This is a genomic window from Rhodococcus yananensis, assembly GCF_020515525.1.
GTDB lineage: Bacteria > Actinomycetota > Actinomycetes > Mycobacteriales > Mycobacteriaceae > Rhodococcus > Rhodococcus yananensis.
Genome location: NZ_JAIYEP010000016.1, coordinates 1 through 55,470 on the forward strand (window position 1 = coordinate 1; position 55,470 = coordinate 55,470).

Annotated in this window: 56 protein-coding genes and 1 riboswitch (1 of these 57 only partly in view); of the genes, 29 read left to right on the top strand and 27 right to left on the bottom strand. The window is 68.9% G+C overall.

The window, feature by feature from the left end:
* From LDQ05_RS06005 to LDQ05_RS06020, 4 genes are all read left to right on the top strand, one after another.
* Positions 1–254: hypothetical protein (locus LDQ05_RS06005; RefSeq protein WP_226435983.1), on the top strand; the 254-nt coding region annotated here is incomplete at its 5' end.
* A gap of 56 nt (positions 255–310) precedes the next feature.
* Positions 311–904 carry a hypothetical protein gene (locus LDQ05_RS06010; RefSeq protein ID WP_264184511.1) on the top strand — a complete coding sequence of 198 codons (594 nt, stop codon included), beginning with the start codon at positions 311–313 and terminating at the stop codon, positions 902–904.
* 26 nt (positions 905–930) lie between these two features.
* Positions 931–1,719 (top strand): slipin family protein, encoded by a 789-nt coding sequence (locus LDQ05_RS06015; RefSeq protein ID WP_372461042.1) that lies wholly within the window; start codon positions 931–933, stop codon positions 1,717–1,719.
* Positions 1,712–2,017, top strand: coding sequence for a hypothetical protein (locus LDQ05_RS06020; protein ID WP_226435986.1), 306 nt, complete (start codon positions 1,712–1,714; stop codon positions 2,015–2,017). Before LDQ05_RS06015 ends, LDQ05_RS06020 begins: the two co-directional genes overlap by 8 nt.
* Before the next feature lie 15 nt (positions 2,018–2,032).
* On the opposite strand, the gene LDQ05_RS06025 is transcribed toward LDQ05_RS06020, so the two are convergent.
* Positions 2,033–2,317 (bottom strand): DUF6191 domain-containing protein, encoded by a 285-nt coding sequence (locus LDQ05_RS06025; RefSeq protein WP_226435987.1) that lies wholly within the window; start codon positions 2,315–2,317, stop codon positions 2,033–2,035.
* Positions 2,318–2,381: 64 nt separating this feature from the next.
* Complete coding sequence (locus tag LDQ05_RS06030; RefSeq protein ID WP_226435988.1) at positions 2,382–3,038, bottom strand: pentapeptide repeat-containing protein; 657 nt, start codon at positions 3,036–3,038, stop codon at positions 2,382–2,384.
* Positions 3,039–3,118: 80 nt separating this feature from the next.
* On the opposite strand from LDQ05_RS06030, the gene LDQ05_RS06035 reads away from it, so the two are divergent.
* A complete protein-coding gene (locus tag LDQ05_RS06035; protein ID WP_226435989.1) occupies positions 3,119–3,742 on the top strand; it encodes a class I SAM-dependent methyltransferase in 624 nt (207 codons plus the stop codon).
* 153 nt (positions 3,743–3,895) lie between these two features.
* On the opposite strand, the gene LDQ05_RS06040 is transcribed toward LDQ05_RS06035, so the two are convergent.
* From LDQ05_RS06040 to LDQ05_RS06050, 3 genes are all read right to left on the bottom strand, one after another.
* Entirely contained in the window at positions 3,896–4,543 is a 648-nt protein-coding gene (locus tag LDQ05_RS06040) for a Fic family protein (RefSeq protein WP_226435990.1), read from the bottom strand.
* Between the two features lie 93 nt (positions 4,544–4,636).
* Positions 4,637–5,263 carry an RES domain-containing protein gene (locus tag LDQ05_RS06045; protein WP_308013167.1) on the bottom strand — a complete coding sequence of 209 codons (627 nt, stop codon included), beginning with the start codon at positions 5,261–5,263 and terminating at the stop codon, positions 4,637–4,639.
* A complete protein-coding gene (locus LDQ05_RS06050; protein ID WP_226435992.1) occupies positions 5,251–5,778 on the bottom strand; it encodes a hypothetical protein in 528 nt (175 codons plus the stop codon). The genes LDQ05_RS06045 and LDQ05_RS06050 overlap by 13 nt, the downstream gene beginning before the upstream one ends.
* Before the next feature lie 206 nt (positions 5,779–5,984).
* On the opposite strand from LDQ05_RS06050, the gene LDQ05_RS06055 reads away from it, so the two are divergent.
* From LDQ05_RS06055 to LDQ05_RS06070, 4 genes are all read left to right on the top strand, one after another.
* On the top strand, positions 5,985–9,242 hold the full coding sequence (locus tag LDQ05_RS06055) for an error-prone DNA polymerase (RefSeq protein ID WP_226435993.1): 3,258 nt from the start codon (positions 5,985–5,987) through the stop codon (positions 9,240–9,242).
* Between the two features lie 9 nt (positions 9,243–9,251).
* Complete coding sequence (locus LDQ05_RS06060) at positions 9,252–10,109, top strand: DUF4349 domain-containing protein (RefSeq protein WP_226435994.1); 858 nt, start codon at positions 9,252–9,254, stop codon at positions 10,107–10,109.
* Complete coding sequence (locus LDQ05_RS06065) at positions 10,102–10,410, top strand: rhodanese-like domain-containing protein (RefSeq protein ID WP_226435995.1); 309 nt, start codon at positions 10,102–10,104, stop codon at positions 10,408–10,410. The genes LDQ05_RS06060 and LDQ05_RS06065 overlap by 8 nt, the downstream gene beginning before the upstream one ends.
* A 123-nt stretch (positions 10,411–10,533) precedes the next feature.
* Complete coding sequence (locus tag LDQ05_RS06070; RefSeq protein ID WP_226435996.1) at positions 10,534–11,283, top strand: RsiV family protein; 750 nt, start codon at positions 10,534–10,536, stop codon at positions 11,281–11,283.
* 96 nt (positions 11,284–11,379) lie between these two features.
* Here LDQ05_RS06070 and LDQ05_RS06075 read toward each other — a convergent pair whose 3' ends face one another.
* Positions 11,380–11,844 carry a tRNA (cytidine(34)-2'-O)-methyltransferase gene (locus tag LDQ05_RS06075; RefSeq protein ID WP_226435997.1) on the bottom strand — a complete coding sequence of 155 codons (465 nt, stop codon included), beginning with the start codon at positions 11,842–11,844 and terminating at the stop codon, positions 11,380–11,382.
* Positions 11,845–11,932: 88 nt separating this feature from the next.
* Between LDQ05_RS06075 and LDQ05_RS06080 the strand changes: the two genes are divergently transcribed.
* A complete protein-coding gene (locus tag LDQ05_RS06080; protein WP_226435998.1) occupies positions 11,933–12,787 on the top strand; it encodes a bifunctional methylenetetrahydrofolate dehydrogenase/methenyltetrahydrofolate cyclohydrolase in 855 nt (284 codons plus the stop codon).
* A gap of 16 nt (positions 12,788–12,803) precedes the next feature.
* A complete protein-coding gene (locus tag LDQ05_RS06085; RefSeq protein WP_226435999.1) occupies positions 12,804–13,088 on the top strand; it encodes a DUF3017 domain-containing protein in 285 nt (94 codons plus the stop codon).
* Positions 13,089–13,116: 28 nt separating this feature from the next.
* Here the strand turns inward: LDQ05_RS06085 and metX are convergent, their stop codons facing one another.
* Together metX and LDQ05_RS06095 are read right to left on the bottom strand one after the other, a co-directional pair.
* The gene (gene metX, locus LDQ05_RS06090; protein WP_226436000.1) at positions 13,117–14,244 is read right to left on the bottom strand and encodes a homoserine O-acetyltransferase MetX; all 1,128 of its coding nucleotides are present in this window, start codon (positions 14,242–14,244) and stop codon (positions 13,117–13,119) included.
* On the bottom strand, positions 14,241–15,566 hold the full coding sequence (locus LDQ05_RS06095; RefSeq protein WP_226436001.1) for a bifunctional o-acetylhomoserine/o-acetylserine sulfhydrylase: 1,326 nt from the start codon (positions 15,564–15,566) through the stop codon (positions 14,241–14,243). The genes metX and LDQ05_RS06095 overlap by 4 nt, the downstream gene beginning before the upstream one ends.
* A gap of 82 nt (positions 15,567–15,648) precedes the next feature.
* A riboswitch (SAM riboswitch) is annotated at positions 15,649–15,764 on the bottom strand.
* Between the two features lie 265 nt (positions 15,765–16,029).
* On the opposite strand from LDQ05_RS06095, the gene LDQ05_RS06100 reads away from it, so the two are divergent.
* The 4 genes from LDQ05_RS06100 to yhjD all read left to right on the top strand — a co-directional run bounded on the left by LDQ05_RS06100 (position 16,030) and on the right by yhjD (position 20,420).
* A complete protein-coding gene (locus LDQ05_RS06100; RefSeq protein ID WP_226436002.1) occupies positions 16,030–17,247 on the top strand; it encodes an NADP-dependent isocitrate dehydrogenase in 1,218 nt (405 codons plus the stop codon).
* A gap of 178 nt (positions 17,248–17,425) precedes the next feature.
* The gene (locus LDQ05_RS06105; RefSeq protein ID WP_226436003.1) at positions 17,426–18,229 is read left to right on the top strand and encodes an exodeoxyribonuclease III; all 804 of its coding nucleotides are present in this window, start codon (positions 17,426–17,428) and stop codon (positions 18,227–18,229) included.
* 66 nt (positions 18,230–18,295) lie between these two features.
* Positions 18,296–19,345: a tryptophan--tRNA ligase gene (gene trpS / locus LDQ05_RS06110; RefSeq protein ID WP_226436004.1), complete on the top strand. Its 1,050-nt coding sequence runs from the start codon at positions 18,296–18,298 to the stop codon at positions 19,343–19,345.
* 19 nt (positions 19,346–19,364) lie between these two features.
* A complete protein-coding gene (gene yhjD / locus LDQ05_RS06115; RefSeq protein ID WP_226436005.1) occupies positions 19,365–20,420 on the top strand; it encodes an inner membrane protein YhjD in 1,056 nt (351 codons plus the stop codon).
* Between the two features lie 189 nt (positions 20,421–20,609).
* Here the strand turns inward: yhjD and LDQ05_RS06120 are convergent, their stop codons facing one another.
* The 4 genes from LDQ05_RS06120 to sdhC are packed head-to-tail and all read right to left on the bottom strand — an operon-like array spanning position 20,610 to position 24,002.
* Positions 20,610–21,386: a succinate dehydrogenase iron-sulfur subunit gene (locus LDQ05_RS06120; RefSeq protein WP_226436006.1), complete on the bottom strand. Its 777-nt coding sequence runs from the start codon at positions 21,384–21,386 to the stop codon at positions 20,610–20,612.
* Positions 21,386–23,137, bottom strand: a complete 1,752-nt coding sequence (gene sdhA / locus LDQ05_RS06125) for a succinate dehydrogenase flavoprotein subunit (RefSeq protein ID WP_226436007.1) — start codon at positions 23,135–23,137, stop codon at positions 21,386–21,388. The genes LDQ05_RS06120 and sdhA overlap by 1 nt, the downstream gene beginning before the upstream one ends.
* 15 nt (positions 23,138–23,152) lie before the next feature.
* Positions 23,153–23,593, bottom strand: coding sequence for a succinate dehydrogenase hydrophobic membrane anchor subunit (locus LDQ05_RS06130; protein WP_226436008.1), 441 nt, complete (start codon positions 23,591–23,593; stop codon positions 23,153–23,155).
* A 1-nt stretch (position 23,594) separates the two neighbouring features.
* Complete coding sequence (gene sdhC / locus LDQ05_RS06135) at positions 23,595–24,002, bottom strand: succinate dehydrogenase, cytochrome b556 subunit (RefSeq protein WP_226436009.1); 408 nt, start codon at positions 24,000–24,002, stop codon at positions 23,595–23,597.
* Between the two features lie 253 nt (positions 24,003–24,255).
* On the opposite strand from sdhC, the gene LDQ05_RS06140 reads away from it, so the two are divergent.
* The 3 genes from LDQ05_RS06140 to LDQ05_RS06150 are packed head-to-tail and all read left to right on the top strand — an operon-like array spanning position 24,256 to position 27,070.
* Positions 24,256–24,672, top strand: coding sequence for a cytidine deaminase (locus LDQ05_RS06140; protein WP_226436010.1), 417 nt, complete (start codon positions 24,256–24,258; stop codon positions 24,670–24,672).
* Positions 24,665–25,948, top strand: coding sequence for a thymidine phosphorylase (locus LDQ05_RS06145; protein ID WP_226436011.1), 1,284 nt, complete (start codon positions 24,665–24,667; stop codon positions 25,946–25,948). Before LDQ05_RS06140 ends, LDQ05_RS06145 begins: the two co-directional genes overlap by 8 nt.
* An 18-nt stretch (positions 25,949–25,966) precedes the next feature.
* Positions 25,967–27,070: an adenosine deaminase gene (locus tag LDQ05_RS06150; protein ID WP_226436012.1), complete on the top strand. Its 1,104-nt coding sequence runs from the start codon at positions 25,967–25,969 to the stop codon at positions 27,068–27,070.
* Between the two features lie 158 nt (positions 27,071–27,228).
* Here LDQ05_RS06150 and LDQ05_RS06155 read toward each other — a convergent pair whose 3' ends face one another.
* From LDQ05_RS06155 to LDQ05_RS06175, 5 genes are all read right to left on the bottom strand, one after another.
* Positions 27,229–28,452: a SatS C-terminal domain-containing protein gene (locus LDQ05_RS06155; protein WP_226436013.1), complete on the bottom strand. Its 1,224-nt coding sequence runs from the start codon at positions 28,450–28,452 to the stop codon at positions 27,229–27,231.
* A gap of 56 nt (positions 28,453–28,508) precedes the next feature.
* Positions 28,509–28,808: a YbaB/EbfC family nucleoid-associated protein gene (locus LDQ05_RS06160; protein WP_226436014.1), complete on the bottom strand. Its 300-nt coding sequence runs from the start codon at positions 28,806–28,808 to the stop codon at positions 28,509–28,511.
* A gap of 49 nt (positions 28,809–28,857) precedes the next feature.
* On the bottom strand, positions 28,858–29,223 hold the full coding sequence (locus LDQ05_RS06165; RefSeq protein ID WP_226436015.1) for a hypothetical protein: 366 nt from the start codon (positions 29,221–29,223) through the stop codon (positions 28,858–28,860).
* An 84-nt stretch (positions 29,224–29,307) separates the two neighbouring features.
* A complete protein-coding gene (locus tag LDQ05_RS06170) occupies positions 29,308–30,285 on the bottom strand; it encodes a C40 family peptidase (RefSeq protein ID WP_226436016.1) in 978 nt (325 codons plus the stop codon).
* On the bottom strand, positions 30,282–30,638 hold the full coding sequence (locus LDQ05_RS06175; RefSeq protein ID WP_226436017.1) for a hypothetical protein: 357 nt from the start codon (positions 30,636–30,638) through the stop codon (positions 30,282–30,284). Before LDQ05_RS06175 ends, LDQ05_RS06170 begins: the two co-directional genes overlap by 4 nt.
* 111 nt (positions 30,639–30,749) lie before the next feature.
* On the opposite strand from LDQ05_RS06175, the gene upp reads away from it, so the two are divergent.
* Both upp and LDQ05_RS06185 read left to right on the top strand, forming a co-directional pair.
* Positions 30,750–31,373: a uracil phosphoribosyltransferase gene (gene upp, locus LDQ05_RS06180; protein WP_226436018.1), complete on the top strand. Its 624-nt coding sequence runs from the start codon at positions 30,750–30,752 to the stop codon at positions 31,371–31,373.
* Positions 31,374–31,553: 180 nt separating this feature from the next.
* The gene (locus tag LDQ05_RS06185) at positions 31,554–32,264 is read left to right on the top strand and encodes an MspA family porin (RefSeq protein WP_226436019.1); all 711 of its coding nucleotides are present in this window, start codon (positions 31,554–31,556) and stop codon (positions 32,262–32,264) included.
* Here the strand turns inward: LDQ05_RS06185 and LDQ05_RS06190 are convergent.
* The gene (locus tag LDQ05_RS06190; RefSeq protein ID WP_226436020.1) at positions 32,236–33,759 is read right to left on the bottom strand and encodes a phospho-sugar mutase; all 1,524 of its coding nucleotides are present in this window, start codon (positions 33,757–33,759) and stop codon (positions 32,236–32,238) included. The two genes, LDQ05_RS06185 and LDQ05_RS06190, sit on opposite strands and share 29 nt — an antisense overlap.
* Positions 33,756–34,565, bottom strand: coding sequence for a purine-nucleoside phosphorylase (locus LDQ05_RS06195; RefSeq protein ID WP_226436021.1), 810 nt, complete (start codon positions 34,563–34,565; stop codon positions 33,756–33,758). The genes LDQ05_RS06190 and LDQ05_RS06195 overlap by 4 nt, the downstream gene beginning before the upstream one ends.
* A gap of 63 nt (positions 34,566–34,628) precedes the next feature.
* On the opposite strand from LDQ05_RS06195, the gene LDQ05_RS06200 reads away from it, so the two are divergent.
* From LDQ05_RS06200 to LDQ05_RS06210, 3 genes are read left to right on the top strand one after another with little or no spacing between them, the layout of a single operon-like run.
* The gene (locus LDQ05_RS06200; RefSeq protein WP_226436022.1) at positions 34,629–35,327 is read left to right on the top strand and encodes an enoyl-CoA hydratase/isomerase family protein; all 699 of its coding nucleotides are present in this window, start codon (positions 34,629–34,631) and stop codon (positions 35,325–35,327) included.
* 57 nt (positions 35,328–35,384) lie between these two features.
* Positions 35,385–36,545, top strand: coding sequence for a M20 family metallopeptidase (locus LDQ05_RS06205; RefSeq protein ID WP_226436023.1), 1,161 nt, complete (start codon positions 35,385–35,387; stop codon positions 36,543–36,545).
* The gene (locus LDQ05_RS06210) at positions 36,542–37,720 is read left to right on the top strand and encodes a M20 family metallopeptidase (protein ID WP_226436024.1); all 1,179 of its coding nucleotides are present in this window, start codon (positions 36,542–36,544) and stop codon (positions 37,718–37,720) included. The genes LDQ05_RS06205 and LDQ05_RS06210 overlap by 4 nt, the downstream gene beginning before the upstream one ends.
* Positions 37,721–37,829: 109 nt before the next feature.
* Here LDQ05_RS06210 and LDQ05_RS06215 read toward each other — a convergent pair whose 3' ends face one another.
* Positions 37,830–38,300, bottom strand: coding sequence for a gamma-glutamylcyclotransferase family protein (locus LDQ05_RS06215; RefSeq protein WP_226436025.1), 471 nt, complete (start codon positions 38,298–38,300; stop codon positions 37,830–37,832).
* 241 nt (positions 38,301–38,541) lie between these two features.
* Here LDQ05_RS06215 and LDQ05_RS06220 point away from each other — a divergent pair, with 241 nt between their 5' ends.
* The 3 genes from LDQ05_RS06220 to LDQ05_RS06230 all read left to right on the top strand — a co-directional run bounded on the left by LDQ05_RS06220 (position 38,542) and on the right by LDQ05_RS06230 (position 41,250).
* A complete protein-coding gene (locus LDQ05_RS06220) occupies positions 38,542–39,939 on the top strand; it encodes an NAD(P)H-quinone dehydrogenase (RefSeq protein ID WP_226436026.1) in 1,398 nt (465 codons plus the stop codon).
* A 67-nt stretch (positions 39,940–40,006) separates the two neighbouring features.
* The gene (locus LDQ05_RS06225) at positions 40,007–40,429 is read left to right on the top strand and encodes a VOC family protein (protein ID WP_226436027.1); all 423 of its coding nucleotides are present in this window, start codon (positions 40,007–40,009) and stop codon (positions 40,427–40,429) included.
* On the top strand, positions 40,426–41,250 hold the full coding sequence (locus LDQ05_RS06230) for a MerR family transcriptional regulator (RefSeq protein WP_226436028.1): 825 nt from the start codon (positions 40,426–40,428) through the stop codon (positions 41,248–41,250). Before LDQ05_RS06225 ends, LDQ05_RS06230 begins: the two co-directional genes overlap by 4 nt.
* Here LDQ05_RS06230 and glpK read toward each other — a convergent pair.
* Positions 41,235–42,749: a glycerol kinase GlpK gene (glpK, locus tag LDQ05_RS06235; protein ID WP_226436029.1), complete on the bottom strand. Its 1,515-nt coding sequence runs from the start codon at positions 42,747–42,749 to the stop codon at positions 41,235–41,237. The two genes, LDQ05_RS06230 and glpK, sit on opposite strands and share 16 nt — an antisense overlap.
* A gap of 151 nt (positions 42,750–42,900) precedes the next feature.
* Here glpK and glpD point away from each other — a divergent pair, with 151 nt between their 5' ends.
* The gene (glpD, locus tag LDQ05_RS06240; protein ID WP_226436046.1) at positions 42,901–44,616 is read left to right on the top strand and encodes a glycerol-3-phosphate dehydrogenase; all 1,716 of its coding nucleotides are present in this window, start codon (positions 42,901–42,903) and stop codon (positions 44,614–44,616) included.
* An 89-nt stretch (positions 44,617–44,705) separates the two neighbouring features.
* Here the strand turns inward: glpD and LDQ05_RS06245 are convergent, their stop codons facing one another.
* Positions 44,706–45,158 carry a hypothetical protein gene (locus tag LDQ05_RS06245; protein WP_372461040.1) on the bottom strand — a complete coding sequence of 151 codons (453 nt, stop codon included), beginning with the start codon at positions 45,156–45,158 and terminating at the stop codon, positions 44,706–44,708.
* A gap of 224 nt (positions 45,159–45,382) precedes the next feature.
* Between LDQ05_RS06245 and LDQ05_RS06250 the strand changes: the two genes are divergently transcribed.
* Positions 45,383–45,976: a TetR/AcrR family transcriptional regulator gene (locus tag LDQ05_RS06250; protein ID WP_226436047.1), complete on the top strand. Its 594-nt coding sequence runs from the start codon at positions 45,383–45,385 to the stop codon at positions 45,974–45,976.
* Between the two features lie 43 nt (positions 45,977–46,019).
* Here the strand turns inward: LDQ05_RS06250 and LDQ05_RS06255 are convergent, their stop codons facing one another.
* The 4 genes from LDQ05_RS06255 to LDQ05_RS06270 form a co-directional block, all read right to left on the bottom strand.
* Complete coding sequence (locus tag LDQ05_RS06255; RefSeq protein WP_226436031.1) at positions 46,020–50,612, bottom strand: ATP-dependent helicase; 4,593 nt, start codon at positions 50,610–50,612, stop codon at positions 46,020–46,022.
* 36 nt (positions 50,613–50,648) lie between these two features.
* Positions 50,649–51,206: a hypothetical protein gene (locus LDQ05_RS06260; RefSeq protein WP_226436048.1), complete on the bottom strand. Its 558-nt coding sequence runs from the start codon at positions 51,204–51,206 to the stop codon at positions 50,649–50,651.
* A gap of 96 nt (positions 51,207–51,302) precedes the next feature.
* A complete protein-coding gene (locus LDQ05_RS06265; RefSeq protein ID WP_226436049.1) occupies positions 51,303–52,664 on the bottom strand; it encodes an FAD-binding oxidoreductase in 1,362 nt (453 codons plus the stop codon).
* Complete coding sequence (locus tag LDQ05_RS06270) at positions 52,664–54,208, bottom strand: AMP-binding protein (RefSeq protein WP_226436032.1); 1,545 nt, start codon at positions 54,206–54,208, stop codon at positions 52,664–52,666. The genes LDQ05_RS06265 and LDQ05_RS06270 overlap by 1 nt, the downstream gene beginning before the upstream one ends.
* 240 nt (positions 54,209–54,448) lie before the next feature.
* Here LDQ05_RS06270 and LDQ05_RS06275 point away from each other — a divergent pair, with 240 nt between their 5' ends.
* The gene (locus LDQ05_RS06275) at positions 54,449–55,357 is read left to right on the top strand and encodes a hypothetical protein (RefSeq protein ID WP_226436033.1); all 909 of its coding nucleotides are present in this window, start codon (positions 54,449–54,451) and stop codon (positions 55,355–55,357) included.
* A gap of 30 nt (positions 55,358–55,387) precedes the next feature.
* Here the strand turns inward: LDQ05_RS06275 and amaB are convergent, their stop codons facing one another.
* On the bottom strand, positions 55,388–55,470 hold the end of the coding sequence (gene amaB, locus LDQ05_RS06280; protein ID WP_226436034.1) for an L-piperidine-6-carboxylate dehydrogenase. 1,423 nt of this gene lie beyond the right edge of the window; the window shows 83 of its 1,506 coding nt (coding positions 1,424–1,506); its start codon lies beyond the right edge, outside the window; it ends in the stop codon at positions 55,388–55,390.

Here is a 55,470-nt window from a genome sequence, read left to right on the forward strand (position 1 = left end):
CGTTCCTGTGGATCGCGTATCTGGGTGTGCGTTACGGAATCAAGGCCACCGCGACCGAACTGGAACCCGAGACGTTGTACGTCGAGGAGCATCCCGACGCCTACGAGGACCGCACCGGTCTCAGCGTCGGATCGGGGATCGGCGTCGGGGGAGTCGGTGCAGACCGCACGGATGTCGGTGACGCCGACGACCCTGATCTCCCGTCGTCGCGCAGCCGGTACGCCTCCGATCGCCGAGACGAGGATCAGCCGTGACGGGGCTCGGATCCGTCGGCGCCGAGGTGTGGCTCGCCGCGGGCTACTGCCTGGCGATGGTCGGTTTGGCCTATGCCATAGACGGGTTCGCCAGCCGCGCCGCCACGTCCGCGGATGGCGGCCGACTCGGCGGCTTCGTCTATCACGACGATCACGACGCGTGGTTGTGTCCGGAGGACCAGTGGTTGTGGCCGCAGTCCTTCGACCCGGACAACCGGATCATGCGGTACCGGGCGAGCCCGACGGTGTGCAACAGCTGCCCGGTCAAGGACAGTTGCACCTCGTCGTCGTCCGGACGTGAGGTGCAGCGGGCCGTGGATTCGTGGCCCGCCTCGGAGGCCGCCCGGTTCCACCGCGGTATCGCCTGCGCGGCAGTGGTGTTCGGGATCGTCTGGCCGGTCGCCGTCGCGGTGACGGCGCCGGGCGCGGCAGGTCTGGTGGTGCTCGCCGGGGCAGTCCTGCTCGCCGCAGTGCTCAGCGTTCCGCTGTGGTCGCACCTGTGGCGCAGCAGGGTCCACATACCCGAGGGCATGCGGACGCAATCGCTCGACCAGGCTCTCGCGGAGCGTGAGGCTGCGGTCGTCGACGAAGTCAGGCGGCGTTCCCGATACGCGTCGGATCACCGAACGGACAGGAGTGAATCGGCATGACGATCGTGCTCGTCGTCGTCGCGGTGATGGTCGCGGCCTACCTGCTCGCCTCGGTGCGGATGCTCAAGGAGTACGAACGCGGCGTGGCCTTCCGCATCGGCAGGTTGAGAGCGCCGCTCGGTCCCGGAATGGTCGTGGTGTTCCCCGGCCTGGACAAGATGGTCCGGGTGGATCTGCGCGTGGTCACCCTCACGATCCCGCCCCAGGAGGTGATCACCAGCGACAACGTGCCCGCCCGCGTCAACGCCGTCGTCCTGTTCAAGGTCACCGATCCGGTGCAGTCGGTGATGGCGGTGGAGAACCACGCCGTCGCGACGTCGCAGATCGCGCAGACGGCCCTGCGGTCGGTGGTCGGACGCACCGATCTCGACACCCTGCTCGCGCACCGCGACGACCTCAACGAGGATCTCGCCACCTCGATCGCGAAGCAGACCGAGCCGTGGGGTGTGGAGGTGCACGTCGTGGAGATCAAGGACGTCGAGATCCCGGAGGCGATGCAACGCGCGATGGCGCGTCAGGCCGAAGCCGAACGTGAACGTCGCGCCAAGGTCATCAGTGCCCGCGGGGAACTGCAGGCGTCGACGGAACTGCGTGATGCCGCCAAGACCCTCAGCGAGAGTCCGGCGAGTCTTCAACTGCGTTATCTGCAAACACTTCTCGAGCTCGGTGCCGATCAGAACTCGACGGTGGTGTTCCCCATTCCGATCGACATCGTGGGCCCGTTCCTCGACAAGTTCCGCACGCCGGCCGCGCCGGCGCACACCAACGGGCACCGGCCGGACGCGGTCTTCGCGGAAAGGGGTACCGATGGATGACACCGTGGCGGGATCGGTTCGGTCCGGGCGCCGGATCGTTCTGGACCCGGTACCGCCCGGCTTCTGGGCGATCGTCGGCGGCGCTCTCGTCATGGCGCTGGGACCGATGTTCGGGCTGCTTGCGGGCAGCATGATCGGTTTCGGTGACGACGGCAGCTCCGACGCGTTGTTCCTGCTGCTGATCATCGGCATTCTCGTCGGGGGCATCGGCCTCCTCGCCCTGTTGGCGGGCGTACGCCGCTACTACCGATACCGCCGTGCCGTCGGCATCCGAGAGGGCGCACGACCGGCGAGCTGATCGTCGGTCACCCGGTCAGGGACGGTCGAGGTAGGCGGTGCCTTGCTCGAGATCGACGCCGAGCGGTGGGGCGCCCGCTGCGAGATCGTGCCGCGTCGTCTGCTGCCGCTGTTGTTCCTCGACGACGTGCCGATACGACGGCGACAGCAACGTCTGCATCTCACCGAACACGCCGGCGCCGGCCCCCGAACCGCTTCGCCGACGCCAGTAGATCCACCCGCGACGCTCGGCGAACAACCCGAACCGGTCCACCGCGAACCCTGCGACCAGCAACGCGACGATGCCGGCTGTGATGTACATGCGTCCATTCTGCCGGACGCACGGGGAGACGGGTCGTTCGATGCGCTGAGGCTCGTCGAGCGGATCAGTCGATCCTGATCCCGAGGTGTGCGGCGAAGGCGCCCGTCAACGCGACGGCCTGCTCTCCGGTGATCGTGGCGCCCCGCATCCCGTCGAGGTTGCGGACCGTGCCGATGTGCAGGCCGCGCAGATCGACGTGCTCGAAGGTCGCGCGGTGCACGTCCAACTCCCCGACGGTGCAGTCCTCGAACGCGACCCGCGTGAACCGGGCCTCGCTGACATCGAGTTCGTCGAGGATGCAGCCACGGAACACCACGTCGCGCACGGTCGCGCCACGCAGGTTCACCAACCCCAGTTTGCTGTCGGACACGACCACCGACCGCAACCCACAGTCGAACAGGTCCATCGCACCGATCCGGCTCGCGTCGATCCGCACGTTGTGCAGACTGCAGCGTTGCGCCACCATCCGCGGGGCCTGCACACGGGTGATCCGGGTGTCGACGAACCGGGCGTCCGCGACGTCGAGTTCGTCGACCGTCAGCCCGCGCAGTTCGGACGCCGTGAGCGCCGCACCGGCCAGTTCGCACGTACCGAGCACCGCGTCGGTGACGAGGATCTGCTCGTACGTGCTGTGTGGAACGAGTTCGTCGGCGTCGTGGTCGTCGAGGTCGACCGGTCGCAGGGCATCGATCCGGGGTGCTCGGGTGGCGCGGTCGGCCATGGGGTGATGTACTCCTGAGTTCGTTCGACGGCCGCGTCGTCGGCCGCCCTCCTCTGTGTACACCGTGGGACGATCCGGGGATGGAGCAGCCCGGATACGACGCCCTCGCAGACCTCTACGACCGGACCTTCCCCGATCCCTACCTGACGGCGCTCGAGCGGCACGCCGTCGCGGCCTTCGCCGATCACGTACTCGACGGCGACGTCGGCGGTGTTGTGCTGGACGTCGGCTGCGGAGTCGGACATGTCACGGCGGATCTGGCTGAGCGCGGACTCGAGGTGATCGGTGTCGATCCGAGCCGGGAGATGCTCGGGTTCGCGCGTCGGCACCACCCGGATCTGCGGTTCGTGCACGACGATGCACGGCTCGGTTCGGTGGACCTGGAAGGCAGGGGGATCGCGGGAATTCTCGCCCGGTTCAGTCTCATCCACGTACCGCCCACACAGATCCCGGATGTGCTGGCCGGCTGGGCCGATCGGATGGCTCCGGGTTCGGTCGTCGCGGTGGCGGGACAGGGCACGGACGAGGTGGGCCGGGTACTCGAATTCGATCATCGGGTGACACCGGCGTGGCGCTGGCATCCGGACCGGATGTCGGCTGCACTCGCGGACGCCGGTTTCGACGAACTGTGGCGGACGGTGAGCCGTCCGTTCGACGAGCTTCACCGGTTTCCGGAGTTCCATGTGGTGGCTCGTCGCGGATGAGGAGGTGCGCGTCGATCCGGACGATCCCGCAGCGCCGACGACGAGCGTCGCCATGTTGTCCGACGAATTGCTCGAACCGAAGCCGCAGACCGAGTCCGTGGGTCCGGCGCGCGTTGTCGGCGCCGGCCGGTTCTTCCGCGACACGGTTGGAGCTCAGCGCGCAAGCACGGTGAGTCCGTGCTTGCGCAGCAGATCCTTGACCGCGTCGTGCTCGTCGCGGATGTACGCCTTGGCGAGTAGGTCGTTGAAGGTGTCGGACAGCTGCGGATCCTGCTCGTCGACCGGGACAACCAGCATCCGGCCGCCGCCGATGAGCAAACTGTTCGCGACGAACAAGGCTGTGCGCCTGTTCCCGTCCTCGAACGGTTGGGCTTTGGCGAGCTGCACGAACAGATCCAGCGCGTTCTCTGTGGCATCCCCGCAGGTCAGCGAGTCGATGAGCTGCTGTAGGTCGTCCTCGGTCAACGCGGGAGGTGTGTGCCGCCCATACCGGGTACGAACACCGATCTGCTGGTCCCGGGTTCGAAGCTGTCCGGGGTGCAGCGCGCCACTGCGGGTGATCTGAGCGTTGATCGCGCGGACGTACGGGGCGTCGATCAGCCGGTCGTGGTGGTCGATGATGAACTGCGCGACATCCCTGAGGTCTTCGAGTAGCGCAAGGTCGGCGCGGGAGGAGACTCCGGCCAGGCTTCCTGAGCGTAGGAAGTTCTCGGTATCGAGGCGACCGGTGGCGAGGCCGTCGAACACCTTCCCCGAGGAGTAGACGGCACCGGCCAGGTCGGTGATGTCGATCGCGGACAACAGGGCTCTCCTTGTGTGTTGTGGGTGGTTGCCGCGGCGGTTGCCGACGAGGGCAGAGTGCGGGTTCTGCGGGTGATGTTGAGGGCCGGACCATCAGCTCGCCGGCGGTGAGACGATGCGCACTGACCTCGGCGGGCGAGCAACGGTGAGGCCGCATCGCCGAGCAGCTGCTGCGAACGGCTCAGGGTTCGGGTCGGTCGGCCAGTCTGCCTCGCCGGCTTCCCTGAACAGGGCGACCGCGTTCGGGTTCGGCCCGGTGGTGAACCGGGTTCGGTACCGCAGCCCAGCGAAGGCGGCATCGAACCCCGCGGCCCACTCCTGCGGCACCGCGTAGGGGGTCATCGACGACAATTCCCGGGTCAGGCCGTAGTCCGCAGCTGCGTCTGCGCAGGTGTCGGCCACACGGTGTGGGTGTGGCACGGCCAGGGTGGACAGCTGGCGGGTGACGGCGAAGTCTTCGCTGATCACCCCAGTCGTCGCGAGGGCTTCTCCGACAGTTTCTCGGATCGCGGTGAGTTCGTCGAACGCGAGGTAGCAGGTACCTCGCGGCGGGGTCAGATCGAACCGGCCGCCACCGGAGGAAGCGAACCACCACGGACCGTTCGCGGCCTGGTGGCCGCGGATGAGGGGCTGTGCTGCGGTGAGCTCGCAGTCCGGAAACGTGTGCAGGGGCCGGGTCGGTGGGCGAAGCGCAACGGAGTCTCGGCTCACGCGGCCCACCGCTGCGCGTCGGCGTCAGCCAACGCCATGACGGTGTCGAGGGGGCGGTCGGCGGTGACCCAGTCGACTGCACTGAGGTCGCCGAGTTCACGCTGCGGGCTTCGCAGCCAGACTGCGCAGGTCCACGGGTCGGCGGCAGGCCGCAGGGTCCTCCACAGCGCAATCAGGTGCGGATGCACCGTTGCCTCGTCCGTGAACTGCCAGGTCGGATAGACCCACTGGCCGTCGTCGGCGAGTCGACAGGCGATCACGGAGTCGGCGGCCACGGCCTTGTTGACCGCTTGGCGGCTCACGCGCCACCACTGTGTCAGGCCGGCAGTGTCGTAGAACGGGCCGACCAACTGGTCGTAGACGTGGCTGGCGGGCAGTGCCGCGGTCATCGAGCGGGCGATCGATTCGACATCGTCGAAGACCTCGGCGGGGACGCCCGCTGCGCGCGCGTCTGCGAACGTCTGGTGGACACGGCGGGTGAGAAGGTCCATGAGCTTGCGTTCCTGTTCGACCAGGGTGTTCATGCGAGATCTCCTCGTTCGTCAACCATGTCAACCCAAGTATCCTCAGGTCCGTCAACCACGTCAATGAGCGGACGGGGTTGCTTCGATCCGTCCGAGGTTGGCTCCGCCGACCACCCCGATGCGGCCGCGGTCGAAGCCTGCGCAGACGGACTGAACTCAGGGGAACACATGTTCGATATGCTGCTGAGGCACGAGGTGGTGAGCGCATGGGATGGAACAACGGTCCACCGACCTGGTCCGAGATGGAGCGGGTGCTCTCCGGCCGGCCCCGCTCCGGTGGCAGGTCCGAACCCGACCACCCCGGCGACGGCAACGACGCCCCCGCGTGGTCGCGCAGCCGCGGCGACTACACGGGCTCCGTGCGCGCACCCGGCGAGCCGGTCGTTCCGTACGCCGAACTGCACGCGCACTCCGCGTACAGCTTCCTGGGCGGCGCCTCCACCCCGGAACAGCTCGTCGAGGAGGCGGCGCGACTCGGTCTCGAAGCGATCGCGCTGACCGATCACGACGGTCTCTACGGTGTCGTGCGTTTCGCCGAGGCCGCCCGCGCACTCGGCGTGCGCACCGTCTTCGGTGCCGAACTGGGCCTCGGCGACGCCCACCTGCTCGTGCTGGCCCGCGGGCAGGAGGGATACCGGCGCCTGTCGCGGCAGATCGCTGCCGCCCACCTGGCCGGGGGAGCGAAGAACGAACCCCGCTACGACTACGACGCCCTCACCGCCGCCGCCGGTGGGCACTGGCAGATCCTCACCGGATGCCGACGCGGCCACGTGCGTCGCGCGCTCGACGCCGGCGGAGTCGACGCCGCGGATATCGCACTGCGCGATCTCGTCGACCGATTCGGTGCCGACCGTGTCACCGTCGAACTGACCCGGCACGGCCTGCCCGACGACCATGAACGCAACGTCGTACTCGCCGAACTCGCACGGCGACACGGACTGTCGTGTGTCGCGACCGCCGCGGCCCATTACGCGGCGCCCGAACAGCGCCGGCTCGCGATGGCGATGGCCGCGATTTCCGAACGTCAGGATCTCGACGCCGCCGCGGGCCGGTTGTCGCCGACCGGCGGTGGGCACCTGCGGTCGGGGGCAGAAATGACCCGACTGTTCGAGGCCTTCCCCGGCGCGGTGGACACCGCGGCCGAACTCGGTCGCGCCTGCGCGTTCGATCTACGCCTGATCGCCCCGAAGCTGCCGCCCTTCGACGTACCCGACGGGCACACCGAGCAGACGTGGCTGCGCGCACTGACCTTCGAGGGCGCGCAGCGCCGCTACGGGACACCCGAGCACAACCGCGCCGCTTATCGACAGCTCGAGCACGAACTCGGCATCATCGACAGTCTCGGTTTTCCCGGCTACTTCCTCGTCGTCCACGACATCGTCCGATTCTGCAAGGACAACGACATCCTCTGCCAGGGAAGAGGTTCCGCCGCAAACTCTGCGGTATGCCACGCGATCGGCATCACCAACGTCGATCCCGTCCGCAACGGGTTGCTCTTCGAGCGGTTTCTCTCACCGGAACGTGACGGCCCACCCGATATCGATCTCGACATCGAATCGGACCGTCGTGAAGAGGCCATCCAGTACGTCTACCGCAGGTACGGCCGCGACTACGCTGCGCAGGTCGCCAATGTCGTCACCTATCGCGGACGCTCCGCGGTACGCGACATGGCGCGTGCCCTCGGCCATTCGCAGGGACAGCAGGACGCATGGAGCAAACAGATCGGCCGCTGGGGTGGGGTGCGCTCCGAGACCGATGTCGACATTCCCGAACCCGTCCTGGATCTGGCGGCGCAGATCGAAGGACTGCCGCGACACCTGGGTATCCATTCCGGCGGCATGGTCATCTGCGACCGCCCGATCGCCGACGTGTGCCCCGTCGAATGGGCGCGCATGCCCGGCCGCACCGTCCTGCAATGGGACAAGGACGACTGCGCCGCGGCGGGACTGGTGAAGTTCGACCTGCTCGGCCTGGGCATGCTCTCGGCGCTGCACTACATGATCGATCTCGTGGCCGAACACGAAGGCGTCGACGTCGACCTGGCACACCTCGACCTGTCGGAGCAGGGTGTCTACGACATGCTGTGTCGCGCCGATTCGGTCGGGGTGTTCCAGGTGGAGTCCCGAGCCCAGATGGCTACCCTGCCCCGATTGAAGCCCCGCACCTTCTACGATCTCGTCGTCGAGGTCGCGCTGATCCGCCCGGGCCCCATCCAGGGCGGCTCGGTGCACCCGTACATCCGCCGCCGCAACGGACTCGAACCCGTCGTGTACGACCACCCCTGCCTCGAGAACTCCCTCGGGCGTACCCTCGGGGTGCCGTTGTTCCAGGAACAGCTCATGCAGATGGCCGTCGACGCCGCCGGATTCACCCCCGCCGAAGCCGACCGGTTGCGTCGCGCGATGGGATCGAAGCGGTCACCGGAGAAGATGGAACAACTGCGCGCACGGTTCCACGAGGGCATGCGCGAACTCCACGGCATCACCGGCGACGTAGCCGATCGCATCTACGAGAAGGTGTATGCGTTCGCGAACTTCGGTTTCCCGGAAAGCCATTCGCAGAGCTTCGCGTCGCTGGTGTTCTATTCCGCGTGGTTCAAACTGCATCACCCGGCCGCGTTCTGCGCGGGACTGCTGCGCGCGCAACCCATGGGGTTCTACTCACCGCAGTCGCTGGTCGCCGACGCCCGTCGCCACGGTGTCACCGTGCACGGACCCGACATCGGTGTGAGCCTGCCACACGCCACCGTCGAGAACGCCGGGAAGGACGTCCGCCTCGGCCTCGGAGCCGTGCGGCACATCGGCGACGACCTCGCCGGCCGCATCGTCGCGGACCGGGACGCCCACGGGCCGTACGTCTCGCTGCTGGATCTGACCTCCCGCATCGAACTCACCGCCGCGCAGACAGAAGCGCTCGCGACCGCCGGGGCGCTGTCCGGATTCGGGATCACCCGACGGGAAGCGCTGTGGGCCGCGGGTCCCGCCGCCACCCAACGGCCCGGACGGCTCCCCGGGGTCGGATCGCACACGAACGCCCCGGCACTTCCCGGCATGAGCGACGTCGAACTCGCCGCCGCAGACGTGTGGGCCACCGGTGTGTCGCCCGGCAGCTATCCCACCGAGTTCCTCCGCGACCGGCTCGACGCTCTCGGGGTGGTCCCCGCCGCGAACCTGCTCGACGTTCCCGACGGCACCCGGGTGCTCGTCGGGGGAGCGGTCACCCACCGGCAGCGACCGGCCACCGCGGCAGGAGTCACCTTCCTCAACCTCGAGGACGAGACGGGCATGGTCAACGTCGTGTGCTCGGTCGGGTTGTGGGCGCGACACCGCACCCTCGCACACACGGCCCCGGCGCTGCTGGTGCGCGGACAGGTCCAGAATGCGGAGGGCGCCGTCACCGTCGTCGCCGACCACCTGCAACGGATGGATCTCCGGATCACCGGGAGATCCCGGGATTTTCGTTAGCATCGCCGCATGCGACGTCTGCTACCGGTCCTGCTGTTCGTCCTCGTCGCGCTCGTCACCGCGGGCTGCGACAGCTCGGGAGGCGGTGGACCGGACTCGGGTGGCCCGGGCGTGTCGTCGTCGATGCCGGCCCTGTCCGACGGAGCACGGGAATCCGCACCGGACGCCGACCGCAAGGAGATTGTCACCGGACGCATCGAACTCACCGCCGCCGACCCCGTCTCCACCGGTCGCGAGGTGGTCACCGTCGTCGAGGCCGCCGGCGGCCGTGTCGATTCGCTCACCGAACAACCCGAGACGAGCAGTGTGCTCACGGTGCGCGTGCCGGCGGGTTCTCTCGACTCCGTCATCGACGACGTGAGCACGCTCGGGACGGTGACGAGTCTGACCACCGGCCGCGACGACGTCACCATGCGGTACACCGACCTCGAGGCACGGGTCGGTGCCTTGCGCGCCTCCGTCGAGCGGTTGCGTGCCCTCATGGACTCGGCGACCAGCACCGCCGATCTCATCGAGGCGGAGAGCGCCCTCGCCGAACGGCAGGCCGACCTCGACAGTCTCGAAGCGCAGCGCAGGCAGCTCGACGACCGCATCGACCTGTCCACCCTCACCGTCGACATCAGCACCGACCGGCGCCCCTCCGACCAGGACAGTTTCTGGGACGGCCTCGTCTCCGGCTGGAACTCACTGTGGCGGACCCTGGGTGACGCGGTGGTCGCCGCGGGTGTCGCGCTACCGTGGGTGGTGTTCCTGATCGTGTGCGGCGGCGTCGTCTACCTCGTGGTCCGCATCGTCGCTCGATTCGGACGATCCTCCGCCGGCACTCCCGGCGACACTCCCGACGAGAGGACCGACAACGATGCGTGAAGTCGACCTGGCCGCACTCGAGACCGCACTCGCCGACGGCGCGCCCGTCATCGACGTCCGGGAGATCGACGAATACCGGCAGGTGCGGGTGCCCGGTGTCGTGAACATTCCGCTCAGCGAGTTCGTCGCCCGCATCGGCGAGATCCCCACCGACCGGAAGGTATACGTGATCTGCGCGGTCGGTGGTCGCAGTCTGCAGGCCGCCGACTACCTGGCCGGTCGCGGTGTCGACGCGGTCTCCGTCGCCGGCGGCACCGACGCCTGGCACCTGTCGGGTCGCCCCGTCGACAGCGGGGAGTAGTCGGCAGCGGGGAGTGGCCGTGTCACGAAATGCTGCGATCGTGCGGGTGATGCGTGTTGGATGGGGGGGGCTATGAGGTTACGTCGCGGTCGTGTCGTTCGCAGTCGTGTGGTGGTCGCCGGAATGTGCGCCGCAGTCGTCGTGTCCCTGGCCGCGTGCGGCGACGACACCGAAGCAGTCGCAACCGAAGCAGTCGAAACCGAGGCGGATGCCACGACCACCGAGGTCGCGTCGGCGCCGACCGAACCCGCCGCGGTCGCCGAACCGTACCGCGCCGACGCGGAGCAGGTCGTCGGGTCCACCGACCGCGTCGACTACGACGTCTTCATCCCGCAGCTCGCGGAGGGAGACCCCGCGGTGACGGCAGAGTTCAACGAGTCGATGCGCGCGGCGTTGCAGGACATGATCGACACCCACGACACCGACCGATACACCCTGTCTACGCAGGAGTACGACGTCACCCGGATCGGTGAGCGCGTCGTCGCGGGTCTGCTCGTCGTCTCCTACAACATGAACCCGCCCGGAGCGCACCCCAGCCCGCTGTTGGCGACCGTCGTCGTCGACACGGACACGGCGACTCCGGTGACCCTCACCGACATCTTCCCGGATCTGCCGGCGGGACTCGAGCGCCTGTCGGAGCAATCGGCGCTGCTGTTGCCCGACACCGCGGCGGGACCGAACTTCGACCGCAGCGGCATCGAGCCGACGGAGGCGAACTTCGCGAACTGGCTGCCCACCCCCGAGGGGATGGAGATCCACTTCGGTGACTATCAGGTGGGTCCGCACGCCATCGGCCTCGTCACCGTCACCGTGCCGTGGGAGTCGCTCGCCGATGTCGCCGACCCCGACGTCGTGGCTGTCCTCGCGTCCTGACCGAGCGGATCGCGTCCCGACCGAGCGAACGTACCACTCGCTCGAACCAATCGACCGAACGATACATTCGCCCACGTCAGAGGGGGTTGGGGCGGGTCAGATGGCGCCGTCGTAGCCCAGCTGACGCCACGCCTCGTAGGCCGCGACCGCCGCCGCGTTCGACAGGTTCAGTGAGCGACGTCCCGGCAGCATCGGAATCCGCACCTGCTCGGTGATGTGTGGGTCGGCCAGGATCTCGTCGGACAGGCCGGTCGGCTCCGGCCCGAACAGCAGTACGTCCCCGGGGCGGTACGCGACGTCGGCGAACGAGGTCGTGGCATGCGCGGTGAACGCGAACACCCGCGCGTCGGGCATCGCAGTCCACGCCGCCTGCAGATCGGCGTGCACCCGCACGTGCGCCAGGTCGTGGTAGTCGAGGCCGGCGCGGCGCAGCTTCGGCTCCGACAGATCGAAGCCGAGCGGCTCCACCAGGTGCAGTTCCGCGCCCGTCGCGGCGACCATGCGGATCGCGTTGCCGGTGTTCGGCGGGATTCGGGGTTCGAGGAACATGACGTGGAGCACGGGAGACCAGCTTGCCAGAACCTCGAATCGGGGGTCACAGGACCGGTCGCGGTACGGGGGGCGACGGTCGCCTGGAACAATGGTCGCCGTGACTGCGACCATCCTGGACGGCAAGGCGACCCGCGACGAGATTTTCGAGGATCTGAAGGCCCGTGTGGCCGCGCTGAAGAGCAAGGGCATCACGCCCGGCCTCGGCACGATCCTCGTCGGTGACGATCCGGGCTCGGCGGCGTATGTGCGCGGTAAGCACAACGACTGCGCGAAGGTCGGTATCACCTCGATCCGCAAGGACCTGCCCGCCGACATCACGCAGGAACAACTCGAGGCCGCGATCGACGAACTCAACGCCGATCCCGCCTGCACCGGTTACATCGTGCAGCTCCCGCTGCCCCGACACCTCGACGAGAACGCCGCTCTCGAACGCATCGATCCCGACAAGGACGCCGACGGTCTGCACCCGGTGAACCTGGGCCGGCTCGTCCTCGGCAAGGATGCGCCGTTGCCGTGCACCCCCCGCGGCATCGTCCATCTGCTGCGCCGCTACGACGTTCCGATCGCCGGCGCCCACGTAGTGGTCATCGGACGCGGCGTCACCGTCGGACGTCCGATCGGTCTGTTGCTCACACGCCGCAGTGAGAACGCGACGGTGACCCTGTGTCACACCGGCACGACCGACCTGGCCGCGGAGGTACGGCGCGCCGACATCGTCGTCGCGGCTGCCGGTGTTCCGGGGCTGATCACCGCCGACATGGTCAAGCCCGGTGCCGCCGTCCTCGACGTGGGCGTCTCCCGCACGGACGAGGGACTGCGCGGAGACGTCGCCGACGACGTGCGCGAGGTGGCGGGTTTCGTGTCGCCGAATCCCGGTGGTGTCGGACCGCTCACTCGCGCGTTCCTGCTGACGAACGTAGTGGAGCGCGCCGAACAGACGGCCGATCGCTGAACGCGGGGATCGCCGCATGGACCGATCGCTGCGTCTCGCGCGTCTGAACCTTCCGCTGGTGGCGGTCACCCTGGTGATCGCTGCCGCGGTGATCCTCGTCCTCGCCGACCGGTGGCGTCGTGGCGCGTTCGTGTTCGGAGGTGCCGTGATGCTCGCCGGGATCCTCCGCTGGATCCTGGATCCCGACCAGGTAGGTGTGCTCGCGGTGCGCAGCAAGACCTTCGACGTGGGTGCGATGCTCACCGTCGGTGGCGTGATCATGGCGTTGGCCGTGTCGATCGATCCGCTGGGAACCGGGTAGATCGGACCCGATCGTCGCCGGGCCGAGGTCAGGCCTCGGCCAGTGCCATCAGTTCGGTGAGGAGTTTCGCGACGGTATCGGCCTCGGTGAGGAAACCGTCGTGCCCGTCCCGCGATTCGAGGATGCGGAGTCCGTCGCAGCCGGGCAGTCCGTCGGCGATCTCCTGCTGCAGACGGATCGGGTAGAGACGGTCCGAATCGACTCCGCCCACGATGGTCGGCACGTGTGTGGACGCCAGCGCCGCGTCGATTCCGCCGCGCCCACGCCCGACGTCGTGGCGGTTCATCGCGTCACTGAGCACCACGTAGGTCCCCGGATCGAATCGGGACACGAGTTTCGTGGCCTGATGGTCGAGGTAGCTCTGCACCGCGTATCGTCCGCCGCGCCACGGATCCTCTTCGCCCTGAGCGTTGTTGGCGAATCGCGAATCGAGTTCTTCTTCGCTGCGGTACGACAGGTGGGCCATCCGACGGGCGATGGCCAGACCGGAGTCGGGGCGTCGCCCGGATCCGTAGTAGTCGCCGCCCTGCCAATCGGGGTCCTGCATGATCGCGGCCATCTGGGTGGTCTGGACACCGATCTGGTCGGCGGTCGCGCGGGCACCGACGGCCAGCACGAGCGCAGACCGGACCCGGTCGGGGTGGCTGACGATCCACTCCAGGCTGCGCATGCCGCCCATCGATCCGCCCGTGACCGCGGCGAGGCTGTCGATGCCGAGGGCATCGACGAGCGCGTACTCGGCGGCGATCTGATCGCGGATCGTGATCCGCGGGAAGCGGGAACCCCACGGCTTCCCGTCGGGTGCGGGACTCGCAGGTCCTGTGGTGCCGCGACAGCCACCGAGCACGTTCGTGGCGACGACACACCAGCGATCGGTGTCGATCGGGGCGCCCGGCCCGACCATGCCCGTCCACCATCCGGGTGAGGGGTGATCCGGTCCGGCGGGCCCGGTGACGTGGGAGTCGCCGGTGAGTGCGTGTTCGACGAGCACGACGTTGTCGCGTCGCGGAGACAGCGCACCCCACCGCTGCACTCCGACGGTCACGTCGGGCAGGACGTCGCCGCTCTCGAGGACCAACGTGCCGATGTCGACGGTGCCGAGCTTCCCGTCCTGCGCGGGAAGCTCGATGTGTCGCCGTTCCGTGCTCGCCGTCAAGACGCGACCGCCTCGAAACCGGCGGTGAGGTCGGCGAGGATGTCGTCGATGTGCTCGATGCCGACCGCGAGTCGGACGAGTCCGGGGGTGACCCCCGCAGCGAGCTGTTCGTCACCGCTGAGCTGGGAGTGGGTGGTGGAGGCGGGGTGGATGACCAGCGACCGGACGTCGCCGATGTTGGCGACGTGGCTGTGCAGGGTCAGCGCGTCGACGAACTTCTTGCCGGCGTCGACTCCTCCGGCGAGTTCGAACACCACGATGGCCCCGGCTCCGTTCGGGGCCAGTGCCGCGGCGCGGTCGTACCACGGGGAGGACGGCAGACCGGGATAGGAGACGGACACCACCTCGGGGCGGGTCTCGAGGAACTCCGCGACCTTCCGGGTGTTGGCGATGTGCCGTTCCATGCGCAGGCTCAGGGTTTCGAGCCCCTGGGAGATCAGGAAGGCGTTGAACGGTGAGACCGCCGCACCCAGGTCGCGCAGCAGTTGGACGCGGGCCTTGAGGGCGAAGGCGGGTGCGCCGAGATCGGCGTAGACGACGCCGTGGTAGCTGGCGTCGGGGGTGGTGAACCCGGGGTGCCGGGCGGTGCCGTCGGCGCCGGTCACGGTCCAGTCGAATGTGCCGCCGTCGACGATGACCCCGGCGATGGCGGTTCCGTGGCCGCCCAGGTACTTGGTGGCCGAGTGCACGACGATGTCGGCGCCGTGCTCGAGCGGACGCAGCAGGTACGGCGTGGCGACGGTGTTGTCCACGATCAACGGCAGTCCGTGTTCGTGAGCGACGCCGGAGACCCCGGGGATGTCGAGGATGTGCGTCTTCGGGTTGGCGATGGACTCGCCGTAGAACGCGCGGGTGGTCGGCCGGACCGCGGCGCGCCACTGGTCGAGGTCGTCGGGATCGTCGACGAAGGTGACCTCGATTCCGAGGCGCGGAAGCGTGTGGTGCAGCAGGTTGTAGGTGCCGCCGTAGAGATAGGGGCTGGCGACGATGTGGTCGCCGGCGCCGGCGAGATTGAGGATGGCGAGCGTTTCCGCGGCCTGACCCGACGCCAGCATCAGCGCGGCGACACCGCCCTCGAGCGCGGCGATGCGCTGCTCGACCGCGTCCTGGGTGGGATTCATGATCCGGGTGTAGATGTTGCCGGGCTCCGCGAGACCGAACAGCGCGGCGGCGTGATCGGTGTTGTCGAAGGTGTAGCTGGTGGTCTGGTAGATCGGCAGGGCGCGGGCGCGCGTATCGCCGCCGACGGGCTGACCGGCGTGGATCTGCTTCGTCTCGAAATTCCACGTCGCGGTCGGGGCGGGGCTGGCGGTGTCGGTCATCGGTGTCCTTCGGGCCGTGAGAAGAAGGGGGACGGGGCGGTCAGCCGCAACAACAACTCATCGGATACCTCGCAACCTCTCGAACGCAGGCTTGTCGCCGACGGTACCGCCGACAACCGTGTCTTCACCCGGAGCACCCCACCCTGGTCGGAGGGTTGCCGGCCAGCGAGCCGGGGCTTGACGCTGGCACTCATGACCTCGACGGCAGTCTAGCGGCAGCGTGAGCGTCCGTGCCACGGGGGTCTCCGGGCGCGTTGACCAGCGTTCGAGTTACCCGTGGGTAATGCGGAAGAGGTGGGTCCGGTGCTTTGCTCCCCGACGGAATAGCAGTACGCTTGTCATGTTTGGCGACTGTTCCGGACGCGAGCAGAGCCATGCTCGGATTGCAGAGCCGAAGGCGATCGCACTCACAAAGTGCGGTCGATCAGGGACCGAAACCGTCCTAGGAGGACACGAACCGCACATGTCCAAGATCAAGGTTGAGGGTAAGGTCGTCGAACTCGACGGCGACGAGATGACCCGCATCATCTGGCAGTTCATCAAAGACAAGCTGATCCACCCGTACCTGGACGTGGATCTCGAGTACTACGACCTCGGCATCGAGCATCGTGACGCCACCGACGACCAGGTCACGGTGGACGCCGCGAACGCCATCAAGAAGCACGGCGTCGGCGTCAAGTGCGCGACCATCACTCCGGACGAGGCGCGTGTCGAGGAGTTCGGCCTGAAGAAGATGTGGCGGTCGCCCAACGGCACCATCCGCAACATCCTCGGCGGCACCATCTTCCGCGCGCCGATCATCATCTCCAACGTGCCGCGTCTGGTCCCCGGCTGGACCAAGCCGGTGATCGTCGGCCGCCACGCGTTCGGCGACCAGTACCGCGCCACCGATTTCAAGGTCCCCGGCGCCGGCACCGTCACCATCACGTACACGCCCGAGGACGGCTCCGAGCCGATCCAGCACGAGGTGTGCAAGATCCCCGAGGACGGCGGCGTCGTCATGGGGATGTACAACTACAAGAAATCCATCCAGGATTTCGCGCGCGCCTCGCTGGCCTACGGTCTGCAGCAGAACTACCCGGTCTACCTGTCGACCAAGAACACGATCCTCAAGGCCTACGACGGCATGTTCAAGGACGAGTTCCAGCGGATCTACGAGGAAGAGTTCAAGGCGGAGTTCGACGCCGCCGGCCTCACCTACGAGCACCGCCTCATCGACGACATGGTCGCGTCCTCGCTCAAGTGGGAGGGCGGCTACGTGTGGGCCTGCAAGAACTACGACGGTGACGTCCAGTCCGACACCGTCGCGCAGGGCTACGGCTCCCTCGGCCTGATGACGTCCGTGCTGATGACCCCGGACGGCAGGACCGTCGAGGCAGAGGCCGCGCACGGCACCGTCACGCGCCACTACCGCCAGCACCAGCAGGGTAAGCCGACGTCGACGAACCCGATCGCGTCGATCTTCGCGTGGACCCGCGGCCTCGAGCACCGCGGCAAGCTCGACAACACCCCCGAGGTGATCGAGTTCGCGCAGCAGCTCGAGGACGTCGTCATCAAGACCGTCGAAGCCGGTCAGATGACCAAGGACCTCGCGCTGCTCGTCGGCCCCGAACAGTCGTGGCTGACCACCGAGGAGTTCCTCGGTGCGCTCGACGAGAACCTGCAGAAGGCCCGCGCCTGACGAACGGCACGCGCTGACGAACGGGACGCCTTCCTTCCGGAGGCGTCCCGTTCGCATGTTCGGTACTCCTCGCGCCCGAAGTGACGGTCGCCGACATCACGGTTCGTGCCGGGTCCGCGCGTCTCGACGCGGTCCCGCGGGAGAGGGGCTGTCGGCCGCATCGGATACGGTGGCCGCTGTGTCTCTCGTGATCACCACCGTCAACGTCAACGGCGTCCGTGCTGCCGCGGGCAAGGGACTGCTCGACTGGCTCGCGACCACCTCCGCCGACGTCGTGTGTCTGCAGGAGGTGCGTGCGAGCGACGATCAACTCCGCCGGGCGATCGCACCCGCACTCGATGCGGGATGGCACGTCGTCGGCGCCGAATCCTCCGCGAAGGGCCGCGCCGGAGTCGCCATCGTCTCGCGTGTGCCGGCGGATGCGGTCCGCGTCGGCTTCGGTGCCGAGGAGTTCGCCGACGCCGGTCGCTACCTCGAAGCGGACTTCGGCGCGGTGACCGTCGGCAGCCTGTACCTGCCCACCGGCGAGGCCGACACCCCGAAGCAGGACCAGAAGGAACGCTTCATGAAGGAATTCGCCGCGTACCTGGGGGAACGTGCAGCCGACGTCACGGCTGCCGGTCGCGACATGGTGGTGTGCGGCGACTGGAACATCGCGCACACCGAACGTGACATCAAGAACTGGAAGGGCAACGTCCGCAAATCCGGTTTCCTGCCCGGCGAACGTGAATGGGTGGGTGCGTTGCTCGACACCGGCCGGTGGCGCGACGTCGCCCGTGAACACCACGGTGACGTCGCCGGCCCCTACTCGTGGTGGTCGTACCGGGGCAAGGCATTCGACACCGACGCCGGATGGCGCATCGACTACCACCTCGTGACGCCCGCGCTGGCGGAGAAGGTCGTGGAGGCGCGGGTCGAACGCGCCGCGACGTACGCGGAACGCTGGTCCGACCATGCGCCGGTGACCGTCCGATTCCGGTGACGAAGACCGTCGGATTGCCCCCACCTCGTGCAACGGCCGGATCCGGTGCGTGAAAGTATCGAAGTCATGTCGACGGCAGATCAGAACACCACAGTGCAGGAGTCCCGGCCGGCCACGCGGCCCCGGGTGCTCTCGGGCATCCAGCCCACCTCGGATTCGTTCCATCTGGGGAACTTCCTCGGTGCGCTGCAGCAGTGGGTTCCGGCGCAGGACGAGAACGACGCCTTCTACTTCATCCCCGATCTGCACGCCATCACGGTGCCGCAGAAACCCAAGGAACTGCGGTCCCGCGTCCTGGTGGCTGCGGCGCAGCTGCTCGCGATCGGCATCGACCCCAAGCGGTCCGTGCTGTTCGTGCAGAGCCAGGTACCCGAGCACGCCGAACTGTCGTGGGTGCTCAACTGCATCACCGGTTTCGGTGAAGCGAGCCGCATGACACAGTTCAAGGACAAGTCGGCGAAACAGGGCACCGACCACGCCAGCGTCGGCCTGTTCACCTATCCGGTGCTGATGGCCGCCGACATCCTGCTCTACCGCGCACACAAGGTTCCGGTCGGGGAGGATCAGCGGCAGCACCTCGAGCTGACCCGCGATCTCGCGCAGCGGTTCAACAAGCGGTTCGGCAAGACGTTCGTCGTCCCCGAGGCACAGATCGTCAAGGGCACCGCCAAGATCTACGACCTGCAGGACCCGACGTCGAAGATGAGCAAGTCCGCCGCCACCGACGCAGGCCTGATCAACCTGCTCGACGACCCGAAGATCTCGGCGAAGAAGATCCGGTCGGCGGTCACCGACAACGAACGCGAGATCCGATTCGACCCGGAGACGAAGCCCGGTGTGAGCAACCTGCTGACCATCCAGTCGGCGCTGTCGGGACGCACCGTCGAGGATCTCGTCGCCGGATACGACGGCAAGGGATACGGCGACCTCAAAGCGGACACCGCGGAGGTCCTCACCGAATTCGTCACTCCGCTGCGCGCCAGGGTCGACGAGTACCTCGGCGACGAAGCCGAACTCCTCCGGATCCTCGCAGACGGTGCGGACAGGGCACGCGAGGTGGCCTCCCGGACACTCACGCAGGTCTATGACAGGGTGGGATTCCTGCCCCGGAAGTGACCTGTGAGGAGTAGCCCGTATGGCCGGTGAGCCGGACACCGACACCAAGCCGAGTTTCCTGGAACGTCAACGAGCGGCGCGGCCGTGGTTCGACCACATCATGCGGGCCGCCACGCGGTATCAGGAGAACAAGGGCGACTACTACGCCGCGGGGTTGACGTACTTCACGGTGCTGGCGATCGTGCCGATCATCATGGTGGTCTTCTCGATCGCCGGTTTCGTGCTGGCCGGGCGCCCGGAACTGCTGGAGGAACTGCAGCAGGCCATCACCGACAACATTCCCGGTCAACTGGGCAGCACCGTGCAGGACCTGATCGACTCCGCGATCGCCTCGCGCGGTGCCGTCGGTGTCATCGGCCTGCTCACCGCCTCGTATGCGGGGCTGGGTTGGATGGCGAACCTGCGCGATGCCCTCACCTCGATGTGGGACCACCCGCGAGACAAGGGCAACTTCGTCATGGTGAAACTGCGCGACGCGGGAGCCCTGGTCAGCCTGGGCCTCGCGATGGTGGTCTCGCTCGGGCTGTCGGCGCTGAGCAGCGGACCCGTGGTGCACCGTGTCGTCGAACTGCTGAACATGGACAACCTCGTCGGGATGGGGGTGTTCCTGCGGATCGTGGCCGTCGTCGCCGCCCTCACCGCCACCAGCGTCGTGTTCACGTGGGTGATCGCGCGGCTCCCGCGTGAACCCGTCCCGTTCCGCAGCGCCATCCGGGCCGGCATCATCGCCGGCATCGGATTCGAGATCCTCAAACAGGTGGGGTCGATCTATCTCGAGCGTGTGCTCGGGGGACCGGCGGGTGTCGCGTTCGGGCCGATCCTGGGCATCCTCGTCTTCGGCAACATCACGGCCCGGCTGATCCTGTTCTGCACGGCCTACGCCGCGTCGTCGCGTGAAAGCATGGCGCTCGCGCACGTGCCGCCGCCGGACCCGGCGATCATCACCCCGCGCGTACAGGTCAACGAGGGGACCGGGGTGCGCGGCGGAATCGCGCTCGTGGGGGCGGGTGTCGTCGGTGGTGCACTGCTGGGGTCGCGGCTGCGGGGCCGGCGGTCGCGCAATGGGCGACCGTAGGGGCCGGCGCTCCGGTCGTTCAGCGAAAGTCGAAGCGGGAGTTGCGCAGGGTGATTTGTGCAGGTTCTTGCCCGCTCAGCGGGAAACAACTTGCACAAGAGTCCTGGAACGACCCCGAAAACGCGACCGCCGCACCCTCTCCCACGGAGAACGGGTGCGGCGGCCGTACGAAACCCGGCGGGGTGTCGGTCAGCGCGCGAACATCAGCGCACGCTTGACCTCCTGGATCGCCTTCGTCACCTGGATGCCACGGGGGCACGCGTCGGTGCAGTTGAAGGTGGTGCGGCAACGCCACACACCTTCCTTGTCGTTGAGGATGTCGAGACGCTCGGCGGCACCCTCGTCGCGGCTGTCGAAGATGAACCGGTGCGCGTTGACGATCGCGGCAGGGCCGAAGTAGCTGCCGTCGCTCCAGTACACGGGGCACGAGGTGGTGCAGCACGCGCACAGGATGCACTTGGTGGTGTCGTCGAAACGGTGGCGGTCGGCCTGCGACTGGATGCGCTCGCGGGTCGGCTTGTTACCGCTGGTGATCAGGAACGGCTTCACGGCGCGGAACGCGTCGAAGAACGGCTCCATGTCGACGACGAGGTCCTTCTCGACCGGCAGGCCCTTGATGGGCTCGACCGTGATGGTCACCGGCTTCCCGTTCTTGGGCAGCATGTCCTTCATCAGGATCTTGCAGGCCAGGCGGTTGACGCCGTTGATGCGCATCGCGTCGGAACCGCAGACGCCGTGCGCGCAGCTGCGGCGGAACGTGAGGGTGCCGTCGAGGTAGCCCTTCACGTACAGCAGCAGGTTGAGCATCCGGTCGGTGGGCAGCGCGGGCACCTGGAACGAATCCCAGTGCTGGCCCTTGCCGTCCTCCGGGTTGAACCGGGCGATCTTGAGCGTGACCATGGTCGCGCCCTCGGGGACCGGAGGCAGGTCCGCTTCGGCGGTGTCGTGCTTCTCGAGAGTTGTCATCAGTACTTCCGCTCCATGGGCTCGTACCGGGTCTGGACCACCGGCTTGTAGTCCAGGCGGATGTCGGAGATCAGATCCTCGCCCACCTTGTAGGCCATGGTGTGCTTCATGAAGTTCGCGTCGTCCCGGTCCGGGTAGTCCTCGCGGGCGTGTCCGCCGCGGGATTCCTTGCGGTTGAGCGCGCCGACGACGGTCACCTCGGCCATCTCGAGCAGGAAGCCGAGCTCGACGGCTTCGAGCAGGTCGCTGTTGTAGCGCTTGCCCTTGTCGTGGACCGTGATCTCCTTGTAGCGCTTCTTCAGCTCGTGGATGTCGTTCAACGCCTGGGTGAGGGTTTCCTCGGTGCGGAACACCGACGCGTTGTTGTCCATCGTCTGCTGCAGGTCGCGACGAATGTCGGCGACGCGCTCCTTGCCGCCCGCGTGCAGGATCCGGTCGAGCCACTCGTCGACGTACTTCGACGGGGTCTCCGGCAGGTCCACGTGCTCGGTCTTGTTCGCGTACTCGGCCGCGGCGATGCCGGCGCGTCGACCGAACACGTTGATGTCGAGCAGCGAGTTGGTGCCGAGACGGTTTGCGCCGTGCACCGACACGCACGCGCACTCGCCGGCCGCGTAGAGACCCTTGACGATCTCGTCGTTGCTGCGGAGGACCTCACCCTCGACGTTGGTGGGGATACCACCCATGACGTAGTGGCAGGTCGGGTACACGGGCACCAGCTCGGTGACCGGGTCGACGCCGAGGTAGGTGCGCGCGAACTCGGTGATGTCGGGGAGCTTCTCCTCGAGGACGTCCTCGCCGAGGTGGGTCACGTCGATGTAGACGTAGTCCTTGTTCGGTCCGGCGCCGCGGCCCTCGAGCACCTCGAGCACCATCGAGCGGGCGACGATGTCGCGGGGCGCGAGGTCCTTGATGGTGGGGGCGTAACGCTCCATGAACCGTTCGCCGTCGACGTTGCGGAGGATGCCGCCCTCGCCGCGCACGGCCTCGGAGATGAGGATGCCCAGACCGGCCAGGCCCGTCGGGTGGAACTGGTGGAATTCCATGTCCTCGAGCGGCAGGCCCTTGCGGAAGATGATGCCCAGGCCGTCACCGGTGAGGGTGTGCGCGTTGGACGTCGTCTTGTACATCCGGCCGGAACCGCCGGTGGCGAACACGATCGACTTGGCGTGGAAGACGTGGATCTCACCGGTGGCCAGCTCGTAGGCGATGACGCCGGTGGCGACGGGGCCGTCCTCGGTCTCGGTGAGAGCGATGTCGAGCGCGTAGAACTCGTTGAAGAACTCGACGTCGTGCTTGACGCAGTTCTGGTAGAGCGTCTGGAGGATCATGTGACCGGTGCGGTCCGCGGCGTAGCACGCGCGGCGAACCGGTGCCTTGCCGTGGTCACGGGTGTGACCGCCGAAGCGACGCTGATCGATCTTGCCTTCGGGCGTGCGGTTGAAGGGAAGACCCATCTTCTCGAGGTCGAGGACCGCGTCGATGGCCTCCTTGGCCATGATCTCGACGGCGTCCTGGTCGGCGAGATAGTCGCCGCCCTTGACGGTGTCGAAGGTGTGCCACTCCCAGTTGTCCTCTTCGACGTTCGCGAGGGCGGCGCACATGCCGCCCTGCGCGGCGCCGGTGTGGCTGCGGGTGGGGTAGAGCTTGGTCAGGACCGCGGTGCGGGCGCGCGGTCCGGCCTCGATGGCTGCGCGCATACCGGCGCCGCCGGCGCCGACGATGACGACGTCGTAACGATGTTCCTGCATGAAGTGCCAGCTCCCCTAGCTCGCCGGAATGTTGGGGTCGAAGGTGAAGATCACGTAGGTGCCCAGACCCATGATCAGGATCATCGACACGACGAGGATCGTGTTGAGCCAGAAGCGGGTGGAGTCCTTGCGTGCGTAGTCCGCGATGACGGTGCGCAGACCGTTTCCGCCGTGCAACTGCGCGAGCCACAGCATCGACAGGTCCCAGACCTGCCAGAACGGGCTGGACCAGCGGCCGGCGACGAAGGCGAAGTTGATGCGGTGGACGCCCTCGTCGAGCATCAGCATGATGAAGAGGTGGCCGAACACCAGGATGATGAGGGCCAGGCCGGACAGGCGCATGAACAACCAGGCGTAGAGCTCGAAGTTGTTCTTGGCTGCGCGACGCGGGGAGCGGGGGTTGTCGAGGCTGGCAGGACGGTCGTAGGTCTTGCCGAGGGTCTTGGCTTCGCTCATGTCAGTGCCCCGCAAACATGTTGTAGAAGATGCGACCGGCCGCGGGGATCATCACCACGAACCAGATCACCACGATCGACCAGAGCATCACGCGCTGGTACTGAGGTCCCTTGGACCAGAAGTCGACGAGCATCACGCGCAGGCCGTTGAGGGCGTGGTAGAGCACCATGGCCACCAACCCCAGCTCCATGAGGCCGACGATCGGATTCTTGTATGTTTCGATGACCGCGTCGTACGTCTCGGGATTGACCCGGACGAGTGCGGTGTCGAGGACGTGGACGAAAAGGAAGAAAAACGTCGCCACGCCGGTGATCCGGTGCAGAACCCAGGACCACATTCCGGGGTCGCCCCGGTAAAGCGACCGTGTGCGCCCCGCCGGTGCGGGAGCGGCTTCAGTCGTGCTGCTCATCGAGTGCTGTGCCTCCAACGTCAATGGTGGACGCGTCGAGCCGCAGCAGCCTGTGGGGAATTCCGCAGTACGGGCCCGACGTGAACCTGAACCGACTTGATCCGACTCTAAACCCATCGCAAACCCGGGAACCAATCTCCCGGCTGATTCGTACAGGCGTGAAAACGTAAGTTAGGTGTGCCTTTCCAACTGTGACCCCGGCCGTCGGGGGTCGAGGGGCGTTGCACGTGACACCGTGGCAGGATGGTGATCTGTGGCGGAAATCGACTGGAAAGACCTGCGCGCCAAAGCATATGAAGCCATGGGTCGCGCCTATGCACCCTATTCGGGGTTCCCGGTGGGCGCGGCTGCTCTCACTCGCGACGGGCGTGTCGTGAGTGGGTGCAATGTGGAAAATGTCTCACACGGTATAGGGCTTTGCGCCGAATGTGTACTCGTCGGTAACTTGATCTCGGGAGGGGGAGGGCGGCTTCGTGCCGTAGCCGTGTGCGACGCGCGGGGTGCGGCGCTCGCACCGTGTGGTCGATGCCGACAGTTGCTGCTCGAACACGGCGGCCCCGAATTGTCGGTCGACACCGTCGAAGGCCCACTGCCCATGTCCGTGCTCTTGCCGCTCGCCTTCGGGCCCGGCGACCTCGATGCGGTCCGACGGGGCGGTGTCGATGCCTGACGTCATCTCGATCATCCGCGCCAAGCGTGACGGTCGCGAGCTCCGCGGGGACGAAATCGACTGGGTGGTCGAAGCGTTCGCGCGCGGCATCGTCGCCGACGAGCAGATGGCGGCGCTCGCGATGGCGATCTGGTTCCGAGGGATGACCCGCGCAGAAACCGCTCGCTGGACGACCGCGATGGTCGACTCGGGCCGTCGGCTCGACTTCACCGGGCTCGGCGTGCCGACCGTCGACAAGCACTCGACCGGCGGGGTCGGCGACAAGATCACCCTGCCGCTCGCGCCGCTCGTCGCAGCGTGTGGGGCAGCGGTCCCGCAACTGTCCGGTCGTGGACTCGGTCACACCGGCGGCACGCTCGACAAGCTGGAATCGATACCGGGCTGGCGTGCCGACCTGAGTTCGGCCGAGATCGCCCACATGCTCACCGATTCCGCAGTCGGCGCGGTCGTGTGTGCCGCCGGTGCCGAACTCGCCCCGGCTGATCACCGGCTCTACGCCCTGCGCGATGTCACCGGCACCGTCGAGTCGATTCCGTTGATCGCGAGTTCGATCATGAGCAAGAAGATCGCCGAGGGCACCGGGGCGTTGGTTCTCGATGTCAAGGTCGGCAGCGGTGCCTTCATGACCGAGCTCGGAGACGCCCGAGAACTCGCCCGCACGATGGTCGAACTGGGCGCGGACGCGGGTCTTCCGACGAGCGCCCTGCTCACCCGGATGGACACTCCGCTCGGGCGCACCGTCGGAAACGCCCTGGAGGTCCGCGAAGCCGTCGAGGTCCTGGCCGGAGGAGGTCCCGCCGATGTCGTCGAGCTGACGCTGGGCCTGGCCCGGGAGATGCTCGCAGCCGTCGGCCTCGATGCCACCGATCCCGCCGACCGGCTGCGTGACGGATCCGCGATGGACCGGTGGCGGGCGATGATCGTCGCGCAGGGCGGTGATCCCGACGCGCCGCTGCCCGCAGCGGCATCCACCGAGACCGTCTTTGCCCCGCGTGGCGGCGTCGTCACCGAACTCGATGCGCTCGCGGTGGGAACCGCGGCGTGGCGCCTCGGCGCCGGCCGGGCCCGGCAGGGCGCCGCGGTCCAGGCGGGTGCAGGCGTGGAACTGCACGTCGGGATCGGTGACGCGGTGCGTGCGGGACAACCCCTCGCGACCCTGCACACCGACACTCCGGAGGCCCTTCCTGCGGCGGTCACCGGTTTCCTGGAGGGGGTGCGGATCGGGGACCGGACCCCGGTACGGCCACCGCTGATCGTCGAGCGGATCACGGCATAGGGGACTACCGTCCGGGTCATGAACCCTGCGGCCCCGAAACAGCAGCCGGTCCGATCGCAGATCCTCCTCGCACCCAAGGTCGTCCTGCACGACCACCTCGACGGCGGACTGCGTCCGGCGACCGTGCTCGAACTGGCCGATGCGTGTGGCCACCGGCTGCCGGCGGGCGACGGCCCGGCTCTGGCGGCATGGTTCCGCGAGTCGGCCGACAGCGGCTCACTCGAGCGGTACCTCCAGACGTTCGAACACACGGTGGCGGTGATGCAGACCTCCGACGGGCTGCAGCGCGTGGCGCGGGAATGTGCGCTCGATCTCGCGGGCGACGGCGTGGTCTACGCCGAGGTCCGGTTCGCGCCCGAACAACACCTGGAGCGAGGGCTCGGCCTCGACGAGGTCGTCGAGCAGGTTCTCGAGGGCTTCCGGGCCGGCGTGGCGGAAGCGTCGGCCACGTGGGGTCGCACCCTCCGGATAGGCTGCCTGCTCACTGCGATGCGGCACGCGGCGCGCTCACGTGAGATCGCCGAGTTGGCGGTGAGATTCCGTGACCGCGGCGTCGTCGGATTCGATATCGCCGGTGCCGAAGCGGGCCATCCGCCCAGTCGACACCTCGACGCATTCGAATACACCCGAGCGCAGAACGCGCACTTCACCATCCACGCGGGTGAAGCGTTCGGCCTGCCGTCCATCCACGAGGCGGTCGCGTTCTGCGGGACGGATCGGCTCGGGCACGGTGTGCGCATCGTCGACGACATCACCGTCGGATCCGACGGATCTCCCGTTCTGGGCAGGCTCGCGAACTATGTGCGGGACAAGCGGATTCCCCTCGAACTCTGCCCCAGCTCGAATGTCCAGACCGGTGCGGTGGGGAGGTTGGAAGATCATCCGTTCGACCTGCTCGCGCGACTACGGTTCCGGGTGACCGTCAACACCGACAACCGATTGATGAGCGACACCTCGATGACGGAGGAGATGGCGCGACTCGTCGACACCTTCGGCTACGGATGGTCCGATCTGGAACGGTTCACGATCAACGCGATGAAGTCGGCGTTCATCCCGTTCGATCAGCGTCTCGAGGTGATCGACGACGTCATCAAACCCGGGTACGCGGTGCTCCTCGGTTGACTCGGCCCGGCGTTGCTGCATCCACCTCGACGTCCCGATCCCGGTCCCGGTCCCGCCGCCACCTCGAGCGAGTGGTACACCCGATCGATTGCATCGAGCGGGCGATACATTCGCTCACTCCCCGGGGGCGGGGAGGTGCGGCCGCGGCGGGAACGGGGTCAGAGCTTCCGGAGGTGCGCCTCGAACTCGTGTTCGACCTCGCGCCACGCCTGTGCCTCCGCATCGAACGGGGCGGTCGGGGCGAGTCGGCTCGAATCGGGTTCGAGGACGTAGTTGACGAACCAACCCAGTTCGGTCGACGCGGCGAGAGCGGCATCGGTCGAGTCCTCGCCGACGTAGTTGGCCGCGTCCGTGAACAACTCGACGGCGAGTTCGAGTTGCTCCGGGTCGACCGCCGTGATGCCCTCGGCGATGTCGTCGGCGATGCCGGTGAGGACGTACACGTTGTCCTCGGTGACGACGACCTCGAGTGAACCGTCGGTGGCAGCGTTGCGGATCTCGTCGTACGTGGCGAGAGGCGCCAGGTCGTGTTCGTGATTGTCGGCGAGATAGCGCCCGAGCGCGCGTTCGGAGCCGAACGCGAGGATCGCGCCGTCCGCGCCGAGGAAGATGGCGTCGTCGTCGACGTAGCACCGCAGCGTGAACCACGTACCGCCGGCCGTGATGATCTTGAGGGGGTCCACGCCGACGGACGTCCAGAAATCGTCGTCGTCCTCGGCGAAGTCGTACTCGTCGTCCGAGGCGGCCTCGACGGCGTCGTCCGCCTCGAGGTCGTTCTCGTCGGCGGCGAGAAGCTCGGCCTCGATGTCGGCGACCGCGGTGTCGTCCACCTCCGGGACGGTGACGACACCGTCGAGGGCGTCGACGACGCCGTCCCACTGGTCCGCGACCGCGACACCCACGTCGTTCCAGAGCTGAAGACTCTCGCGACCACCCTCGAACGCGCCGACGCCGTATCGGATGATCGTCTCGATCTCCGGGCGAGCGAAGAACGCGACCACCGCATCCAGCTCGCACACGTCGCCGAGAATGCTCACGATGTCGAAGGTGTCCTGCAACTCCGACACCACCGTGGGCTCGGGATCGCCCGCGACCAGTTCGGGAACCCCGACGACGTCGAACGCGTGTGCGTCGTCCGGGACGAACTCGCCCGCCGCGAGACCGGAAACGACCGGCCACGTCGGGTGATCGACGAGGTCGTTGTCGGCGCGCGACCGCACGAACGCGACGAGTTTCGCAACCGACGGGAAGGCGTAGAGGTCGTCGCCGCGGCCGAGGAACGCCTCCCATTCGTCGTCGCCCTCACGCCAGTTGTGTGCCCACAGGGTCACGAGGTCGCCGTCGGTGAGCCCGAGCTCGATCGGGACGATGTCTCCAGCCATGGCCGGAAGCCTAACCATGTCCGGCCCGAACCTGTAGCCGGGAGTGGTCGACGACATCATCGGAGTGACTGTCGGAGGGAATCGAACAGGCGGACGCGCTCCGCCGCGGCCCGGCGCGCGGCCTCGTGCGCAACCGCCAGGATCTCGGCGGCGACGGCCTGCGCGTCGCGGCGCGTCACCGATTCGGCGAGGGTCAGGCCGGCCAGCGCGCCGGTGCTGTCGACCCGCGCGACGACGCTGCCGTCACCGTTGCTCGCGGTGCCCCGAACGGCTCCGAGGTCCGCGAGGGTGCTTTCCATCGCCCCCATCTGTGTGTGGATTCGGTCGACGATCGCCTCGACCCGGGCTTCGCTCATCGTGTCCTCCGTCTTCTCGTCGTTCGATCTTCTCGTCGTTCGATCGGGGTCAGGCCCGCCGCAGCCACGTCACCGGCGGTGGCACGGGTGCGGCGAACGAGGGCTCGGTGTCGTCGACCCGCGGCAGGTCGTCGCGGGTCGGCATGCCCATGCGGTCGAGGGTCGCGCGGGGCACGCCCTGCTGCGTGAGCTGTTCGCGGCGCAACACGGCGGCCTCGAGTGCGGCGCGGCGCGTGAGCGCCACGATGGTCTCGGCGAGCTGGGCCGCACCGAACCGCAGTTCCTGCGGGTCGATCCTCAGATCCACCGGAATGCCGCCGTCGGTGCAGCGGACCCAGACGGTCCCGGAAGCGTTGCGCGCGGTCGCGGTGACGGACGATGCCGTGGCGGCATCGGGTGCTGTGTGATGGTCCATGTCTGTTTGGACGCACCGCGCCGCCGTTCGGTTCCCATCGATTTCCCGGAACTGAGGGTCGCCCACGGGAACCGTGGGCGTCCATCACGTGGTGGGCCGGAAGAAGCCCTGGAACGACATGCCCGAGTTCGTCGTCCGGATCGGGGTCACCGACACCGGGTCACCGGCCTCGACCATCAACCCGTTGCCCACGACCATCGCGACGTGCCCGTCCCAGACGGCCAGGTCGCCGGGAAGTACCGAATCGGACGCCACGCGGGCACCCACGTCCTGTTCCTGCGCCAGCCGAGGTATGTCGAGGCCGGCCTGCCCGTACGCCCACTGAGTGAGTCCGCTGCAGTCCAATCCCGTGCCCGGAACCGTTCCGCCCCAGACGTACGGGGTGCCCTGCTGGGTGAGTGCGCGACGGACCGCCTCCGCGGCCGTCGTGTTCGGGGCGACGGCGGTGCTGCCGTCGGGCAGTACGATCTCGCGGCCGAAGCGCGGTTGCCGGTCGTCGCCCGTCGTCGACATCGCGTGCGTGTCGGTGGCGTCGGTCTCCGGCCCCCGCTCGGGTTCCGGGAACATGGCGGTGACCCGCACGGTGAGTTCGGTGAGGGCACCGACGACGCGGGTGAGCACCTCGAGTCCTTCGGAGAGGTGTTCGAGTGCGGCGGTGAGCAGCATCAACTGGCCCTGGGGCAACGCGAGCACGGGGGTCGCGTCGCGTGCGATGGTGGTGAACGAGTCGATGAGCCGAGCGATCTGCGCGACACCGGTGACGACCGTGACCGTCGCGTCGAACACGGCCGCAGCGAGTTCGGTGCCGCGTTCGACGGCGGTGAGGGCGTCGGTGAGGATCCGTTCGCCACTGGTCAGTGCCGCCTCGGCGGCCGGCCCCGTCCACCCCCAGGAGAGTTCGGTGAGCGCACTTCGGCACGAGCACCGCGCGTCGTCGACGATCGTGCCCGCCTCACGCACCGGTGCTCCCGGGTCGAACGCCAGAGCGTCCCGGTCACCGAACGCCCCGAGGATCTCGTACAGTGGCGCGCCGAGGATGTCGGCACCGACCCCGGCGATCACGTGTCGCTCCCGGCGGCGCGCACCCCGGCAGCGAATTCGTCCACGGACCGGTCGTACGCCGCGGCGGTGAGCACGGCCACCGAACCCATCGCGCTCAACGTGTCGCCGATGCGCGTCAGGTCCGCCACGTGACGGCGGTGCGCTTCGGTGAACACCGCGAGGAAGTCCGCGCCGACCGCCCCGAGTATCGGGGCCAGGGCTGCGGGATCGGCGTTGCGGGTGGTCGCGGCGGCCACGTCGACGTGACCCGCGAGATCCGTGGCGGTCCGTCCGAATGCAGCGATGATCTCGGTGTCCGCCTCGACACCGTCCCGCTGCGGCGGGGTCGTCCCGCCCGGTGTGTGTTCGCTCATGTGCCCTCTCCTCGTTCGGCTGTCGGGGCCTCCCACGGTCGACTGTCGGAAGCCCCATGGATTTGGACGCACGGGAGGGGCGGGCGGTTCCGTCGTCCTATCCTTCATCTCATGGATTCGCTCGTCGTCGACCACCCGCTCGCCGCGTCGCTGCTCACGATCCTGCGTGACGAGCGCAGCGACAACGCCGCGTTCCGCGGTGCCCTGCGCAGGCTCACCCAGATGCTGATCTACGAGGCGGTGCGCGATGCGGACGTCGAGACGTTCGACGTCCGCACCCCGGTCGCGGACACGACGGGCGTACGTCTGAAGCGTCCGCCGCTGTTGGTGCCGGTGCTGCGTGCCGGACTGGGCATGGTCGATCAGGCGCACACGTTGATCCCGGAGGCACGCGTCGGTTTCGTCGGATTGGCACGTGACGAGAAGACCTTCGAGCCGGTTCCGTACCTGGAGTCGTTGCCGGACGATCTGGCGGGCCTACCTGTGTTCGTGCTCGATCCGATGCTCGCGACAGGCGGATCGATGGTGCACACGCTCGACATTCTGGCCGCCCGTGGCGCGACGGACGTCACGGCCGTGTGTGTCGTCGCGGCCCCGCAGGGTGTCGAGGCGCTCGCCTCGTCGGGACACCCGGTGCGACTGGTGACGGCATCGATCGATGAGGGGCTCGACGACGCGAAATACATCGTGCCGGGCCTCGGGGATGCCGGCGACCGCCAGTTCGGGCCGCGCTGATCACATATGACCGTATTGTGAAGTATGTGACCAGAGATGTACGTGTGACGCAATAATGCTATTGATCCGCTATGGATCCGACACGTTCGCGCCGGTCCGCGCGCGTCGTCGTCGTTACGCTCCCTCCTTGTTCGGCAACGTCCGTTGCAGTCACGAACCTCTGCGGAACGAGGAAATCCCATGCTCAGCAGGTTCTTCCAGACACGTACGGTGACCGCCCCGCGCGCGGCCGCGGTGGATGCCGTCGCACTCGTCGGCTCGCTCGTGTATCCCGCTGTCGCGCACGCGGACCTCGACAATGCCAGGGTTCTCGTGCTGGACGGCGGAAACACGATCGAGGTGGCGCAGGCCGACACCTCGATCCAGTGGTACCCGCCGCTCGACAGTTCCCCGCTCAGCGCCGAGTTCTTCGCCGACGGCACCACCATCGTCACCCTCGCGGGTCCCGATGCGGATGCGGCCACCGGTACCCGACTGACCGTCGGGTACCAGATCGGTTATCCGCTCTCGGTGCCCGGCGCGACCGCCACCCTCACCACGCCGGGTGTGGACGTCGGCGTCGACAACGGTGCCGACCTGTCGCTCGGCACCGAACTGCCGGCCGACCCCGTCTCCGTCGGAATGGATGTCGACCTGGGCACCGGTACCTCCGTCGATGCCTCGGTCGTGCCGGAGCAGCACGTCACCGTCGACCTCGAACCGGGTGGTATCACGGATGTGCCGATCGTCGAGGATCGCGAGTTCGACGGTGCGACCCTGACCGTGCGGTTCGCGGGCATCCACGGCGCGGTGTCCGGCGCGGTCGGCCCGGTCACGATCCGGCCGTACGCGAAGGTGGTGACGGCGTCGAACGACGTGGCGATCACGTACGGGAAACCGTCCCGGTCCTGAGTCGTGGTGGGCCGCCACCGGCGGTGGCGCCGAGGGCGGTGGCCCACCGGCGGAGAGCATCGAGCGCGGCGTGGGCCACCGGCCGATCCTCGTACCGGGCCGTCGTTTCCAGATAGCACTTGAGCTTCGGTTCCGTACCCGACGGGCGGACCACGACCCGCACGCCGACCCCCTCGAACACCAGTGCATCGGTGGTGAGCGCACCGCCCCCGGTGGCGAGATCGGTTGTGGTGACGGGCACTCCCGCCAGTGTCTCGGGCGGGTCGGCGCGCAGGGCGGCCATGATCGCGTCGACGCGGGTGAGGTCGTCGGAGCGGATCGACACCTGGTCACCGAGGTGCACGCCGAATTCGCGGTACAGGTCGTCGAGGGCGTCGATGAGCCCGCGCCCGGCCGCCTTCAGTTCGGCAGCGAGATCGGCGACCAGTACTGCGGTGGCGACGCCGTCCTTGTCGCGGACCGCGTCGGGGTCGACGCAGTGCCCGACGGCCTCCTCGTACGCGTAGACCAATCCGTCGCCGGCGCGGGTGAGCCATTTGAAGCCGGTGAGGGTCCGTGCGAACCGCGCCCGTCGTGCGTGGGCGACGTCGCCGAGCATCGTCGACGACACGATCGTCGTCGCGACGAGCGACCCGATGGGGGCGTGCGCGAGGATGCGGTCGCCGAGCAGCACACCCGTCTCGTCGCCGCGCAGCATCCGCCATCCGGTGCCGTCGCGCACACCCACCGCACACCGGTCGGCGTCGGGGTCGAGTGCGATCGCCAGGTCGGCGTGCACCTCGGCGGCGAGCGTGAGCAGCGCGTCGGTGGCGCCGGGTTCCTCCGGGTTGGGGTAGGCGACCGTCGGGAACGCCGGATCGGGTGCGAACTGGGACGACACGGTGTGCACGTCGGTGAACCCGGCGCGACGCAACGCGGCGACGGCGGTGTCGCCGCCGACCCCGTGCAGCGGCGTGAGAGCGATGCGCAGGTCGCGGTGTCCCGACCGCGGCAGCGACGCGACCCGGTCGAGGTATCGCTCGACCAACTCGTCACCGACCGGTTCGACGGGTGTCCGGGGAACGGCAGCCGCGTCGGGTGCGGCGTCGATCGCGGCCTCGATCTCGCGGTCGGCGGGGGAGACGAGCTGCGCCCCACCCGACAGGTACACCTTGTAGCCGTTGTCGGAGGCGGGGTTGTGCGAGGCGGTGATCTGCACCCCGGCGACGGCACCCAGCGCCTGCACCGCGTACGCGGTCACCGGGGTGGGCAGTGGACGGGGCAGCGCGACGACGTCGAATCCCGCGGCGGCCAGCACCTCCGTCGCGGCCGTGAAGAACTCGGCGGATCCGGTGCGTGCGTCGCACCCCACGACGACGGTGCCGCCGCCGTGGCCGTGCTCGATCAGCCACACCGCGAGGCCGGCGGTGGTGCGGGTGACCACCGGCACGTTCATGTGGTCGGGGCCGTCGCCGACGGGGCCGCGCAGACCGGCGGTGCCGAAGCGGAGGGTCACAGCGATGCCGCCAGTTCACGCACCAGATCGCCCATACGGGTGGCGGCGTCACGACCGGCGGCGAGGACCTCGTCGTGGTCGAGGTGTTCGCCGGTGAGACCGGCGGCCGCGTTGGTCACCAACGACAACGCGAGGACCCGAGCTCCGGCGGCACGGGCCGCGATGGTCTCGTGCACGGTCGACATGCCCACCAGATCGGCGCCGAGGGTCCGCAGCATCCGGATCTCGGCGGGCGTCTCGTAGTGCGGCCCGGGCAGTCCGGCGTACACGCCTTCGGCGAGGGTCGGATCGATGCGTCGGGCGAGGGCCCGCAGGTCCGCCGAGTAGGCGTCGACGAGGTCGACGAACTGCGCGCCGACGAGCGGTGACCGGCCGGTGAGGTTGAGGTGGTCGGCGACGAGAACGGCCTGCCCGACCCGGTACGACGGATCGATACCACCGGCGGCGTTGGTCAGGATCACAGTGTGCGCACCGGCCGCGACCGCGGTGCGCACCGGATGCACGACCCGGCTCAGGTGGTGCCCTTCGTAGGCGTGGGTGCGGCCCGCGAGGACGAGCACGGCGTTGTCGCCGCACACGACCGAATGCGCGGCCGCGGAGTGTCCGGCCGCTGTCGGTGTGACGAAACCGGGCAGGTCACCCATGGCGATGCTCGCGACCGGATCGCCGAATCGTTCGACGGCGGCCCGCCAGCCGGATCCGAGGACGACGGCGACGTCGTGACGGTCGATTCCGGTGCGTTCGGCGACGACGGTCGCCGCCGCGGTGGCCTCGGCGGTGGGGTCGAGGATCTCGGCTGCTCCCATGAGTTCAGACCCTAACGCCCACAGAAGTTACTCGTCAGTAGAGAAGGGGATATCCTTGACGTCATGCCATACCTCGAACGCGACGGCGACGTCCACATCCTCCATCTCGGCACCCGTGGTGAGGAGGTCAGCGAGAACCGCTTCCACCCCGACATGCTCACCGAGCTCGACACCCTCCTCGACGAGGTCGAGGCGCACGACGGGCCGACCGCGCTGGTCACCGCTGCGACGGGCAAGTTCTGGAGCAACGGACTCGACACCGACTGGATCTTCGGTCACATCGGTGACCTCCCGGCGTACCTCGACTCCGTCCACCGCCTCTACGTGCGGATGCTCACCTTCCCCGCCGCGACCGTCGCGGCGGTGCAGGGACATGCCTTCGGTGCCGGAGCGATGCTCGCGCTCACCAACGACTTCCGCGTGATGCGGGCCGACCGCGGATACTGGTGCCTGCCGGAGGTCCAACTGAACATGCCGTTCACGGTGGGCATGGCCGCACTCATCCGGGCACGCCTGCCGATCCAGACCGGGGTGGAGGCGATGACCACCGGACGACGCTACGGCGGTGCCGACGCCGTGGCGGCGGGCATCGTGGAGCGGCACGTCGACGACGACGCGGTCCTCGCCACCGCCGTCGAGCAGGCCGCGGCCCTCACCGCCACCCGCGGGCCGAACCTCGCGGGAATCAAGCGGAGCCTGCACACCCCGCTCATCGCCGCGCTCGAGACGAAGACCGACGAATCGAACTTCAAGTTCGGCTGAGACCGGTACCCGTCGGGTGCACCGTTGCGGCCGGTCCGGCATGACAGACTGGACGACGTGACCACCGATGCCGACCGCGCGATCGAGGCTGCCTCCGACACCTTGATCGCGCTGTCGCATTCGATCCACGCCGAACCCGAGCTCGCCTTCGACGAGCATCGCAGTGCCGCGAAGATCGTCGATGTGCTGCGCGACGGTGGCTTCGAGGTGCGCACCGGCGTCGCCGACCTGCCGACCGCGTTCGACGCGCGATTCGGCGACGGCGACCTGGTTCTCGCGTTCTTCGCCGAGTACGACGCACTGCCCGGTATCGGGCACGCGTGCGGGCACAACATCATCGCGGCCGCGGCGGCGGGCGCCGGACTGGGGCTCGCCGCCGTCGCGGACTCCCTGGGTGTCACCGTCCGTGTCGTCGGAACTCCCGCGGAGGAGACCGGTGGTGGCAAGGTGCTGATGCTCGAACGCGGCGAGTTCGACGACATCGGCGCCGCGCTGATGGTGCACCCCGGACCGTTCGACATCACCGGCGCGACATCACTGGCGCTCGCCGACATCGCCGTCGCCTACACCGGCCGTGAGGCGCACGCCTCCGCAGCGCCCGAGTACGGCCGCAACGCCGCCGACGCCGCCACCGTCGCGCAGGTCGCGATCGGTCTGCTGAGGCAGCACCTGAACCCGGGCCAGCAGATCCACGGGATCGTCAGCGACGGCGGCAGCGCGCCGAACATCGTGCCCGGACACACCGAATTGCTGTACTACCTGCGGGCATCCACCGCGGAGGCTCTCGCGGATCTCACCGCCCGCGCCCACGACTGCTTCACCGCCGGCGCGCTGGCCGCCGGGTGCACGCACGCCGTGCGGACCGTGTCGCCCACCTACACCGAACTCACTCCCGACCCGTGGCTCGTGCAGGCATATCGTGAGGAGATCATCGGGTCCGGACGCACACCGCTGTCCGTCGAGGAGGAAGGATCGCGCCCGCTGGGCAGCACCGACATGGGAAACGTGACGAATGTGATGCCGGGAATCCACCCGGTCATCGGCCTCGACTCAGGTGGCGCCGTCACCCATCAGGAGGCGTTCGCGGCCGCGTGCGTCACCGCGTCCGCCGACCGTGCGGTTCTCGACGGCGCCCGCGCGCTGGCCGCGACCGCCGCCCGCGCCGCCCGGGACCCGCAGCAGCGGGCCCGGCTTCTCGAAGGGGTGGCGCGTCGATGAACCCCTACGTGGAGAAGTGGCTCGACGAGCACGCCGGTGATCTCGTCGCATGGCGCCGACACATCCACGCCAACCCCGAGTTGGCCCGCCAGGAGTACGCCACCACCGAGTTCGTGGCGGCCCGACTGGTCGAAGCCGGGCTCACCCCGAAGGTGCTGCCCCGCGGCACGGGCCTGATCTGTGATCTGGGCCCGGATCGTGGTCCCCGCATCGGGCTGCGAGCGGACATGGATGCCCTACCGCTGCACGAGATGACGGGCCTGCCCTTCGCGTCGACCGTGCCCGGTGTCGCGCACGCGTGCGGGCACGACGCGCACACCACCGTGTTGCTCGGTGCGGGTCTGGCGCTCGCCACGGTCCCCGACCTGCCGTGCGGGGTGCGTCTGGTGTTCCAGCCCGCGGAGGAGGTCATGCCCGGCGGGGCGCTCGACGTGGTCGCCGCCGGGGGGCTCGAGGGTCTCTCGCGGATCTTCGCGCTGCACTGCGATCCGCGGCTCGAGGTGGGCAGGGTGGGGATACGGGTCGGCGCGATCACGTCCGCCGCCGACACCGTCGAACTCGTCCTCGACTCGCCGGGTGGGCACACCTCACGCCCGCACCTCACCGGTGACCTCGTGTACGGGCTCGGCACCGTCATCACCGGACTGCCCGGCATGCTCAGCCGCAGGATCGATCCGCGCACGGGCACGGTCATGGTGTGGGGTGCGGTCAGTGCCGGGAACGCCCCGAACGCCATCCCGCGGACCGGGATGCTCGCCGGAACCGTCCGCACCGGCGACCACGAGACCTGGCAGTTGCTCGAGCCGATGGTCCGCGAGATCGTGCACGGTCTGCTCGCCCCCACGGGGGTCAGTTACGAATTGAACTACCGGCGCGGTGTTCCGCCGGTGGTCAACGACGAGATCTCGGCGCGCATGTTCGAGGATGCGATCCGTTCCGCCGGGCCGGAGGTGCTGTCCGACACCCCGCAGTCCGGTGGCGGTGAGGACTTCTCCTGGTATCTCGAGCAGATTCCCGGGGCGATGGGGCGACTCGGGGTGTGGTCGGGGACGGGGCCGGAACTCGACATCCACCAACCCACCTTCGATCTGGACGAACGGGCACTGCCCGTCGGGGTGCGGGTCCTGACGAATCTCGCGCTCGGTGGCGGATCCGGGTCGGGACGTCGCGCCTAGACCGCCGCGACGACACCGACCCGCGCGGGGTGGTAGCGGTCCGTCTGCGCCGATCGGCAGGCGCCGTGGGCCGGAGCCGCGTACGTCCGGTGTGCTGCGGGGTCGCGGCTCAGGACACGTCGGGGCGACCGGGGCCGACGTTGCGGCTGTTGCGGGTGCGTAGATCCAGGACGTACTCGTCCGGGGCGCCCGCGATCTCGGCGGCGTCGGCCATCACGCCCAGGTAGCGCGCCGACGGTAGTCCACCCTCGTAACCGTCGACCACGTAGAGCCACGCCAGCACGGCACCGTCGCCGGTGTCGACACGCACCCGAAGCTTGCGGTGGAATCCGAGTTCGGCGCCCTCCCACCGGTCGAGGCTGCGCTCGTCGTCCCCGGGCACGTCGTACAACACGACGAACACCTTCGAGTCGGGATCCTCGACGACGGTCGCGAGTGCACCTTCCCAGCCGATGTCGGCACCGGCGAACGTCAGTCGCCAGCCGTGCAGCCACCCGGTGCCCGACATGGGCGAGTGCGGGCAGCGCGTCAGCATCTGCTCCGGATGCATGTTGGACCCGTAGGCGGCGTAGATCGGCACGCCCACAAGGCTAACTGTTTCCCGGCGCGGCCACCGACGGGGTCGGGTGGCGTCCGGTTCCCGAGTGCGTCGATGCGGATGCGACAGATCTCACATCGGCGGCGTCGACGGTGGACGGATGCGCGGTCCGTGTGCGCTTCGGGTGGGCGGTGGCATAGCGTTGTCGGCGGAGTTCGCGTACCCCGGCGGACACCGCACAACGAGCCGACACCCCCATTCGGAATCGATACAGAGGAGAACCATGACCCGCATCGTCATCATCGGCGGCGGCCCTGCCGGATACGAGGCAGCGCTGGTGGCATCGCAGTACGGCGCTTCGGTTTCTGTGATCGATTCCGAGGGGATCGGCGGCGCCTGCGTCCTGTTCGACTGCGTCCCCTCCAAGACCTTCATCGCATCGACCGGGGTGCGCACCGACATGCGGCGTGCCGGCGACCTCGGGATCGAACTCGATCGCGCCACCGTCGCGCTCCCGCAGGTACACGCCCGCGTCAAGAGCCTGGCGCACGCGCAGTCCGCGGACATCCGTACGAAGCTCGAGGCCGCGGGCGTCGCACTGTATGCGGGGCGCGGCGAGCTCATCGACCCGCAGCCCGGGATGGCCGCCCACCAGGTGCGCGCCGACCTCCACACCGGTGAGGAGAAGGTTCTCGACGCGGACGTCGTCCTCATCGCGACGGGCGCGAGCCCCCGTGTGCTGCCGAATGCCGAGCCGGACGGCGAACGGATCCTCACGTGGCGGCAGCTCTACGATCTCGACCGGCTCCCCGAACACCTCGTCGTCGTCGGATCGGGTGTCACCGGTGCCGAGTTCGTCTCCGCCTACACCGAAGTCGGGGTGCAGGTCACCCTGGTGTCCAGCCGGGACCGTGTGCTGCCGCACGAGGACGAGGACGCCGCGCTGGTACTCGAAGAGGTGTTGTCGGAGCGCGGCGTGACCCTCGTCCGTCACGCGCGGGCCGATTCGGTCGAACGCACCGAGGACGGTGTGCGGGTGCTGCTCGCCGACGGGCGGATCGTCGAGGGCAGCCATGCGCTGATGACCGTCGGATCCGTCCCCAACACCCGGGGTCTGGGCCTCGAGAAGGTCGGGCTCGAACTCGACCGGGGCGGATACCTTCCCGTCGACCGGGTGTCGCGCACCGCGGTGTCCGGCATCTATGCCGCGGGTGACTGCACCGGATTGCTGCCCCTCGCGTCGGTCGCGGCGATGCAGGGCCGCATCGCGATGTACCACGCGCTCGGTGAGGGGGTCTCGCCCATCAAACTCCGCACCGTCGCCGCCGCCGTGTTCACCCGCCCCGAGATCGCCGCTGTCGGCGTGAGCCAGGCGATGATCGACAACGGCGAGATCCCGGCCCGGACCGTGATGCTGCCGCTGAACACGAATCCGCGCGCGAAGATGTCCGGCGTGCGACGCGGCTTCGTGAAGATCTTCTGCCGTCCCGCCACGGGAGTGGTGATCGGCGGTGTCGTCGTCGCGCCCACCGCGTCGGAGCTGATCCTGCCGATCGCGCTGGCCGTCCAGAACAATCTCACCGTCAGCGACCTGGCGCAGACCTTCTCCGTGTACCCGTCCCTGAGCGGTTCGATCACGGAGGCGGCCCGCCAACTGATGCGGCACGACGACCTGGACTGACGATGGCGGTGGCAACGGTCGCGGCTGCCGTTGACCCTCCCCTCGGGGGAGGGTCGACGGTGGAACCATGACCACACACAGCATCTTCCCGGTCGTCCCCGTCGCCGACCTCCGCCGCAGCCGCGAGTTCTACGTGGACCTGCTCGGGCTGGCCGTCGTCTTCGACGGCGACTGGTACGTACAGTTGCAGTCCACCGACGACGAATCGGTGCAACTCGGGTTGGTCGTCCACGGACACGCGACGATCCCGGACGGGTATCGGGGTTCGCCCGCGGGTGTGCTCGTCTCGGTCGAGGTCGACGACGTCGACGCCGTGCACGAGCGTGCGCGGGCGGCGGGGCTTCCCGTCGCCCTGGACCTGCGCAGCGAGGACTTCGGGCAGAGGCACTTCATGACCGTCGACCCCGACGGGCTGCTCGTCGATGTGATCACCGTGATCCCGTATGCGGGGGAGTTCGGCACGGCCGGCTCGGAGGCCGTTGCGACGTGAGCGATCCCGGCCGGTGGATGACCATCGGTGAGTTCGCGAGAGTGTCGCGGCTCACAGTGAAGGCGCTGCGTCACTACGACGCCGAGGGTCTGCTCACCCCGGGCCGGGTGGATCCGTACACGGGATACCGCTACTACGGGGGTGCCCAACTCGCGACCGCGCTGCGGATCGGTCTGCTGCGACGCGCCGGGGTGTCGATCGCGGCGATCCGGGAGATCGTCGGCGACCCGGCGGGAGGCGCCCACGTGCTGGCCGCCGAGAGGGCCCGCATCGAGACCGAGGCGCAGCGGGCGCTGCGTTCGCTCGCGCTCGTCGGATCGCTCGAACAGATGGTCTCGGCGGACCTGCCCGTGCGCGTGCTCCGCATCGACGATCAGGTGGTGCTGTGGCGGGACGGCAGGTCCGAGTCGGACGATCTGGACCGCACGGTCGCGCGCGCGATCGAGGATCTGCTCGGTGAAGCCGCCGCGCTCGGTCTCGACCTCGGTGCGCCGGTGGTGGGCCGGTATCCGGCCGTGCTCGCCGGACCCGTCGACTTCGGGGTCGGGATCGAGGCGACACCGGACGTCGCCGGCGCCGTCCACCTGCCCGGCGGCCTCTTCGTCGCGGTCGAGTTCACCGGCCCGGTGTCGCTGCTGCCCGTCGCGTACCACGCGTTGTTCACCGATCTGTCGATGCGCGGCGTCGACGCCGTCGGTCCCGTCCGGGAGTACTACCTCACCGACCCCGCGGAGGTCGGGCAGGAGAACATGCGCACGAGGGTCGCGCACGCCCTGCCGACGTCCGCCTGCGCGACCGGGATGGGTCAGACCCAGTCGTAGGTCCGTTCGACGGCCTTGTTCCACGCGGCATAGAGGCGTTCGCGTTCGTCGGCGTCCATGGTGGGTTCCCAGGTCTTGTCGGCCGCCCAGTTCCGGCGGATGTCGTCTTCGCCGCTCCAGTAACCGACGGCGATCCCGGCGGCGTACGCCGCGCCGAGCGCGGTCGTCTCCGGCACGACCGGCCGCACCACCGGGACACCGAGGATGTCCGACTGGAACTGCATGAGCAGCTCGTTGGCGACCATCCCGCCGTCGACCTTGAGTGTGCGCAGACCGACCGCGGAGTCGGCGCGCATCGCCTCGAGCACCTCACGGGTCTGATAGGCGGTGGCCTCGAGGGCCGCCCGGGCCAGGTGGCGTTTGTCGACGAACCGGGTCAGGCCCACGATCGCGCCGCGCGCGTCGGGGCGCCAGCGCGGTGCGAACAGCCCGGAGAACGCGGGGACGAAGTAGGCGCCCCCGTTGTCGGGGACCGCTGCCGCGAGCTGTTCGATCTCGGCGGCGGACCCGATGATTCCGAGGTTGTCGCGGAGCCATTGGACGAGGGACCCGGTGACCGCGACCGAGCCTTCGAGTGCGTACACCGCGGGGGCATCGCCGATGCGATAGCAGACGGTCGTGAGCAGCCCGTGGTCGCTGACGACCGGGGTGGTGCCGGTATTCAGGAGCAGGAAATTGCCTGTGCCGTAGGTGTTCTTCGCTTCCCCGGGGGACAGGCACGCCTGCCCGAAGGTGGCGGCCTGCTGATCACCGAGGATGCCGGCCACGGGAACCCCTGCGAGCGGGCCGCGTTCCCGCGCGTATCCGTACACCTCGGACGAACTGCGGATCTGCGGCAGCATGGACGCCGGAATCCCGAAGTCGTCGCAGATCTGCGGATCCCATTGCAGTGTCTTCAGATCCATCAGCATCGTGCGCGACGCGTTGGTGACGTCGGTGACGTGCACACCGGGCTCGCTACCGTCCTCGCCGGTGCCGCCGGTCAGGTGCCACACGATCCAGCTGTCGACGGTACCGAACGCGAGTTCACCGGCCTCCGCCTTCTCGCGGGCACCGTCGACGTTGTCGAGTATCCAGCGGATCTTCGGTCCGGAGAAGTAGGTCGACAACGGCAGGCCCGTCGTCGTGCGGTAGCGATCGGGGCCGGCGTCGCCGCCGAGCCGGTCGACGAGTCGGTCGGTGCGGGTGTCCTGCCACACGATCGCGTTGTACACGGGCCGTCCGGTCGTGCGATCCCACACGACGGTGGTCTCCCGCTGGTTGGTGATGCCGATCGCCGCGATGTCGGCGCGCCGCAGGTCCGCCTTCGCCAGAGCCGCCGCCCCGACCTCGCGGGTGGTGAGCCACAGTTCGTCGGGGTCGTGCTCCACCCAGCCGGCGCGCGGGAAGATCTGCCGGTGTTCCTTCTGCGCGACGGACACCACCCGTCCGTCGTGGTCGAAGATGATGCAGCGGCTGGACGTGGTTCCCTGGTCGATCGCGGCGATGTACTGGTTCACGGTGGTCCTCGAGGTCCGGCGGGTCGCGTCTGCTGCGCAGGTCACAGAATGCATGGGCCCGATGGGCCAGCGCAGTGGGCTCGAAACTACTACCCTTGTGCGCGATACGTCGGCGACTCACGGGAGCGGTGCGGTGTCCAACCAGTCCGATATGCAGATCCTCGGGCCGCAGCAGCGTGCCGACGCGTGGCGGCACCTCGGTGACGGGGAATTCGACGTCGTGGTCATCGGTGGGGGTGTGGTCGGCGCCGGAACTGCGCTCGACGCCGCCACCCGCGGACTGAGGGTGGCGTTGGTGGAGGCCCGCGATTTCGCGTCCGGCACCTCGAGCCGGTCGTCGAAGATGTTCCACGGCGGCCTGCGATACCTGGAGCAACTCGAGTTCGGTCTGGTCCGCGAGGCACTGCGGGAGCGGGAGCTGTCGCTGACCACGCTCGCCCCACACCTGGTCAAGCCGTTGAAGTTCCTGTTCCCGCTCACCCATCGTGGTTGGGAGCGGCCCTACATCGCGGCGGGAATTTTTCTGTACGACCGGATGGGCGGAGCGAAATCCGTTCCCGCGCAGAAACACTTGACCCGGGCCGGTGCGTTGCGGATGGCACCGGGGATGCGCCGCGACGCGCTCGTCGGGGGGATCCGCTACTACGACACCGTCGTCGACGACGCCCGGCACACCATGACGGTGGCCCGCACCGCGGCCCAGTACGGCGCAGTCGTCCGGACGTCCACGCAGGTCGTCGGCTTCCTGCGCGAAGCCGATCGCGTCTCGGGAGTCCGGGTGCGCGACAGCGAATCCGGCGCCGTCACCGAGGTCCGAGCGAGCGTCGTGATCAACGCGACCGGTGTGTGGACCGACGAACTGCAGGCCTTGTCGCGACAGCGTGGCCGATTCCGGGTGCGCGCCTCGAAGGGTGTGCACATCGTCGTGCCGCGCGACCGGATCGTCAGTGATTCGGCGATCATCCTGCGCACCGAGAAGTCGGTGCTGTTCGTGATCCCGTGGGGCAACCATTGGATCATCGGGACCACCGACACCGACTGGAATCTCGACCTGGCGCATCCGGCGGCGACGAAGGCCGACATCGACTATCTGCTCACACACGTCAACAAGGTGCTCGTGGCGCCGCTGACCCACGACGACATCGACGGCGTGTACGCGGGGCTGCGCCCGTTGCTCGCGGGGGAGAGCGACGAGACGTCGAAGCTGTCGCGCGAGCACGCCGTCGCGCGGGTCGCACCCGGCCTGATCGCGATCGCCGGCGGCAAGTACACCACCTATCGGGTGATGGCAGAGGACGCCGTCGACGTCGCGGCCGAGGACATCCCCACCCGCATCGCGTCGTCGATCACCGAGAAGGTGCCGCTCCTCGGCGCCGACGGCTACTTCGCGCTGGTGAACCAGACCATGAACCTCGCCGAGCAGTACGGCCTGCACCCGTACCGGATCAAGCATCTGTTGGATCGCTACGGGTCGTTGATCGACGACGTCCTCGGCTACGCGCAGGCCAGCCCGGAACTGCTCGAACCGCTCACCGACGCCCCGCAGTACCTGCAGGTGGAGGCGGTGTACGCGGCCGCGGCGGAGGGGGCACTGCACCTCGAGGACATCCTCGCCCGCCGCACCCGCATCTCCATCGAGTACCCGCACCGCGGGATGCACTGTGCCGAGCAGGTCGCGCGGCTCGTCGCGCCGGTGCTGGGGTGGGACGACGCGACCGTGGAGCGCGAGGTCGAGACCTACCGGGCCCGGGTCGACGCCGAGATCCGTTCGCAGACGCAACCCGACGACGAATCGGCCGATGCCCTGCGCGCGGCCGCGCCGGAGGCCCGCGCGGAGATCCTCGAACCCGTTCCCGTGCCGCGCTGAGCAGTGACGCACCTGACCGGGCCGCGGGACGCCGGATCGTTCACGGGGACGCGGACACCGCGTCAGTGCGTGAGGACGCGGACACCGCGTCAGTGCGTGAGGGCGATCTTCACGACCACCACGATGGTGGCCGTGACGGCGATCGCTGCGGCCGCGACGACCGTCGATGTGGTCGGTCTGCGACCGAGCAGACGCTGGATCACGAACACCGTCGACGCGATGCGCACCAGCACGGTGACCTCGGCGAGGGTCTGGGCGGTGCGCGGCTCGAGCCACCCCACCCATGCCGTCGCGAGGATCAGGCACGGCATCACCGCCGACGAGAGGATCGGCACCGAGTCGCGTAGCTCCCCGAGGCGTTCGGCGCGCGAGAGTTCCTTGCCTTCGTGCACCGACAGCGCCACCGCCTCGGCGAAGGCGTGGGCCAGGAACGTCGAGAACGATGTGCCGAGCACGATCGCGATACCCACGTACTGAGAGGTGGTGGTGATGGGTACCAGGGTGGCGAGCACGATGAGGTTGCCGTAGATGTAGGCGCTCATCCGGCCCGAGGCGGACCGCTCCGGCAGTGGTCGGTGGCGGGTCAGGACGGCGGGCACACCTCAGCGTGTCACATCGGATCGTCTCCGGTGGTCGAATTCGGGCGGTGGACGGTGTCCCGAGCGGGTGCCGCAGACCGGGTCGGTCGTCGGAGTAGGATTCGCGCAGTACACAGTCGACGACGGGAATCGATCAGGTGGCCACTTCTCGCCGCAGCTGGGCGGGTATCGCACTGGACGAGCGTCGCCGTGTACGCCGCGAACAGTTGCTCGCCGCCGGTGTCGAGGTCCTCGGAGCGGCGGACGGCGCCGGCGGCGGTGTGCGTGCGGTGTGTCGCGCGGCGGGGTTGACGGAACGATACTTCTACGAGAGTTTCACCGACCGCGACGGTTTCGTCCGCGAGGTCTACGCCCACGTCGGGGCCCGTGCCCGCGATGTGTTGGTCGAGGCCGTCGACGGTGCCGAACCGTCGTGCCGGGCGGAGTCCGCGGTGCGGGCGTTCGTGTCGCTGATGGTCGACGAACCGGCGATGGGGCGGATGCTGCTGCTCGCACCGTTACGCGAGCCGGCGATCAGCGGCCGCGGCGTCGAACTCGCCCCCGTGTTCGTCGCGCTCGTCAGCGCGCAGCTCACCGCGATCGACGACGACGCCGTGCGCACGATGGTCGCATTCGGGCTCGTGGGGGCGCTGACGAGCCTGTTCATGGGGTACCTCGACGGTGCGGTCGACGTGCCGAGGGAAACCCTGATCCGGCACTGCGTGACGCTGCTCGAACGCGCCGGCCACGACGCTCACCGATCCGCGGGCCCCGCCGGCTGATGCGGCGGCCCCGCGGTCGGTACACGAACCGCGCTCGGGCACGTCACGACCGCAATCGGTAGCCGCGCGGCGTCGCCGAGAACCCGGACTCGGCGAGCAGGTCTGCGAATCCGTGACCGTGGATGGACGCGCCGTCGACCTTCTCGACGACGATCCGGTCCACCCCGCCGCGCTTGACCGTCGCGGCCAGGGAACCGCACGCCACCCGCAGGATCCCCGGATCGCCGGTGAACGTGAGCACCGTGCGTCCGCCCCGTTCGACGAACATCGCGAGGGATCCGTCGACGAGCACGACGAGACCACCTGCCTTGCGGCCGGGACGGTGGCGTGTACCACCGTCCCCCACGGTGCTCTTCGGCCACGGCAGCGCCGCACCGTACGGATTCGCGGGGTCGCACGCCGCGAGGGTCACGGCCGCCGTTTCGGTGTGTCGACCCTCGAGCGAGTCGGAGAACGAGCGCAGCCTGTCGACGACGTCGGGGGTGGAGAACTGTGCGCCGCCGAGTGACTCCACGAAGTATCCGCGCCGGCACCGGCCGGACTCCTCGAACCGGCCCAGCACCTTGTACACCAGCGCGAAACCACCCGGTACGGACTCCGCTTCCACCGATCCCCGGGTGACCACGCCGTACCGTTCGAGGAGCAGCTCCGCGGTCGTGTGCGCGCGTACGGTCGGTCCGGTCTCGCGGGCCGGCAGCAGCGACCATCGGCCCGCGACGGTGGGTGGGCCGCTGCGCTGCGTCGTCGCGGGCCGCGCGCGGTACATCCGGGCCCGCGGGGGGCGCCGCGGCGCGCGGTGCGCGGGTGTGGCACGTGAGGTGTCGCCGATCAACGCGCGCAGCGGGGCGAGCGTGTCGCCGGTGAGATGCCCGCTCCACACCAGATCCCACAGCGCCGCCGCCACCGTCGTGTCGGAGACGGTCGAGTCGGGAGCGGACGCCGTCACCGCGTCGGCGAGCCCGCGGAAGAAGAAGGCACCGCCGCCGGCGAGCGACTCGAGGATCGCACGGTGCACGTCGGACAGGTCGATGTCGTCGACGGGAGCGAGGGTCGCGGGTGCGAGGTCGGCGGGGTGCAACGCGACCCAGCCGTCCTTGCCGGAGATCGCACCGGATCCGGACCACACGATCTCACCGGCGGCGGTCAGCTCGTCGAGCATCGTCGGGCGGTAGTCGCGGACCCGCGGCGCGAGGATCAACGGCTCGAGGGCGCTCGCGGGAACCCGGACCCCCGCGATCTGCTCGATCACCGCCGCGACACCGTCGACGCCGTACAGAGCCTCCGTACCGGGACCGCCGCCGAGATGATGCCAGTCGGGCAGGAACCGGCCCAGCGTCGCGGTGCTCACCGGTTCCACCTCGTGACGCGCCGCGGCCAGCGACCGTCGCCGCAGCCGCCGCAACACCTCGCTGTCGCACCACTCCGGCCCCGCTGCACCCGGTCGGAATTCGCCCGGGGTGACGCGTTTCTCGGATGCCAGACGCTGCAGCACCGTGTCGACCACGGCGCTGCCGAGCCCGAATCGTTCGGCGACCTGCGCGACGGTGAACGGGCCATGGGTACGCGCGAACCGTCCCGTCAGATCACCCAGCGGATCGGCGACGGGCTCGACGAAGGCGGACGGAACCCCGATCGGCAACGGGACGCCGAGCGCATCGCGCAGGCGGGAGGCGTCCTCGATCGCCGTCCACCACTGCCGGCCCGCGAACGACACCTCCAGCACCCGACGTCGTGCCGCCAGGTCCGCGAGCCACGGTGCCGGATCACCGGTGCACCGCTGGGCCAGTTCCCCGGCGGTGAGGGGACCGAGCAGGCGCAGCAGGTCGGCGACACCTTCGGCATCGCGGGCATGTCGCTCGGGTACGAGACGTTGCAGTTCGAGTTCGGCGCGTTCGAGCACGTCGGCGTCGAGGAGTTCACGCAGTTCGACGCGGCCGAGCAGCTCGGCGAGCAGCGCCGAGTCGAGCGAGAGTGCGGCGGCGCGCCGTTCGGCCAGTGGGCTGTCGCCTTCGTACAGGAACTCGCCGACGTAGTCGAACAACAGCGACGTCGCGAACGGGGACGCCGAGGCGGTCTCCACCTCCACGAGCCGGATCCGGCGGCGGGCGACCTGCCCGAGCAGGTCGCGCAATGCGGGCAGGTCGTAGACGTCCTGCAGGCATTCCCGCACCGTCTCGAGCAGGATCGGGAAATCCGGATAGCGGCGGGCGACATCGAGCAGTTGCGCCGCGCGCTGCCGCTGCTGCCACAGCGGTGCCCGCTTTCCCGGGTTGCGGCGCGGCAGCAGCAATGCGCGTGCCGCGCACTCGCGGAAGCGCGACGCGAACAGGGCGGAACCACCCACCGCGTCGGTGACCAGGTCCTCGATCTCGTCGTGGTCGAAGACGAACACGTCGGCGCCCGGCGGGTCGTCCTCGGTGTCGGGCACCCGCACGATGATGCCGTCGTCGGACGGGGTGGGATGGGTGTCGACACCGTAGCGTTCGTGCATCCGCGAGCCCACCGCCAGCGCCCACGGTGCGTGTACCCGCAATCCGTACGGTGAGTGCAGCACCAGCCGCCAGTCGCCGAGTTCGTCGCGGAATCGTTCGACGACGAGCGTGCGGTCGGTGGGCAGCCGTCCCGTCGCGGTGCGTTGCTCGTCGAGCAGGCGCAGCAGATTCGCGGTGGAGTACGCATCGAGGCCGCCCGTGTGGCAGCGGGTGACGGCATCGTCCCGGTCGGCCTGCCCGAGATCGCGGACGAACGCCCCGAGTGCAGCGCCGAGCTCGGCGGGCCTGCCCGGGTTGTCGCCGTGCCAGAACGGCAACCGTCCGGGGCGGCCGTAGGCGGGGGAGACCAGCACCCGGTCGAAGGTGATGTCCTCGATGCGCCAGCTGGTCGCGCCGAGCGTGAACACGTCACCGACCCGGGACTCGTACACCATCTCCTCGTCGAGTTCGCCGACGCGGGTGTTCTTCTCGCCGACCATGTACACCGCGAACAGGCCCCGGTCGGGGATGGTGCCGCCCGAGGTGACCGCGAGTCGTTGGGCGCCGGGCCGACCGGTGAGGGTGCCGTCGGTGCGGTCCCACACCAGGCGCGGACGCAGTTCGGCGAACTCGTCGGACGGGTAGCGCCCGGCGAGCAGATCGAGGACGGCCTCGTACACCCCGCGGGAGAGGGTGGCGAACGAGCCGCTACGACGGACGGTGTCGAACCAGTCGTCGACGTCGATCGGTTCGAGTGCGGCGGCGGCGACCGTCTGCTGTGCGAGTACGTCGAGGGGGTTCGCGGGGATCTGCAGGGCCTCGATGCGACCGGCGACCATCCGCTCGACGGTCACCGCGCAGTGCAGCAGATCGGTGCGGTGTTTGGGGAAGAACACCCCGCGGGAGGTCTCGCCGACGCGGTGGCCGGCCCGGCCCACGCGCTGCAATCCGCTCGCGACGGACGGTGGGGACTCCACCTGGATCACCAGGTCGACGGAGCCCATGTCGATGCCGAGTTCGAGACTCGAGGTCGCGACGACACAGCGCAACCGCCCCGATTTGAGGTCGTCCTCGATCAGCGCGCGCTGCTCCTTGCTCACCGACCCGTGGTGGGCGCGCGCCAGCACCGGATCCGCCCCGTACCCGACCTCCGACGGCAACCCCGACTGCGACGGGGGTGCACCCTCGCGGGTGACGGTGCCGCCGGTGCGCTCGACGTGGATCTCGTTGAGCCGGGCCGTGAGCCGTTCGGCGAGCCGCCGCGAATTCGCGAACACGATGGTGGAGCGGTGCGTTTCGACGAGATCGACGATCTGTTCCTCGACGTGCGGCCAGATCGAGCCGGTCTGCGGGAGGGCGGGTTCGTCGTCCGGGAACGCCGCGGCGGGGTCGTCGGTCGGGGCCGCCGGTGCCACACCGAGTTCGGTCATGTCCTCGACCGGCACCTGCACGGTCAGATCCCAGGTCTTGCTCGCCGGCGGCGCCACGATCCGCACGGGAGCGTTGCCCGCGAGGAACCGTGCGACCTCCTCGGGCGGGCGCACGGTGGCGGACAACCCGATGCGTTGTGCCGGGGTCGGCAGCAGCCGGTCGAGCCGTTCGAGCGACAGTGCCAGATGGGCACCGCGCTTGGTGCCGGCAACCGCGTGCACCTCGTCGACGATCACCGTGTCGACACCGGCGAGGGTGTCGCGGACCGCGGAGGTCAGCATCAGGAACAGCGACTCGGGTGTGGTGATGAGGATGTCGGGCGGGGTGCGGGCCAGGGTCCGTCGTGTGGCCTGGGGGGTGTCGCCGGAACGGACCCCGACGGTGATCTCCGGCGGTTCCACCCCGAGGCGGCGCGCCGTCTGCGTGATGCCGACGAGCGGGGCACGCAGGTTCCGTTCGACGTCCACCCCGAGCGCCTTGAGCGGCGAGATGTACAGCACGCGGGTGCGGTGTTCGCGTGCGGCGTGGACGTCGATCGGGGTCGAGGCGAGCCGGTCGAGGGACCACAGGAACGCCGACAGCGTCTTGCCGGATCCCGTCGGCGCGACCACCAGGGTGTGCGCACCGGACGACACGGCATCCCATGCGCCGAGCTGAGCGGTCGTCGGCGCGTCGAACGCGCCGTCGAACCACGCCCGCGTGGGTGCCGTGAAGCGGTCGAGGACGTCGGTCACCCGTCCATCGTGCACCCCGGCACCGACAGCGACCGGTCAGTCGTCGAACACGAACATCGCGATCTGCGGGCAGTGTGTGCGCGCCGAACTGTTGCGACCGGCCCGCATGAGCCCGGAGACGAGGTCGGTGGCGGCACCGCGCCACGGCAGTGCCTCGAACTGCTCGCGGCATGCGGGAGTGTCGAGCCAGCCGATCGACCAGTACCCGTCGTAGGGGCGGAACCGCAGTTCGGGATTGTCGGCGACGATCGTGTCGAGATCGGTGCCGCACGCGCGCTGCAGGCTGTCGGCGTCGACGGCCACGAAGCCGCACAGACGTCGCGCACCGGCGGTGCGCAGGTCGAGGTAGAGGCACGCCACCTCGTGATCCCCGGCGTACACGCTGACGAGGCGGTGGCCCTGTTCGGACGCGTCGTCGGTGGGCAGGCACGTGACGGACCAGTACTCGCGTTCGCTGATTCTCGGTTTCGGAACCGTCGACCGCACATAGTCCCGCAACCACGCGGTCACGGCCCCGAACTCGGGGTACTGCTCGAGTTCCCGATACCGGGTGTCGCGCAACGGAAGGTCGAAGCCCGGTTCGGGCGCACGCATGTTCACGCCCCGATTATGGCCGGACGTGTCGCTCGGCGGTACTGCCGGTTCTGTGCCGTCGCCGAGCCGGTGCGGACGGCCACCCGGCAGACCGGATCAGAGCACCACCGGATTGAGGATGCCCGCCGGATCCAGGGCGTCCTCGACCCGTCGGGTCAACGCCATCACGTCGGGACCCACCTGCGCCGGCAGCCACGGTTTCTTCAACCGGCCCACACCGTGCTCCCCGGTGATCGTGCCGCCGAGGTCGATGGCCAGATCCATCACGGCACCGAAGGCGACGTGGGCGCGGGCCGTCAGGTCCGGATCGGCGGGATCGTGCACGATCAACGGGTGGGTGTTGCCGTCACCCGCGTGTGCGATCACCGCGATCGTCACGTCCTGTGCGGCGGCGATCGCCGCGATACCCGCGACGAGGTCGGGTAGCGCCGGCAGTGGCACACCGACGTCCTCGAGCAGAAGCGGGCCGAGTCGCTCGACGGCGGGGATCGCCATGCGCCTCGCCGCCGCGAATGCCTCACCCTCGTCGGGATCGGCGGTGTCGAACACCTCGGTCGCCCCGGCGTCGCGGCACGCCGCCACCATCGTCTCGATCTCCGCCGCCGCGGCCGGTCCCGCAGCGTCGGAGCGCGCGATGAGCATCGCCGCCGCGTCGCGGTCGAGGCCCATCCGCAGCGCATCCTCCACGGCCCCGATCGTGGTGCGGTCCATGAACTCGAGCATCGCCGGTCGCAGCACCCCGGTGATCGTGACGACGGCGTCGGCCGCGGCCTGAACCGACGCGAACGTCGCGACCAGCGTCGCCGCGGGCGGCTGCGGCGGCAACAGTCGCAACGTGACCTCGGTGACGACCCCGAGCGTGCCCTCGCTGCCGACGAACAGTTTCGTGAGCGACAGGCCCGCGACGTCCTCGAGTCGCGGACCACCGAGCCGCACCGCGGTACCGTCGGCGAGCACCACCTCCAGTCCGAGTACGTAATCGGTGGTCACCCCGTACTTCACGCAGCACAGGCCTCCGGCGTTGGTGGCGACGTTCCCGCCGATCGAGCAGATCTCGAACGACGACGGATCGGGCGGATACCACAGCTCGTGCTCGGCCGCGGCGGCCTTGACCTCCGCATTCAGCAATCCGGGTTGTGCGACTGCGGTGCGGGTCGCGGGGTCGACGACGATCGCGCGCATCTTCTCGGTGCTGAGCACGATCCCGTCGGCGAGACCCCCGGACCCGCCCGACAGACTCGTCCCGGCACCGCGCGGTACGACCGGCACACGGTGCGCGGACGCCCATCGCAGAGTCGCCTGCACGTCGGCGGTGGACGTGGCGCGCACCAGCGCGCGCGGTGCGCGGGCATCCGGATCGGCGGCCCGGTCGTGCCGGTATCCGGCGAGAATGTCCGGGTCGGTGACCAGAACACCAGCCGGGAGCGAACGGGCGAGCGCCTCCAGATCCGGGTCGATCACGACGGGACGGGCAGGTAGCGGGCCCGCAGCTCGCGCTTGACGAGCTTGCCGGTGGGGGTGCGGGGCAGGTCGTCGGAGAAGTCGATGCTCCGCGGCGCCTTGTAGTGCGACACCTTCGACCGCACGTACGCGAGCAGTTCCTGCTCGACGTCCGGCCCCGGTTCGACACCGTCGGCGAGTTGCACGACGGCCTTGACCACCTCGCCCATCTCGGCGTCGGGCACTCCGATGACGGCGACGTCGAACACCTTCGGGTGCAGGGTGAGCGCGTTCTCCGATTCCTGCGGATAGATGTTCACCCCACCGGAGATGATCATGAATGCGGCGCGGTCGGTGAGGTACAGGAAGCGGTCCTCGTCGAGGTACCCGATGTCGCCGCTCGTCGTCCACGTCGGGTGCTCGGGATGTGTCGCCTTCGCGGTCTTCTCGGGATCGTTGTGATATTCGAACGGTCGTTCGTCCCGTTCCCACCACACCGTGCCGACGGACCCGGTGGGCAGTTCGGCGCCGTCCTCGTCGCAGATGTGCACGACACCCAGAACGCCGTCGCGCCCCACCGAGCCCGGGTGGGCGAGGGCCTGTGCGGAGTCGATGAACGTCACGCCCGAACCTTCGGTGGCGGCGTAGTACTCGTTGATCACCGGCCCCCACCATTCGATCATGGCCCGTTTGATCTCGGGTGGGCACGGTGCCGCGGCGTGCACGGCGACCTTCATGCTGGAGACGTCGTACTTCGCGCGGGTCTCCTCGGGGAGCTTCAGCATCCGCACGAACATGGTGGGAACCCACTGGCTCGCGGTCACCCGGTACCGGTCGATGAGTGCGAGAGCGTCCTCCGGATCGAAACGATCCATCAGCACCACCGTGCCGCCGACGGACTGGATCGTCCCGCAGAAACGTAGCGGCGCAGCGTGATACAGCGGCGCCGGGCACAGGTAGACGGTGTCGGCATCGAAGCCGTACATGGGTGCGAACACCGCGGTGTAGGGGTCGGGGATCTCCTGGATCTGCCCGTCGGGCAGCTTCGGTTCGATGCCCTTGGGGCGGCCCGTGGTACCCGACGAGTACAGCATGTCCTGGCCCCGCGGCTGATCGTCGAGCGGCGCGGTGTCGTACATGTCGAGGGTGCTCGCGTACTCGTCGAACCCGGGCAGTACCCCGCCGTACACGAGGCGGTGCTCGACCCCGGGATACGCATCGGGGGCGGTGTCGACCGCGGAGAGCGCGTTCGCCGATACGATCAGGGCCTTCGCGCCGCAGTCACCGACGATGTAGGCCGCCTCGTCGGGGGTCAGGTGGTGATCGACGGCGGTGATGTAGAGCCCCGACCGCAACGCCGCCCAGTACACCTCCATGACCCGCAGATCGTTGTCGGAGACGAGCGCGACGTGGTCACCGCGCCGCAACCCCAGCGCGCGCAGGTGTTTCGCCAGCCGCAGCGAGTTCTCGTCGAGTTGCCGGTAGGTGCGCGATTCGCCGGTGGAGGGCCGCACGATCGCGGGCTTGTCGGGGGTGGCGGCGACGAAGTTCCCTGGGTACATGCCCATGGTCTACCACAGGATGTGGCGTACGCCACAGTGGGTGCTCCCGGAGTGTGCGTCCCCGGACTGCGCGGTTCACGCGCGGGGTACCCGCGGACGGTCACACCCGACGAAGTGTGCGGAGCAACTCGGATCGACCGGGCGCTCGGACACGCGGATACTCGGACGTGCGGAAGGATGAACTGATCGATGCGCTGCGGTAGCACCGACCGCGGCGCCCGGAGAAGGGCTGGGGATGTCATGGCGTTGAGCGTCGACCACGACACGTTGTACTTCGAGTTCCCCGACGTCCACACCGCTGCCGAACTGCGGGTGACCTTCCACCGCACCGTCCGCGTGCCCGACGACGGCAGGGAGTATCCGCTGCCGCCGAGCCTGGGTACGTTCCCGGTGCGGGTGGTCGGGGACCGCCTGGCGTTGCCCGTGTGGCAGTCGGAGGCGTGTTGGATCAAGTTCGACTGCCGGTATCCGTTCCTGGTCAAGGTCGGCGTCGGCGATGTGAACGCGGTGACCGGTGGGGCGTGGTCACCCGAACCGGATTTCGACGGCGAGGACTACTTCGAAGTGCCCGAGCAGCCGTGGCTCGACGGGTTCTGCGTCGAGCGGGGGTCGGTGCGGCAGTTCGTCGCCGCGCGGCTCGGTGAGGGCCGCACGGTGGAGGAGCAGCTGTCCGAATCACCGGCGCTCGGGGGTGTGCGGATCGTCGCGTATCCCCTCCGGGCCGAGGTCTGGGAGAAGCGACGGAAGGAGCGGGAGCAGGAGCCGGTGCGGATGTTCTCGGTGATGCCTGCGGCGATGGGCCTCGGCGCCGGCGGCGCCGTCACGCAGGGCATCGCCACACCCGTCGAAGTGCCGGGCGCGTGGGATCTCGGGCAGTCCTCGACCGTGCGTGTCGATCTGCTCGACAGCGCCCGGTGGCACGACCTCACGGGCGCGCCGCCGCCGACCGAGCCGCTCACCGCCGCCGAGTACGCCGCACGCGGCTACCCGTGGTTCGAGCTCTACGACGAAGCGCCGGCGCGCGCCGGATCGCCGGGGCTCGCGGCGGTCGAGTCGGTGTCCGAGATCGCGAAACGGAAGGGGACACCGCTCGACGACGCGGGAGTGGAGACCGGCGAACCGATCCGGATCCGGCGACGGCACGTCTGATCCGGCAGCGGCGTTCGATCAGGTTCTGCATCAACCGAATTCGACTCCCTGCGCGAGCGGAAGCCCGTCCGAACGGTTCACCGTGTTCGTGGCCCGGCGCATGTACGCCTTCC

Excerpts from the sequence above, each read along its gene's own strand:
- LDQ05_RS06010 (WP_264184511.1), top strand. The coding sequence starts at position 311 with ATGGTCGGTTTGGCCTATGCCATAGACGGGTTCGCCAGCCGCGCCGCC.
- LDQ05_RS06015 (WP_372461042.1), top strand. The coding sequence starts at position 931 with ATGGTCGCGGCCTACCTGCTCGCCTCGGTGCGGATGCTCAAGGAGTAC.
- LDQ05_RS06020 (WP_226435986.1), top strand. The coding sequence starts at position 1,712 with ATGGATGACACCGTGGCGGGATCGGTTCGGTCCGGGCGCCGGATCGTT.
- LDQ05_RS06025 (WP_226435987.1), bottom strand. The coding sequence starts at position 2,317 with ATGTACATCACAGCCGGCATCGTCGCGTTGCTGGTCGCAGGGTTCGCG.
- LDQ05_RS06030 (WP_226435988.1), bottom strand. The coding sequence starts at position 3,038 with ATGGCCGACCGCGCCACCCGAGCACCCCGGATCGATGCCCTGCGACCG.
- LDQ05_RS06035 (WP_226435989.1), top strand. The coding sequence starts at position 3,119 with ATGGAGCAGCCCGGATACGACGCCCTCGCAGACCTCTACGACCGGACC.
- LDQ05_RS06050 (WP_226435992.1), bottom strand. The coding sequence starts at position 5,778 with ATGAACACCCTGGTCGAACAGGAACGCAAGCTCATGGACCTTCTCACC.
- LDQ05_RS06055 (WP_226435993.1), top strand. The coding sequence starts at position 5,985 with ATGGGATGGAACAACGGTCCACCGACCTGGTCCGAGATGGAGCGGGTG.
- LDQ05_RS06060 (WP_226435994.1), top strand. The coding sequence starts at position 9,252 with ATGCGACGTCTGCTACCGGTCCTGCTGTTCGTCCTCGTCGCGCTCGTC.
- LDQ05_RS06065 (WP_226435995.1), top strand. The coding sequence starts at position 10,102 with ATGCGTGAAGTCGACCTGGCCGCACTCGAGACCGCACTCGCCGACGGC.
- LDQ05_RS06070 (WP_226435996.1), top strand. The coding sequence starts at position 10,534 with ATGTGCGCCGCAGTCGTCGTGTCCCTGGCCGCGTGCGGCGACGACACC.
- LDQ05_RS06085 (WP_226435999.1), top strand. The coding sequence starts at position 12,804 with ATGGACCGATCGCTGCGTCTCGCGCGTCTGAACCTTCCGCTGGTGGCG.
- LDQ05_RS06095 (WP_226436001.1), bottom strand. The coding sequence starts at position 15,566 with ATGACCGACACCGCCAGCCCCGCCCCGACCGCGACGTGGAATTTCGAG.
- LDQ05_RS06100 (WP_226436002.1), top strand. The coding sequence starts at position 16,030 with ATGTCCAAGATCAAGGTTGAGGGTAAGGTCGTCGAACTCGACGGCGAC.
- trpS (WP_226436004.1), top strand. The coding sequence starts at position 18,296 with ATGTCGACGGCAGATCAGAACACCACAGTGCAGGAGTCCCGGCCGGCC.
- yhjD (WP_226436005.1), top strand. The coding sequence starts at position 19,365 with ATGGCCGGTGAGCCGGACACCGACACCAAGCCGAGTTTCCTGGAACGT.
- LDQ05_RS06120 (WP_226436006.1), bottom strand. The coding sequence starts at position 21,386 with ATGACAACTCTCGAGAAGCACGACACCGCCGAAGCGGACCTGCCTCCG.
- sdhA (WP_226436007.1), bottom strand. The coding sequence starts at position 23,137 with ATGCAGGAACATCGTTACGACGTCGTCATCGTCGGCGCCGGCGGCGCC.
- LDQ05_RS06130 (WP_226436008.1), bottom strand. The coding sequence starts at position 23,593 with ATGAGCGAAGCCAAGACCCTCGGCAAGACCTACGACCGTCCTGCCAGC.
- sdhC (WP_226436009.1), bottom strand. The coding sequence starts at position 24,002 with ATGAGCAGCACGACTGAAGCCGCTCCCGCACCGGCGGGGCGCACACGG.
- LDQ05_RS06145 (WP_226436011.1), top strand. The coding sequence starts at position 24,665 with ATGCCTGACGTCATCTCGATCATCCGCGCCAAGCGTGACGGTCGCGAG.
- LDQ05_RS06150 (WP_226436012.1), top strand. The coding sequence starts at position 25,967 with ATGAACCCTGCGGCCCCGAAACAGCAGCCGGTCCGATCGCAGATCCTC.
- LDQ05_RS06155 (WP_226436013.1), bottom strand. The coding sequence starts at position 28,452 with ATGGCTGGAGACATCGTCCCGATCGAGCTCGGGCTCACCGACGGCGAC.
- LDQ05_RS06160 (WP_226436014.1), bottom strand. The coding sequence starts at position 28,808 with ATGAGCGAAGCCCGGGTCGAGGCGATCGTCGACCGAATCCACACACAG.
- LDQ05_RS06165 (WP_226436015.1), bottom strand. The coding sequence starts at position 29,223 with ATGGACCATCACACAGCACCCGATGCCGCCACGGCATCGTCCGTCACC.
- LDQ05_RS06175 (WP_226436017.1), bottom strand. The coding sequence starts at position 30,638 with ATGAGCGAACACACACCGGGCGGGACGACCCCGCCGCAGCGGGACGGT.
- upp (WP_226436018.1), top strand. The coding sequence starts at position 30,750 with ATGGATTCGCTCGTCGTCGACCACCCGCTCGCCGCGTCGCTGCTCACG.
- LDQ05_RS06185 (WP_226436019.1), top strand. The coding sequence starts at position 31,554 with ATGCTCAGCAGGTTCTTCCAGACACGTACGGTGACCGCCCCGCGCGCG.
- LDQ05_RS06195 (WP_226436021.1), bottom strand. The coding sequence starts at position 34,565 with ATGGGAGCAGCCGAGATCCTCGACCCCACCGCCGAGGCCACCGCGGCG.
- LDQ05_RS06200 (WP_226436022.1), top strand. The coding sequence starts at position 34,629 with ATGCCATACCTCGAACGCGACGGCGACGTCCACATCCTCCATCTCGGC.
- LDQ05_RS06210 (WP_226436024.1), top strand. The coding sequence starts at position 36,542 with ATGAACCCCTACGTGGAGAAGTGGCTCGACGAGCACGCCGGTGATCTC.
- LDQ05_RS06220 (WP_226436026.1), top strand. The coding sequence starts at position 38,542 with ATGACCCGCATCGTCATCATCGGCGGCGGCCCTGCCGGATACGAGGCA.
- LDQ05_RS06225 (WP_226436027.1), top strand. The coding sequence starts at position 40,007 with ATGACCACACACAGCATCTTCCCGGTCGTCCCCGTCGCCGACCTCCGC.
- glpD (WP_226436046.1), top strand. The coding sequence starts at position 42,901 with ATGCAGATCCTCGGGCCGCAGCAGCGTGCCGACGCGTGGCGGCACCTC.
- LDQ05_RS06245 (WP_372461040.1), bottom strand. The coding sequence starts at position 45,158 with ATGAGCGCCTACATCTACGGCAACCTCATCGTGCTCGCCACCCTGGTA.
- LDQ05_RS06260 (WP_226436048.1), bottom strand. The coding sequence starts at position 51,206 with ATGCGTGCGCCCGAACCGGGCTTCGACCTTCCGTTGCGCGACACCCGG.
- LDQ05_RS06270 (WP_226436032.1), bottom strand. The coding sequence starts at position 54,208 with ATGTACCCAGGGAACTTCGTCGCCGCCACCCCCGACAAGCCCGCGATC.
- LDQ05_RS06275 (WP_226436033.1), top strand. The coding sequence starts at position 54,449 with ATGGCGTTGAGCGTCGACCACGACACGTTGTACTTCGAGTTCCCCGAC.